Below are 55,231 nucleotides of genomic sequence, written 5' to 3' on the forward strand. Positions count from 1 at the left end.
ATTTGGGGCTGCGCCCCGCGCCTCAAGCGCCGGCGGGGCTGGAATCGGCCGGTGTTCCTGTGTGGCTTGCGGCCCATCGGGCAGTGGTGCTGGCAGCGCGGCTCAGCCAAAACCAGCCTCGCCGGCGTTTGAGGCGCGGGGTCTGGGGCGGAGCCCCAGCAGCGGCGCCGCACCGGCGATTGAGGCGCAGGGGGCTGGGGTCCTGCCCCAGCAGCGGCCGCGCCGCACCGGCACGTCCAGCCCCGCCGGCGATTGAGGCGCGGGGCCAGGGGCGCCGGGCCGCGGCGGCGGCTACGCGTCCAGGTGCCCGGTGTCGTTCCAGCGCTCCAGCGCCGGGGCCCCGTACGCCCAGCCCAGAACCGAGAGCGACGCGGGGTCGAGGCGGATCCGGGCCCCGAAGGAGGCCTCGAAGCCGAGCCAGCGCGCCGCCAGCGTCCGCAGGATGTGCCCGTGGGCGAAGACCAGGACGTCCCGCTCCGCCGAGCGGGCCCACGCCACGACCTCGTCCGCGCGCGCCGCGACATCGGCGACGGACTCGCCGCCCGGAACCCCGTCGCGCCAGATCAGCCAGCCGGGCCGGACCGCCTGGATCTCGGCCGGGGTCATGCCCTCGTAGTCCCCGTAGTCCCACTCCATCAGCGCGTGCCACTCATCCGCCTGCGCCCCGAAGCCCGCCAGGTCACAGCTCTCGCTCGCGCGCACCAGCGGGCTGGTGCGGACCTCGACGCCCGCCAGGCCCTTCCACGGATCGCGCGCCAGCCGCTCGCCCAGCCGCTTGGCGCCCTGCTTGCCCTCCTCCAGCAGGGGCACATCCGTGCGCCCGGTGTGCTTTCCGAGCTGGGACCACGCCGTCTGGCCGTGGCGGGCCAGCAGGATGCGGGGGGCCATGTAATTTCTCCCGGTCCGTGAGAGTTCGCACGCTTTTACGGTGGTTGAGTCGCCCGTCCATCATCCATCACATGAACGCCAGGCCGTCCCCCGACCGCTTTCCGGGGTAAGTCCACGATTGTCAGTGGCGGATGGGACACTTCCGCCCGTGAGCTCCTATCCGCCCAGCAGCCCCGCGCAGCAGACGGCGCCGCCGACGACACTGCGGCAGCGGCTCGCCGGCCTGCGCGGCCCCGCCGTGCCGCCCCGCCCGCTCGACGCCCGGGCGCTGGCGGCCCTCGCCGCCAACCCCGGCTGCGGCAGACGCGCCCTGCTCGACGGCGCCGGCGTGGACAAGACCGCGCTCGCCTCGGCCCTCGGCTCCCCCGCCTCCTTCGGGCAGTCGCAGTTCGCCATCGTCCGCGGGAACTCCTTCGAGGCCAAGGTCAAGGGCGACGGCGGAGCGGAACTGCTCCGGCTCGTCCAGGGGCACCTCGACCCCGGCGCCGAGCCCCCCGGCCCCGGCGCCCGCGTCCCCGACCTGGCCGCCGCCGGCCCCGAAGGCCGCGCCGCGCGGACCGCGCTCGCCCTGCGCGAGGCCACTGCCGCCGGGCGGGAAGCGGGGGCCTGGACCCTGCTGGACCACCCGATGCTGGCCCTGGAGGTCGCCGGCTCCCCGGCCTACCTGGAGCCGGACGCCGTCGTCGTGCATCCCGACGGCCGCTGGACCGTCGTGGAGATCAAGTCGTTCCCGATGATCGACGGGGCCGCCGACGCCGCGAAGGTGGGCGCCGCCGCCCGCCAGGCCGCCGTCTATGTCCTCGCCTTGGAGAAGACCGCCGAAAAGCTGGCCGGCGCCGAAGTCGGGCACCGCGTGCTGCTGGTCTGCCCGAAGGACTTCTCCAACCTGCCCACCGCCTCGCCCGTCGACATCCGCCGCGAGCGCTCCGTGACCCGGCGCCAGCTGGCGCGGCTGACCCGGGTCGAGGAGCTGGCCGCGGCGCTGCCCGAGGGCCTCAGCTTCGACCCGTCGCGCACCGCCGAGGAACTGGCCGAGGCGGTCGCCGCGGTGGACGCCTCCTACGCCCCCGAGTGCCTGGCCGCCTGCGAGCTGGCCTTCCACTGCCGGGACCGGGCCCGCGCCGCCGACGAGGTGACCGCGCTGGGCCGTTCCGTACGGGGCGAGCTGGGCGCGCTGACCACCGTCGAGGCGGCCCTCGCGGCGGCCGCCGGCCAGGGCCCCGCCGACGATCCCACCGCGGCGGCGCTGCACCACGCGGCCCGGCTGCGCGCCGAGGCGCTGGACCTGGCGGCGGAGGTGGCCCCATGTCCCTCCTGAGCACCCTGGCCCGGCTGGAGGCCCTGAAGGCGGGCCGGGCCCAGCCGCTCGCGACCGTACGGCACCGGCATCTGAGCGAGCGCCCGCTGGTCTTCGTACCGCTGACGACGGCGGGCGAGGCCGGGGCGCCGCTGGGCGCGCTGGTCGGCACGGATCCTCGGGAGCCCCGGCTCCTGGTCGTACCGCAGCCACGCGACCGGGACCTGCGCTGGTCCTTCCTGGCCGGCCTCGCGGACGAGGTCCTGCCGTACGTGGACGCGTACGGCGACGAGGTCGAGCTCGTGGAGCGCAGCGAGGCCGACCCGGAGACGGGCAAGAAGGTCAAGGTCGAGGCCGAACTGTGCCTGGACGCACCGCAGCTGATCGTGCCGAGCCGGGCGGGCATCGAGTACGTACGGCTCCTGGGCCGGTCGATGCGGTTCCGGCGGACGGCCGAGGAGGACCCGGAGAATCCGTATCCGGCGCCCGCGCGGGTGCCGATGCTGGGGCGCTGGTTCACGCATCTCGCCGAGCGCTCCCGGGTGCCCGGGTCCTCGATGCTGCTGGCGGCGACGGACCTGCTGTCCCGGCACTGGGCCACCGGCCAGAGCAATCTGGAGGACCAGCACCTGGGCGCGCTGCTGGCCTGGACAAGCCCGCCGGAGGGCGCGTCCGGCGCGGAGGCGGCCCTGCACGCCGAGCTCGCCCGGGACCGGGACGGCTCGCTGCTGGTCCCGCCCGCCGGCCCGGCCACCGATCCGGCCTTCGACAACAAGCTGCTGGCCCCCGCCGTGTCCCGGTACGACGCCGCCCGCTCCGCGGACCCCCGCAACGAGCGGGTGCTCGCGCGCGCCGAAGCCGACGTACGGTCCCTCGTCGCAGCGCAGATGCGGCCCACCTGGGACGCGGTGTGGCGTTCCCTCGACCTGCTCCGCACCCTGCCGCCCGGCGAGCGGGCCGAGGAGCGCTGGACGCGCGACCGCTGGTCCTACACCGGCCACCGGGACCGCGTACGGGCGGGCGAGCCGCCGCAGCCGCGCCGGGACGACGCGGTGACCGCGGCGCAGAAGCTGGCCACGCGGGAGACCGAGCAGGTACGGCTCGACGCGCAGGAGGCCCTGGACGACCCGCTCGTCATGGCGGGCCGGCGCCTCGCGGGCGAGGCCTTTGCCGGCGAGGTCACCGAGGTGGTGATGGAGTGGACGGAGTCCAAGCGCCCGAGTCCGCGCCCGCTGGTGACGGTGGCGACCGAGGACCGGCCGCAGCTCGCGGAGGGCGGCGGCGGGAAGGTCTACCGCTCGCTGGACGGGCGGCCGCAGAGCGCGCAGTTCGTGCGCGTCGAGGAGGACGGAGGGCTGGTGCTGCGCCTGCTGGACAAGATGGGCCGCGGCCGGGACCCGGAGCCCGGCTCGGTGCCGGAGAAGGGCGACCGGGTGTGCTGGACGCTGTTCGAGCACGACGCGCGCGGCGGCCCGAAGCTCCCGGACCGGGAGCAGACCCCGTGGACGCACGGGGGCCCGCCCGGATCCGCCACCGCCGCCGTCCCGCTGCCCGACGCCGTGACCGACGAGGACATCCTGTGACCGCGCCCTTCGACCCGTCGGCCGCGGCCGCCGAGGCGACCGCCGCCATCCTTCGCGACACGCTGTACGGGACCGAGCGGGGCGTGGTCGTCGACTCCCCGCCCGGGGCCGGCAAGTCCACCCTCGTCGTGCGGGCGGCCCGCGAGCTGGCCGCGGCCGGGCGCCGGCTGATGGTGGTCGCGCAGACCAACGCGCAGGTCGACGACCTGGTGCTGCGGCTCGCCGACAAGGACCCCGGGCTGAAGGTCGGCCGGCTGCACAGCAGCGAGGGAGACTCGTACGACCCGGCGCTGCGCGAGCTGCCCTCGGTCACCCTCTCGGCCAAGCCGGGCGACCTCGCGGAGCTTCCGATCACCCTCTCCACGGCGGCGAAATGGGCCTTCGTCAAGGACGCCGAGCCGTGGGAGCACGCCATCGTCGACGAGGCCTACCAGATGCGCTCCGACGCGCTGCTGGCCGTGGCGGGGCTGTTCGAGCGGGCGCTGTTCGTGGGCGACCCGGGGCAGCTGGACCCCTTCAGCGTGGTCGGCGCGGAGCAGTGGGCGGGCCTGTCCTACGACCCCTCCGCCTCGGCGGTGAGCACCCTGCTCGCCCACAACCCGCAGCTGCCGCAGCACCGGCTGCCCGTGTCCTGGCGGCTCCCGGCGACGGCGGCGCCGCTGGTCTCCCGCGCGTTCTACCCGTACACGCAGTTCCGCAGCGGTACGGGCCCGGGCGAGCGGCGGCTGTCGTACGGGGTCCCCTCGGACGGGTCGGGCCCCGACCGGGTGCTGGACGAGGCCGCCGAGTCGGGCTGGGGCCTGCTGGAGCTGCCCGCGCGGCACACCCCGCGCACCGACCCGGAGGCGGTGCACGCGGTGGCCCTGGTGGTCCGCCGCGCCCTGGACCGCGGGGCGGTGACCTCCGACGAGCAGTCGCCGGACCCGGCCGCGCTGACCGCCGACCGCATCGCCGTCGGCACCGCCCACCGCGACCAGGCGGCCGCGGTCCGCGCGGCCCTGACCGCCCTCGGCGTCACCGGCGTCACGGTGGACACCGCGAACCGGCTCCAGGGCCGCGAGTACGACCTCACCGTGATCCTGCACCCGCTGTCGGGCCGCCCGGACGCGACGGCCTTCCACCTGGAGACGGGCCGCCTGTGCGTCCTGGCCTCCCGGCACCGGCACGCGTGCGTGGTGGTGGCCCGGGCGGGCATCGCGGAACTCCTGGACGACCACCCCTCGACGGAGCCGGTCCAGCTGGGCGTGACGGTGAAGTTCCCAGACGGCTGGGAGGCGAACCACGCGGTGCGGGCCCACCTCGCTGACCATCGCGTGGCCTGGCGGCCCTAGGGGAGCGCCGGACGTACTGCTCGCGCACCTGCGCGATCTGTCGCCGCCCGCTTGAGGCCCCCGCGGCCTTGGCGCCGCTACTGCTTGCGGGCGATGCCCATGCGGACGCGGAGGGCCTCGCCCACCTCGGCCATCATGCGGAGCTGCTCCGGCGTGAGGACGTCGATCAGGTGGCGGCGTACGGACTCCACGTGGAGCGGTGCCGCCTCCGTGATCACGTCGACGCCGGCCTCGGTGAGGACCACCTCCGCGCCGCGGCCGTCTTCGGCGACCTCCTCGCGGCGGACGACGCCGCGCTGTTCCATGCGGGTGAGCTGGTGGGACAGCCGACTGCGTGACCACTGCATCAGGGTGGCCAGCGCGCTGATCCGCATGCGGTGGCCGTCCGTGGAGCCGAGGACCGACAGGACGTCGTAGTCGGCCTCCGAGAGTCCGCTGTCCTGGTTGAGGTCGCGCGCGATCCCCGCGTTGACCAGGGGGAACATGCGCCGCCACGCGTACCACGCGGCCTGTTCGGGCTCGGTGAGCCAGCGGGGCTCGGGTGCGGGGGCCATGCCCTCCACTGTAGCCAGATCGGTGATATATCACCTACCTGGTTGACACGTCACCCATATCCCGCTTCCATAGGTGACACATCAACAACCGACCGCCGCGACCGGGAGTCCACTCCATGACCCGCCTGCACGTCATCTCCGCCGCCACCCGCCCCACCTCCTCCGGCCGCCCCCTCGCCCAGTGGGTCACCGAACAGGCCCGCCTGCGCGGCGGCTTCGACGTCACCGCCGTCGACCTCGCCGAGATCGCACTGCCCTTCCTGGACGAACCGGAATACGCGTCCACCGGGAACTACGCCCACCAGCACACCCGCGACTGGAGTGCCCTCGTCGACTCGGCCGACGCCTTCCTCTTCGTCATGCCGATGTACAACGGCGGATTCACCGCTCCCTTCAAGAACGCCATCGACTTCCTCTACAACGAGTGGAAGGGCAAGCCGGTCGGCCTCGTCAGCTACAGCGCCGGCCCCACCGGCGGCGCGCCGGCCGCCGAGATGCTGCTGCCGGTCCTGACCCGGCTCGGGATGCTGCCCGCCGAGCGGTCCGTCGCCGTCCCGGGCATCCCCAAGCTGATCGGCCCCGAGGGGTTCGAGGCTCCCGAGGGGCTCGCCGGCGAGCTGGCCGGCGTGCTCGACGACGTGGCGGAGCTGGCCGCGGTGCGCGCCGCGGAGGCCGTCACGGTCTGACGTAGCGGAAAGGGCGTCCATGTCGGCCCGCAAGCGCGGTCACGCGCTCGCCCGGCGGGCCGTCGGACAGGACGCGACCCCTCCGTGCCCGGCGATACCGGTCGGTATTCCGGTGCAGACGGTGGCGTCGGCCGATCACCTGCTCGACTCCCCCGCCACTGAGCCGTTCGGTCTCCTCATGCGTCTCATCGGGCATACGGGTGTTCCAGCCGAGCGGTGTGCGGTCTTGCGCGGCGTTGGACAATGGACGGTGGCCCGGAAGCATTTCGCACGTCAGCAGGAGGACACGCATGGCAGAGCCCGAGCGGACCGAGCGGAGGCTGCGGCCCGCGCCCCTGCTCTTCGAGCCATCGGAGGCCGCCACGGACCCGGAGCACTTCTTCGACCTGGAGTCGATCGAGGACCCGCTGGAGCTCCTGGTCCGGGCGACCGAGCTGACGGTGGCCTTCCGGGCCGCGCAGGAGCGGGCGGTGGAGTACCAGGCGCTGGCGGCTGCGCAGCTGGCGGATCCGCGGCGGTTCGACCGGTTGTCGCCGGGGACGATCGCCGAGCGGGCCGAATGGACCGAGGACTACGCCCGGAAAATGATCGAATTCGGCGAGTCCCTCCAGCGGGATGCGGGCCCGGACGCCGACTAGGCCTGTCTCTTTGACCGGCCGTTGACAGGTCTTATCGGTTTGCCGCCGGCCAGCCCGTTCGGATGGGAAGCTCGCATGCCAAGGGGCAGCAAGGTCGGGCTCAGCGCCCGGCACGAGGACGACATCCCGGTCCTGGTGGGCGAGTTCCTGGACGAGGTGCTGCTCGGGCTCCTCGTCCAGGACTGGAAGCCGGACTCGGGCGCCTAGGCTCCTGCCCGGGCCGGGCCGCCTTGCGCAGCGACTGGCATATGCGGGGCGCAACATACCCCACCCCCACCCGCCCTGTCCCGATTTCCCGTAACTCGCGGAAACCGGAACGTTACGCCGGGTACACCTGGCGTTATGACGACCTGCCCCGCCCTCGATGTGCGCCCCGCGCCCGCCACCCACGTCACCCCGCAGGGCGCCGCCTGGCTCGCCTCCGCCTCCGCGCACCCGCAGAACACCCTCGCGCGGTGGCAGGCGCAGCCGGCCTCGCTCGCCGTGCTCCCCTGCGGGAACGCCTTCGACGTCGTCAACGTCCCGCTCGTCCTCGGGCGGCGGCTTCTGGACCTGCTCTGGGCCGAAGGCCCCGGTACCGGCCCGGTCGCCGTGCACCGCGGCCGGATGCTGCTCTTCGCCGCCACCGGCACCGCCCACCGGCTGCCCGCGCTGCTCGCGTGGGAGGAGTGGGGAGGTTCCCGTACCGCCCCGGCGCCCCTGTGCCACGGGCTCGGCGACGCCGTCACCGTGCCGCCGCTGGCCGGCACGGAGGGCCCGTCCCGCTGGCTGGTGGCCCCCGACGCCCGCACGCCCTGGCTGCCCGGTCCCGAGGCCCTGCTGTGGGCGTTCGTCCGAGCCGCCCGAGCTGCGGATATCGATTTTTCCTTCCGCCGATCGGGATGCTAATGTCTACGACGTCAGCAAGCGCCGCTAGCTCAGTTGGTTAGAGCAGCTGACTCTTAATCAGCGGGTCCGGGGTTCGAGTCCCTGGCGGCGCACAGACAGAAGAAGGCCTCCACTCCTCAGAGTGGAGGCCTTCTTCATGTCCGGGTCCGGGGCACCGTCCGCGCACCGCCCCCGCCTACGTCGTGATCTTCACCGTGTACGCACCCGACTGCGTCCGGTCCGCCACCTCGATGGTGATCCGCTCCCCCGGCACGGTGAACGTCTCGCCCACCTCCAGCGGCGCGTCCGCGAGCGGCGGGTACACCGAGCGGTCCCAGCACGCCTCCGTCGCCGGATGCGCGTCCAGCACCTCGATCGGGCCGCCGCCCGAGGCCGCCTCGTTGCGCACCCGGTAGACCAGGACCCCTTCCGTGCAGGTGTCCCCGTCGTTGCCGGCGGAGCCCCGCGCCTCCACGGCGATCGCGCTGCCGGGGCCCGTACGGATCACGGCAAGCCGGGTGCCTCCCGTGCCGCCGTTCGGCGGGGTCTGCGCCAGCGGCTGGAGGGTGTGCAGCGAGGAGCCCGACTGCACGCAGTCCACCTGGCCGGCGTCCAGCCAGCCCAGCTTCCACTTGTGCCAGGCGAAGAGGTCCGGGGCCATCCCGAACTGGCTGCCCATGACGTCCCAGTCCCCGACGTACGTGTCCCAGTCGCCCTTGCCGTCCGTCGGCCGGTGGTAGAGGTCGGGCAGGTCGAAGACGTGCCCGGTCTCGTGGGCGAGCACGTTCCGGTCCGGCGGGTGCCGTTCGAAGACGGTGACGATCCGCCGCAGGTCGGTGCCGTCGGCGCGGATCGGGCGGTCGAAGTTGACGACCTTCGTGGCATCGGAATCCACGCCCGGCGCGTCCGGGTCGGCCACGAAGTAGACGACGTCGTACTTGCTGAAGTCCACGTCGGCGTCGGCGGTGGTGACCGCGTCGCGCAGGTACGCCGCCCGGTCCTCGGGGGCCCAGTCGCGCTGTATCCCGTATGCGGTGGACGGCTTGGGCATCCGGACCCACTGCTTCTGCGGGTGCGGGGCCAGGCGGAACCGCCCGTACGAGGCCCGCTCGAAGAAGTCGCTGGTGGCGGGGAAGTAGTCGCCCGCGATCTCGGCGGGGGTGAGGGTGGTGCGGTGGTCGGGGAAGGAGAGGAAGACCATGACCGCGTCGAGGGTGCGCTCGGGCCGCGGGTAGGCGCCGTTCCAGGTGTCGAGGCCGAGGGAGTGGTGCGCCGCCGTGCGGGTCAGCGCGCACGGCCCGGCTCCGGAATCGGCCACGGCGGGCCCCGCGACGAGCGACGTGGCGGCGAGCGCCGTCAGGGAGGTGAGCGCTGCCGCCGTACTTCGGATGCGGGAGCGTTCCACTCCCCCGGGTGTCTGCTGTCGCGGCACATCGACCTCCGGTGGTGGATTCGTACCTGTTCATCCACCTTGAGGCGATTGTCTTACTGATGCCCTGTTCCGCTGCCCCACATGAGTGAGCAATAGGGCAAGCCGGTGACCCCCGGACTTCACGCCCCTGCCTACAGAACGTCACGACCGATCACCTGAGATCAGCAGAGGTCGCCGCATGCTCACAGCCGCGCAGAAACGATCACGCGGTCTTCGGCCGTCGATCCGTCATCACGCCGAACTCCCGGCTCCCGCGCGGCGGCGCCGCTGGATAGGGCCTCCCGGCAGCCTCTATGATCGGCACACTTTCCTGCACGGACACTCACGAGCACTGCGGGAGCCAACGGTGAGCGGAACCTCAGAAGGAACCGGTTCGGCGGCCGACAGCATCCGATCGGCCATTACGGAGCGTCACCCAGCAGTGCCGGCGGCGGCATCCCTGTCGCGCGCCGAATCCGATCTGCGCGACTACAGGGCCGCCTTCAACGCGGCCCACCTCGCCATGGCCGTCGTCGACCGCGACGGTTATGTCGTCGCCGCCAACCAGGCGTTCGCCGGACTGCTGGGCGCCGAGCCGCCCACACTGGTCCACCGGTGCGCCGCCGACCTGGTGGACCTGGCCGCGGAGGCCCGCACCTGGGCCGCGTACCAGGAGGTGCTGCGCGGGCGCCAGGCCCGGCTGCGCTGCACCCGGCGCCTCAAACACCCCGACGGGCATTCCCTGTGGACCGAGGTCACGCTCGGGCCGGTGCCCGGGACCAGTGAAGTCCTGCTGTCGGTCGCCGACATCAGCGACCGGCGCGACCTCCAGGCCCGGCTGCGCCACCTCCAGATGCACGACCCGGTGACCCGGCTGCCCAACCGGGCGCTGTTCTTCGAGCGGCTCTCGGCCGCCTTGGAGGCGTCCTCGTACGAGCACGGCGGCGGCACCGGCCGGATCGGGCTGTGCTACCTGGACCTCGACGGGTTCAAGGCGGTCAACGACACCCTCGGCCACCGGGTCGGCGACCGGCTGCTGGCGGCCGTCGCGGCCCGGCTGACCCACTGCGCCGACCAGTCCGGATACGGGCGCACGGGCGGCCACTTGGTGGCGCGGCTCGGCGGCGACGAATTCGCCCTGCTGGTCGAGGACTCCACCGGCACCGAGCAGCTCGCGGACCTGGCGCGGAGCGTACTGGCCGCCGTACAGGAGCCGTTCGACCTGGCTGGGCAGCGGCTGTCGGTCTCCGCGTCGATCGGGGTGGTGGAACGGGCCGTGGCCGGAACCTCGGCGACCTGCCTGATGCAGGCCGCCGACACGACCCTGTACTGGGCCAAGGCGGACGGCAAGGCCCGCTGGACCCTCTTCGACCCGGAGCGCAACGCGCACCGCATGACCCGGCAGGCGCTCTCCTCCACGCTGCGGCCGGCCGTGGAGCGCGGCGAGTTCGAGCTGGAGTACCAGCCGCTGGTGGACCTGGAGAGCGGAGCCCTGCGCGGGGTCGAGGCGCTGGTGCGCTGGAACCATCCGCAGTTCGGCACGTTGACGCCGAATCGGTTCATCGGGATCGCCGAAGAAGACGGCTCCATCGTGCAGTTGGGGCAGTGGGTGCTGCGCACGGCCTGCCGGCAGGCGCGGCGCTGGCAGATCGAGCAGCCCAGCGACTCCCCTGTCTTCGTGTCCGTGAACGTCGCGGTGCGGCAGGTGTGGGACTCGGACCTGGTGGGCGATGTCGCGGAGATCCTGGCCGAGACGGGGCTGGCTCCGCAGCTGCTCCAGCTGGAGCTGACCGAGTCGGCCGTGATGGGCTCGGCGGGGCGGCCGCTCCAGGCCCTCCAGTCGCTGAGCGACATGGGCGTGCGGATCGCGATCGACGATTTCGGCACCGGGTACTCGAACCTCGCCTACCTCAGCCGGCTGCCGGTCTCGGTACTGAAGCTGGACGGCTCCTTCGTGCGGGGCTTCCGCTACGAGGAGGGCACGCACCCGAACCCGGCGGACGAGACCATCGTCGAAGCGCTGGTGCAGCTCGCGCACCGGCTGGGGCTGACGGTGACGGCGGAATGCGTGGAGACCGCCGGGCAGGCGGCCCGTCTGCGGCGCGTCGGCTGCGACACCGGGCAGGGGTGGCTGTACTCCCGGGCGGTGGCACCGGATGTGATCGCCCGCATGATCGGCCGCAAGGTCGCGGCGGCTGTCACTGCCGCTGCCGCTGCCGCTGCCGGGACACCGGAGCCGGCCCCCGCTGCGGCATCCGCGTCCTCCGCCTCAGAGCAGGACGGGCCTGCTCAGCACCCCCTCGTCTGAGCGGAGGGGCGGGGCAGGCCACCGGTCGCGCCGACACGGCCGCCCCCGGCCTCTGACGAGGACGGGGGCGGCCGGCGCTCGGCGCGGGGTGGGGGGAGATCAGCAGGCGCCGAGGTCCTTCCAGACACCCCATTCACCGGTGGTCCCCGGCGTCTCGTTCTGCGTCCACCACTGGGCCTTCCACTTGTGTCCGTTGTGGGAGACCTCGTTGCCGGCCGTGTAGACCGTGCCCGCGACGTACGCCGGGACCGAACCGCAGCCGGTGGTCGGCGGGGTCGTCGTCGGAGGCGTCGTGGTCGGCGGGGTGGTCGTCGGAGGCGTGGTGACCGGCGGCTGCGTGGCTCCGCCGAGGGCGTCCGAGATCTGGTTCAGGAGCGTGGTGTTGGCGTCCAGGCCCAGCAGGGAGTACATCATCGCGCCGGCCAGGCCGCGGCTCTTGCCGTAGTCCACCCGGGCCTGGATGGACTTCTGGTTCAGGCCGGTGAAGAACTCGCCGTCCTTGTAGAAGTACGAGGCCTTGGCCTGGTCGTCCCAGAAGGTCGTCGCCGGGTTGTCGACGATCCCGCCGAGCTCCTTGTACATCGCGATGCCGGCCTGCTGGCTGGTGGGCCGGGCGCCCGAGGCGCCGGTGGCGGTCTGGGCGAGGCCGTTGGCGGTGCCCGCCGGGACACCCTTCCAGCCGCGGTAGTAGAACTCGTAGCCCAGGGTCAGCTTGTTGGCGGGGAAGCCGCCCGCGATGCCGTAGGCGGCGTTGCCGTCGATCCAGGAGTCGATCGCGTTGTCGACGCTGTACTTCTCGGTGCCCGGCGCGATCGGGTCGGTCGGGTCGGCCGCCGAGGGCTGGAGCGGGGACTGGTGGTACGTCGGCCCGTCACCGTCCCAGGCGCCGTGCATGTCGTACGTCATGATGTTCGCGTAGTCGAGGTACGCGCCGATCTTGTCCGTCTCGATGTACTTGATCTTGTCCTGGCCGGCCGGGAGGGCGGAGGTCAGCAGGTACTTCTTGCCGCCGTTGGCCGCGCCGTAGGCGTCGAGCTGAGTGCGGAACTCCTTGAGCAGGAGCGTGAAGTTCTGCTTGTCCTCGGGGGCGTAGTGGTTGCCCAGGTGGCCGCCGGACGAGCCGGGGTACTCCCAGTCGATGTCGATGCCGTCGAAGATGCCGGCCGCGCTGCCCGCGCCGCCGTATCCGCCCTCGACCGGCAGGTTGCCCTTGATGTACTGGTCGATGCAGGAGGACACGAGCTTCTTGCGGGAGGCGTCGGTCTTCGCCGCGTCGCTGAAGTACTTCGAGTAGGTCCAGCCGCCCAGCGAGATGTTGATCTTCAGGTGCGGGTACTTGGCCTTCAGCTGCTTGAATTGGTTGAAGACGCCGACGATCGGCTGGTCCCACTTGTCGGCGACCCCGCTGACGCTGTCGGCCGCGCTGAAGGACTTCTGGTAGTCGGCGTACGAGTCGCCCGCGCCGTCACCGGCGCTGGGGTTGTTGTCGTCGCCCGCCGCCTTGTTCGCCTCGAAACAGGTGAGGTTGGTGGGGTGGATGTTGCCGAACGAGTAATTGATGACGTCCAGCTTGCCCGCTATGCCGCGGGTGTCGAGGTGCTTGGGGTAAAAGGCGTTCCCGTACACGCTCCACTGGTCGTAGTAGGCGATACGGACGCCGCCGGCCGCGGCGGTCACCGAGGCGTCGGCGGCCTGGGCGGTGCCGAGCCCCGCGAAGGAGGCCAGCGCTCCGGCGGCCAGCGCGGCGGTGGCGGCCGCCGCGATGAGAGGTTTACGGATGTGCATGAACTGCCTCCGGGGGGTGGGAGGGGAGAGCAAGAAGTCCGGGTGGGAGAAGTGATAGCGATCACGGCCACCCCCAGTCAATGGTTTGGACCAAAGAAGGACTAGACCACTGCTGGCACAAACGCCCTCGTCAGAGACCTGAGCGCACATCAGAAACCGCCCGCCACCCCGGGTGACGAGCGGTTTAAGGGTGCCCTAAGACCGCCTGCGGCAAGGTTTCGGCAACAAACCAGCCAAACCCCGTTCGCATCCGGTCAACCGGTGGCGGGTGCCTCCAACGGCAGGCCGTACGCATCTGCGATGAGCCCGTAGGAGTGCAATCTGGCGGCGCCGCTGTGGGCGTTGGCGGTCAGCATCAGCTCATCCGCGCCCGTCCGCTTGGCGAGGTCGTCGAGTCCGCTGCGCACCTCGTCGGCAGTGCCGTGGACGATGTTCGCGAGCCAGCCGTCCACGAACTCCCGCTCCAGCGGGGAGAAGGCGTACGCCGCCGCCTCCTCGGGCGTCGGGACCAGCCCGGGCCGGCCGCTGCGCAGCCGCAGCATCGACAGCGCGCCCGTGAGCACCTGGGCGCGGGCCTGCGCGTCGGTGTCCGCGGCGAGCGCCGAGACCCCGATGAGGGCGTAGGGGGCGTCCAGGACGGCCGAGGGGCGGAAGCTCTGCCGGTAGAGGTCGAGTGCGGGCAGGGTGCCGGCCGCCGAGAAGTGGTGGGCGTAGGCGAAGGGCAGCCCGAGCTCGCCGGCGAGGCGGGCGCTGAAGCCGGAGGAGCCGAGCAGCCACAGCGGCGGCCGCCCGGCGGGCCCCTGCACCGGACCCGGTACGGCGTGCACGCGGGCGTACGGGTGCCCGTCGGGGAAGTCGTCGTCGAGGAAGCGGGTCAGCTCCGCGAGCTGCCGGGGGAACGCCTCCGCGGCCTCGTCCAGCCGCCCGGGCCCGCGCAGCGCGGCGGCCGTGCGCCCGTCGGTGCCCGGCGCCCGGCCGAGCCCGAGGTCGATCCGCCCCGGGGCGAGCGCCTCCAGGGTGCCGAACTGCTCGGCGATGGCGAGCGGGGCGTGGTTGGGCAGCATGACCCCGCCCGAGCCGAGCCGGATGCGGGAGGTGTGCGCGGCGAGGTGGGCGAGGATCACGGCCGGGGAGGAGCTGGCGACCCCGGGCATCGAGTGGTGCTCGGCGACCCAGTGGCGGTGGTAGCCGCGGGACTCGGCGAGCCGGGCTATGTCCACGCTCGTGCGCAGGGAGGCGTGGGCGGTGCTGCCGGCGCCCACCGTGACGAGGTCCAGGACCGAGAGCGGTACGGGTGCCCGGCCCCTCGCGGTGCCGCGGATCCCGTCGCGGCCTTCCTGCCGACGCCCGTCCCCGGTGTCACTCATCGTCGCTCCCGTCTCGGTTCCCGTCCGTACGGAGACTTCGAACCGTGCGCGGGGCCCGGGCATTCCCGGCAACACCGGGGCAGTACTCATGACCGTGGCATATGCCAGGGGAGTAGGTCCTGGCAGAGTGACATGATTGAGCCATCAATCTCCTCAACAGGCGCTCCACATGGGCCTCTTGATGGCTATCGTGGTAGGGCAAGCGGTAACAACCTGCTAGGGGGAAACCGTGGCGCTGAAGCCCGAGCCGACCGCGCCGTTCCACTCGGTGCAGTACGCACTACGCGTACTCGAAACGATCGCACGGCACACCGGCGGTGTGACCGATGTGCAGATCGCGCGTGAGACCGGCCTGCCCGCAGTCCATCTCGCCCCGATGCTGCTCATGCTGCGCCGGGAGGGATATGTCCTGCAGGTGTCCGACGGCGCCTACGCCATAGGGGATTCCCTCGTCCTGCTCGGCTCCGGCGTCGACCGGCAGCAAGCCCTGACCGACAAGCTCCAGGAGACCCTGGACCGGCTGCGGGACTCGGTCGGCGCGGCCGTCTACATCAGCCGGTACGTGGACGGCGAGGTCAGAATCACGCAGTTCGCGGACAGCCCGCGGACGCCCAAGGTGCACGAGTGGGTCGACTTCCGCTCTGCCGCGCACGCCAGCGCGGTCGGCAAGTGCCTGCTCACCCAGCTCGACCTGAACGGGCGGCGCGACCACCTGTCCCGCCACAAGATCGCCCGGCTCACGTCGAAGACGATCGTGAACGAGCGGATCCTGTTCTCCAAGCTGGATTCCCAGCCGGCCACCGTGCCGGTGCTGGACCTCCAGGAGTACGCCGTGGGCACGGTCTGCGCGGCGGTGCCGATCACGGCCGGGGCGTCGGTGGGCTGCCTGGCGCTGTCGATGCCGGTCGAGCACGCGCACCGGCTGCGGGCCGCGGCCGACACGCTGAACCGGAAGGCCGCGCCGCTGCTGCTGTCGCTCACGCTGTGAGGCGGCGAGCGTACGGGGTGGCCGGGAGGGGCGGCCACACGGCCGGACGGCCGGGAAAACACTTCGGGCGGTTCCCGATGAACCGGAAACCGCCCGAAGGACAGGTGCGCCGCCAGGGACTCGAACCCCGGACCCGCTGATTAAGAGTCAGCTGCTCTAACCAACTGAGCTAGCGGCGCCTGCTGACAGAGAAAATACTACCTGGTCCTCAGGGGTGCTCAAAACCATTACCCGCGGAGGTACGCGAGGACCGCCAGGACCCGGCGTTTGAGGCGCGGGGGTGCGGGGCGGAGCCGGCCCCGCAACGGCGGCGCGCCGGTCAGCCGTCGTCCAGGCTCGTCGGCGGTTGAGGTGCGGGAGGCCCCGGCGGCGGGGTCAGGAGGTGTGTACGGCCCTGGGAATCGTAGGTGGCGAGGAGGGTGGACAGGGTCTCGGTGTCCAGCGGGCGGTAGCGGCCGGACGGGGCGCGGTACCAGACCGGGTCGGGACTGGGGGGCTGGGGGAGGAAGGCCTCGCGGCGCAGGGCCACGCGGTGGACCTTGTTGGTGGCCGTGACCGGCATGGCCGGGACCACGCGGACGTAGCGCGGGCTCATCTTCGTGCCGAGGTCGGGCTGGGCGGCGAGGAAGGCCTCGAAGGCAGCGGGCGAGAACTCGGCTCCCTCCCGCAGGGCGAGGGCCGCCATCACCTGGTCGCCCGCGACCTCATCCGGGACGGCGTACACCGCGACTGCCGCCGCGTCGGACCAGCGGGCCAGGATGTTCTCGATCACCGCGGCCGCCAGATTCTCGCTGTCGACCCGGAGGCGGTCGTCCGTGCGGCCCGCGAAGTAGAGGAATCCGTCGGCGTCCCGGAAGAAGAGGTCTCCCGTCCAGTACCAGCCGTCCCGGGTCCGGGCGGCCTCCGCGTCGGGGTTGCGCCAGTACCCCTCGAAGAGGCTGCGGCCCCGGTTGACCAGTTCGCCGATGGCCGAGGAACCGTTCAGCAGGCGGCCCTCCGGGTCGAGGACCGCGGGCGGGCATTCGGAGCCCGTCTCCGGGTCGATCACCGCCAGGTCGTCCCCGGCGCCCGCCCGGCCCAGGGCGCCCGGCGGGGTGTCGGGGGTGCGCTGGACCGAGGCCCCGCCCTCGGTGGCGCCGTAGCCCTCCACCAGCCGGACCCCGAACCGCTCGGCGAAGCGGGCCGCGTCCACCGCCCCGGCCTCGGTGCCGAAGCCGAGCCGCAGGGTGTGCGCGCGGTCGTCGGGGCGGGGCTCGGTGGCCAGGAGGTACTGGATCGCCCGCCCGACGTACGTGAAATACGTGGCCCGGTAGGCCCGAACGTCGTCCAGGAACGCGGAGGCCGAGAAGCGGCGGCGCAGCGCCACCGCGGCCCCGCCGGCGAGCGCCGGGAGCCAGTCGGCGATGACGGCGTTGCCGTGGAAGAGCGGCATGCAGATGTAGTGGACGTCGTCCGGGCCCACCGAGAACTGGCGGGCCAGCGCCGAGCCCGCCGCCGCCAGCCGGCCCTGGGTGCAGAGGGCGGCCTTGGGGGCGCCGGTGGAGCCGGAGGTGAAGTAGAGCAGCAGCCGGGAGGCCGGGCCGGGGCTGCCCAGCACGGCCGCGCCCGGCTTGGCGGCGGCGTACGGGGCGAGCAGGGCCTCGTACTCCTCGGTGCCCGTGACCAGGATCCGTACGCCCGGCAGGTCGAGGCCGCGCAGCAGCGGGAGGTGGACGCGCTCGGTGACGAGGATCCGGCAGTCGGTGTGCAGGATGTCGCGGGCCAGCTCGGGGCCGCGCCGGGTGGGGTTGATCCCGGCGACGGCGGCCCCGGCGAGGGCCGCCGCGCCGAGCCAGAAGGGGAACTCGGGGGTGTTGTCCAGAAGCACCCCGAGGTGGGGTTCGGCCCCCGGCGGCATGAGGTCGACGAGGAGCGCGGCGCGTGCCGCGGCCTCCTGGGCGGTCCGGTGGTGGGTGAGGACGTGCCGTTCGGCGTCCCCGTACATCAGCCCGGGCCGGTGGTCGCCCCATTGGCGCGCGATGAGCTCCGCGACGGTTTCGGGTGCAGTCGTCGTCCGCATGCCGCCGGAGGGTAGCTGGCGTTGCGTCAGAATTGAACGTCGGAGCAGGCGTAGAAGGCGTTCGCCGTGTCGTTGATGGTCCAGACGGCCAGGATCATGTGACGGCCGGACTTCCCGCTCGGCATGGCGCCCTGGTGGACGGTGGTCATGGCGGGGCGGGCGCCGTTGTAGGCGACGGTGAGGAAGGGCTGGGGGTCGAGGTCGGCGCGGGTGAGGGCCTTGGTGCCGGTCCAGCCGTTCTTGGTGACGTAGTACTTGAAGTCGGTGGTGGAGTGGTTGGCGGTGAACTGCCAGCGGAAGCCGTAGCTCTGACCGCTGGTCGCCTTGGTGGTGGGCCAGGCGCCGCCGCGCGGGTCGTCGAGCTCGGCGAACTGCGGCAGGCCGGCGGAACATATCCTGCCGTCGGCGGGGCCGGCCGCCGGGAAGCCCTTGAGGCCCTCGACGCTCTGCGGCTCCCACTGGATGGAGCCGCAGTTCGAGACGGTCTTGTTGGCGCAAAGCTTCTGGCGGCTGATGGGGGTGTCGGTGTATCCGTGGCTGCTCGCGGTGGGGGCGCTGAGGACGGATACGCCGGCGACGAGGCCCAGGCCGAGCAGGGCGGCGCCGGCTCGTCTGGGCATGCGGAGGCTACGCATGATGCTCCTTGAACGTGGGGGGAGTTCGGGAGAGTGCGCGCACTGCCATTCAGGTCTAGACCAAGTCCCAGATTATTGACGGGAGTTGTCCGTGTCCATACCAAAGGGGGAACGGGTGGTCCGGTCGGTTCCGGCCACCCGTTCCCGTGGTTCCGCCGGCGCTACTCGGAGCGTCCCGTGTAGAAGGCGACGGTGAGGTCCTTCACCAGGGCCTTGCGCTCGTAGTCGTCGAGCTCGACGAGCCCGCGCGAGGTCAGCCGGTGGACGGTGTCGTCGACGGCGTCCACGACCGACGTCAGCACGGTGTCCCGGTGCTTGGCGTCGATCGCCGCGACCCGGCGGCGGCGCATGGCCTGGGCGACCTCGGCCGCGTACTCGATCCGGGTCGGCTGGGCCGAGAACACCTCGATCCCGACGGCCTCGGTCTCCGCCGCCAGCATCCGGGTCAGCGCGTCGCCGACGGCCTCGGCGTCGCGCAGGGTCGGGGCGTCCTCGTGGAAGGCATCGGCGGGGAGCTGGGACAGGACGCGGGCCATGGCGGATTCGACCTGTTCGGCCAGGTACTCCACGTGGTCCTCGACGGCGAGGGTGGCCCGCGCCGTGTCCTTGACCTGCCACACGACTTGTACGACGACCTGGAGGGCGAGCCCGCCGGAGTCCACGGCGGGCATGGGGTCGCTGCGCCAGTGCCGCAGTCGTACGTCGACCCGGCGGCGCAGGAGGAGGGGGCTGACCCAGGTCAGGCCGGTACGGCGGACCGTGCCGCGGTAGCGGCCGAAGAGGGTGAGCACCCAGGCGTGGCCGGTGCGGATGCGGCCGAGGCCGCCGAGGGAGAGGAGGGTGACGATGCCGAGGAAGGCGAGCGGGGGCCAGTGGGTGGCGCGCAGGCCCTGGTAGGCGCGCGGGGGCGCGCCGAAGGCCGCCACGACCGTGGCCGGGACGATCCCCGCGCGCCAGAGCACGGCGGCGCACCCGGCGAGGGCGAGGCCGCCGACGCCGACGCCGATCCAGCCGGGCAGGACCGGGCCGCGGTGCTCGCGGAGCCGCTCGTCACCCGGCGGGACCCGGCGGCCGGGGGCGGGGCGCGCGGTGGCCGGCGTGGCCGCCCGGTGGGCGGGGTCGGCGGGTGGGGTCAGCCGCTTCGGCTCGCCGCGGAAGGGCAGGTGCACCGGCACCTCGGTGACCGCGCTCCCCCGGTACGGGCCGACGTGCGGGACGTCCTGCGCGTGCGCCTGCTTCTGCCCCTCCTCCCGCTCCATCCCGCGCGCCACCGCCTGGACAACGATCTCGGCCACGCCGGGGCCGGGGACGCCGCGGTGCGGGTGCTCCGGCTCGGGGTCCGGCTCCGTTTCGACGGCGAGGTCGGGGCCGAGGTCGGGGGCGAGGTCGGGTCCGAGGTCGGGGCCGAGATCGGGTCCGAGGTCGGGTCCGAGGTCGGGTCCGAAGTCGCCTGTCAGGTCCGGCCAAGGCTCGGGGGCGGGCTCCGGCCCGGCGGGCTCGGGGTCCTGCGGGTGCGGGATCGCCGACTCCCCGTCGGCGGTCCGCAGGCGCGGGCCCGCCTCCTCCTGCGGGTGCGGGATGTCGGCGTACGGGTGCACCGGCTCGGATCCTGCCTGCCCCCGGGCCGCGGGCAGCTCAAGCCCGATCGGCGAGCCGGAGCGAGTGGCCTCCGGCCCGGACTGCGGGAGCTGGGGTTCCGGCTCCGGCTCCGGCTCCGGCCTGACCGCCCGGGCGGGATCCTCCACAAGGAGGGTCGTGGCCGCGGTGGCCCAGCCAATGGAGGTCTCGGCCGCGGCCGTCGGTACCGGCGCGGCGGAAGCCACCTCGAACGCGGCCGGCACGCCCGGCTCGACCGCCTCGCGGGGCGCGCCGACGCCCCACACGGGCGCCGACTCGGCGGCTCGCACCGGGCCCTGGTGTGCCCGCGGGGACGCGAACCCCGCCGGGGCAGGGTCAACGGCCCGGTCCGGGTAGGCGAGCGGGTCCGCGAACTCCGCCGCGGCGGGGGCAGGGGCGATAGGCCGAGTCGGGGCCGCTGCCGCGTACCCGCGCGGGGGCACGGACTCCGACGGGGCCGGCACCGCCGCCCGATCGGAGGCCGGGGCGGGGGCGGCCGCCGGATCAGCGGCCGGATATCCGCGCGGAGGCACGAGCCCGACCCCTGCCGGGGCAGGGGCGCCGGCCCGGTCCGGCGCCGGGACCGCTACCGGGGCCAGCGACTCCGCCGCGGCGGAGTCAGGGGCAACGGGCCGCTCCTCGGGCAGCGGGGCCGCGGGCTCCAGGGGCGCTTGGGCCAAGTCTGCCGGCGGGGACCAGAACCCAGCCGCTGCCGGGGCAGACCCGACGGCCCGCGCCGCAGCCCGTTCCGGGGCCGGGACCACCGACCGGTCCGGGGCCGGGCCCGGAACCGCTGTCGGGGCCGGGTACGCGCGCGGGGGCCCCGACTCCGACGGGGCCGAGGCCACCGCCGGGTCCGGGTATACGCGCGCGGGCGCCGAGTCCGCCGGGGCGGGAGCCGAGGTCGCTCGCGCGGGCACCGAGTCCGCCGGGGCGGGAGCCGAGGTCGCTCGCGCGGGCACCGAGTCCGCCGGGGCGGGCGCCGAGTCCGCCGACCGGTCCCCGTATGCCTGCGCGGGCACCGGGCCCGCCGGGGCAGGAGCCGAGGTCGCTCGCGCGGGCACCGAGTCCGCCCCGGCGGAGGCCGAGTCTGCCGGGGCGGGCGCCGAGTCCGCCGGGACGGGAGCCGGGCCCGCCGACCGGTCCGCGTATGCCCGCGCGGGCGCCGGGCCCGCCGGGGCGGGGGGCGGGGTCGCTCGCGGAGACGCGGACTCCGGGGCGGGTGGTACCCGGAGGGTGCCCGTCGTCGAGGTGGTGTGCGTGGGGTACATCGTTACCTCCGTCATGCGAAGAGCCGTCTCCAGGTTTCCGGGCCCGGGTAGCCGTTGGCCGCGGCCCCGCGCCAGCCCTGGGCGCGTTGGAAGGCCTCGACGTTGCGGCGGTCGGCCTCGCCCCAGCGGGAGCCCGGACCGGATGTGTAGTGCTTGCCGAAGCCCTTCTTCACCAGCTGGCGGCCCAGGGCGGTGATGGCCTCGTGTGACCGGCCCGGGCGGAACACCGGGGGTCCCGGGTAGGCCCGTACCCCGCCCGGACCCGGCGCGGCCGCCACCGTCGGCGGGATGTCCTGGCCCTGCCGCTCCACCAGCAGCCGCCAGGTGTGCGCGCCCGGGATGCCGTCAGCCTCCGCACCCGTCCAGCCCTGGGCGGCCTGGAAGGCCTGGGTGGCAAGCCGGTCGTGCTCGCTCCACGTCCGGTCGGCCACCCCCTTCGGGTAGAACCGGTACGCGCCGCGCTCGATCAGCATCCGGCCCAGCTGGGCGATGTAGTCGTTGGTCTGCCCCGGTCCGAACTTCGCGGCGCCCGGGAAGACCGTCGACTCCCCCGGCTTCGGCCCCGGCGCCGGATCCTCGGGCAGGATCCCGCCCGTGACCCCGCTGAACCGGTACGGGACGTACTTGCTCGCGTTGGCCCAGTAGCCGTAGGGCGTGGCCAGCTTCCGCGTCATGGGCCGCGTCTGCTCGTAGGCGATGTAGTGCGTCTGCGTCTCGTCGACCCAGCCGCCGAAGAGGACCACGTGCGAGCCGTTGTTGGGGTCCGCCGGGTTGTGGAACAGCAGCATGTCCCCCGGCAGCAGCTCCGCCTTGGTGATCTTGGTGGCGAACTTGTCCAGGCTGCCGGTCCACTCGTTCGTGCCGAGGTTCCAGGCCATGGAGACGTAGCCCGAGCAGTCCTGCCGGTACCCGTCCGTCCAGTAGTCGGACATGCTGTACGGGACCTTCGCGTCCAGCCACAGCTTCGCCCGGTTGACGATCGTCGTCCGGTCGATCCGCTTCACGCCGGCCGGTGCGCCCGGCTTGCCGACCGGGCCCTTCTTCGGGCCGTGCAGCGGGCCCCGGCCGCCCTGTGGGGAGCCGGGGTCGTCCAGGGCGACCGGGCTGGGGACCGGAGTGGTCACCGCCCCCGCGGCTGCGCCGCCACCGCCCAGGACCACTCCGGCGGCGGTGGCCAGCACCAGCGCCCGGCGGGCCCCGCGCGCGGCGGGATGACCCCCGTCGCGAAGCGGTATGGCCCGGGCGCGGGCGAGGGAGCGGCGGCGCTGGGCGCATCCCCGGCACACGCAGTCACCCGCGGGCTCGTACTCCTCGAAAACGGGCATCGGCATCTGCACATGCGTCGGCGGCTGCATCGTCATGCGGTTCCGTCCACTCCCCTGCTCGTCCACTGGTCGGCCACGACAGCACCTGGCGGGGCGTCAGGTTGCGCGGCCAGACATATCGTGCACGACAAACTCCCCAAACATGGGTTAATCCGACAAGGTGGGCGTGGCCGGTCACGAGCACCCGCGGAGGTGGGGTAGAGTTTTCCCTGTCAGCAAGCGCCGCTAGCTCAGTTGGTTAGAGCAGCTGACTCTTAATCAGCGGGTCCGGGGTTCGAGTCCCTGGCGGCGCACAGACGGAGGAAGCCCCCCGCAGCGAAAGCTGTGGGGGGCTTCTTCGTTTTCCTCCGAACGGCGGGCTACGCCGCCGTCCCCGGGCGGACTCCCGCGCCCGTCAGATAGGCGGAGACCACCACGTTCGCCGTGTACTCCTTGGCCCGTTTGTCGTAGGAGCCCCCGCAGGTCACCAGCCGCAGCTCGGCCCGTCCCCTGACCCGCTGGCCGTACGCCTTGTGCGGGTCGAAGCCCGCCCGCTCGTAGACCCGTACGTCCTCGATGGTGAACTCGGCGACCGAGCCGTCCGCACGCACCACCCGCACCTTGTCACCCGGCTGCGCCGAGCTCAGCCCGTAGAACACCGCCGGCTTGGACTTGGTGTCCACGTGCCCGACCATCAGCGCGGCCCCGGCGGCGCCCGGCGGGGTGCCCTTGCCCCACCAGCCCACGGTGCCGGGGCTGTCGTACGGGGGCGGTTCGATCGCACCGTCGGTGTCCAGGCCCCGGGAGATCACCGGGGCCTGGATGCCTATGGAGGGCACGTCGACGCGCTGGGGCAGGGCCACGGGGAGGGGGGCGTGCGCGGCAGGCAGGCCCGGGCCCACCGCCCCGCCGGCCTGGCCGGCGAGCGGGGCCGGGACCCCGGTGATCTGGCGGCCCCAGAGCCACAGGCCGAGCACCAGCACCGACCAGGCGGCGAGGGTCAGCAGCCGGCCGCCGCGCGAGGCCCTGCCCTCAGCCACCGTTGCGGCGGCGGCGCAGGGTCAGCGCCCGGCCCGCGACGGCCAGGGTGGCGGCGGCGGCCAGCACGGCGCCGATCACGGTGTGCGGCAGACCCGGGCCGTCACCCCCGTGGTCCTTCTTGGCGGACGCGGCCAACCGGGAGGTCTCCTGGACCTCGGCAGCCATGCCGCCGCCGCCCGCGTGGACCGGCCAGACCGGCGAGGCGTGGTGGGACGGTCGGTGCTCGCCGATCTCGATGGAGCCGCTGACCTTGTCGTGACCGCCGCAGCTCACCCGGATGGAATGCCGGCCCGGCTGGACGTGCGAGCTGATCACCGCCTCGCCGTACAGCGGGCTGCGGCCGCCGTCGCGGCCGAACAGCTCGACGTCCGTCGCGAAGACGGAGGACTTGGCCGTACCCCTCGTGCCGTCACAGCCGTGGACGCGCAGCTTGACCTGCGCCCCCGGGTGGGCCGGATCCGGCTCGACGGAGATGCTGCCGCGATCGCCGCCGCTTCCCCATCGGTCCTCCTCCCCCGCGAGGGCGGTGGGCGCTGCCACGGCGGTCAATGCCGTCACGGCGACGGCCACCCCGGTGACACGGAGCACGATCAGAACACTGCGCATGTGAACCTCCTCAACAAGGAGATTCACGCGCGCTGCGCCGCTCCGCATCCGGAGCGGCGCCGTACGTGTTAGCCGTACGCGTTACACGAGGTCCACCAGGTCGGCGATCGAGTCGACCGTCCTGGTCGGCCGGTACGGGAACCTCTCGGTGTCCAGCGCCGTGGTCAGACCGGTGAGGACGAGGAAGGTCTGCATGCCCGCCTCCAGGCCGGCGAGCACGTCGGTGTCCATCCGGTCGCCGATCATCGCGCTGGTCTCGGAGTGCGCGCCGATCGCGTTCAGGCCGGTCCGCATCATCAGCGGGTTGGGCTTGCCGGCGAAGTACGGCTTCTTGCCGGTCGCCTTGGTGATCAGCGCGGCGACGGCGCCGGTGGCCGGGAGCGGGCCCTCGGTGGAGGGGCCGGTCTCGTCGGGGTTGGTGCAGATGAAGCGGGCGCCCCCGTTGATCAGGCGGACCGCCTTGGTCATGGCCTCGAAGCTGTAGGTGCGGGTCTCGCCCAAGACCACGTAGTCGGGCTCGTGGTCGGTCAGGACGTAGCCGATGTCGTGCAGGGCGGTGGTCAGGCCGGCCTCGCCGATGACGTACGCGGTGCCGCCCGGGCGCTGGTCGTCGAGGAACTTGGCGGTGGCGAGCGCGGAGGTCCAGATGTTCTCGACGGGGACGTCGAGGCCCATCCGGCTCAGGCGGGCCTGGAGGTCGCGGGGGGTGTACATGGAGTTGTTGGTCAGCACCAGGAAGGGCTTGCCGGATTCGCGCAGCCGCTTGATGAAGGCATCGGCGCCGGGGATGGGGGTGCCCTCGTGGATCAGGACCCCGTCCATGTCGGTGAGCCAGGATTCGATCGGCTTGCGCTCTGCCACTGGACTGTTCTCCGCTCTCGGTGGTCTGCGACCTGTGACCTGTGATCTGCGGTCTCTGACCTGGGACCTCTGGTCTGTACCACCCTATCGGGGCGGGGCTGCGGACGCCGTGGGCGTCCACAGCCCGGACGCGCGGGTGTGGATCAGCCCAACTGGACGTTGTCGACGGTCCAGTACCAGTTGTTGTCGCCGCTGCGGCGGAAGCGGATCCGGACGTCCGCGGCACCCGCCGGGATCTGCAGCGGGAGGGACTCCGCCTGGGCGACGGCGTCCGCCGTGTAGGAGGGTGACACCGCCCGTGCCCGTCCTGGAGTTGTCCACGGACCAGCCGGCAAACGGGGTGTGCGTAAAGCCCTTCACCCCCGCCGGAATTCCCGTCTCGTCACGCGGGCCTGGAGGTTGGGGCGCAGGCCGTCGAAGGCATCGCTGTCCGGGGCGTTCGGCGCGACGCCGTCCAGCCCGGTCGTGGGGACGCCGACCTGCTGGAGCGTGGTCGCCGCCCGCGGGGAGGTGCGGACATGCACCGGGTCCGGACCGGAGGTTCTCTGCGCACGTTCGGTCCAGACCTGTATGCAAGCCTCCCTCTTCCGGTCGCGGGCGACCAGGAGGCAACCAGTCAGCTTCCGGTGGCCGACTTCCACGCGTCGACGTAGGCGGTGAGGTTCTTGTCGATGTCGGCCCAGTCCGGCTCGAAGACCTCGACACCGGTCATGATCTTGGCGAGCTCGACGGCGTTGGCGCCGGTCGGCTTGACGTCGGTGCGTGCCGGGAAGCCGCCGCCCACCTCGCTGACCAACTTCTGGGCCTCCTCGCCGAGCATGAAGTCGAGGAGCTTCTTGCCGTTCTCGGTGTGCGGCGCCTTGTCGACCAGGCCGGCCGCGTACGGGAGGGCGAAGGGGCCGGCTTGCCGCCGTCCTTGGCTGGGAACCAGATGCCCGGGTTCGGCATGGACTTGGACTGCGCGAAGTTCATCTGGACGTCGCCGTTGGCGACGAGCAGCTCGCCCTTGTCGGTCTTGGGCGCGAGCTTGCTGGTGGAGGAGGACGCGCCGACAGCAGCTCGCGCAGGGCCTGGCGGACGGTCTCGCGGGACACCTCGTAGCGCTCGGCGAGATCGCGCTCGGTCGGGAGCGCGCCGCCCTCGCCGAGCTCGTCGAGGAGCTCGGCGGTGCGGGCCTTGACTGCGTAGTACTGGGGGATGCGGCCGTGCTCGGGGATGCCGGAGCGGACGGGCGAGCCCGGGCGGTGGTGCGGGGTCTGTTCTTCCGCGGAGGGACTCCATGCGGGCCGCGTGTACGGGCGGCTTCGCCAGTGTCCCCAGGGGGATCAGGGGGCGGGCCGGCGCAGCCGCCGGGCCCCCAGCAGGAGTCCGCCGCCGACGGCGAGGGCGGCCGCGGCCACGGTCCCGGCGCCGTACGCCCGTGCGCGGGGGCCGGTGTGCGCGAGGGAGCCGGCCTCGACGGGGTCCTCGGGGCCCTCGACGGAGAACCGGTAGCCGCCGGCCTCGCCGATCCAGTCGCCGTCGTCGCCCTTGCGCTGGACGAGGGCGGCGTCGGCGACGACTTCGCCGGTGGGGGCGTCGGGCGCGAAGGCGAGGCGGACCTTGACGGTCAGCGATCCGCCGGGGGCGACGGTGAACCCGGGGAAGGCGTCGCCGCCGTCGAAGACGGCGATGATCTCGTCGCGGTCGGTCCGCTCCAGGCTGACGGGGAGGGTGCCGCTCGAAGTGTCGAACTCCATCCGCAGGTGGGCGGGGCGCAGGGCCCGGGTCTTGTCGGTGAGGACGACGACGGGGTGGATGGCGGTGCAGGTGGAGTTGGTGGTGTTGGTCAGGTCCAGGTACCAGGTCTGCGGCTCACCGCCGGTGCGGTAGACGGCCGGGCCGCCGCGGATGCGGGCTCCGATGGGGAAGGCGGTGCTCTTCCCGTCTCCGCAGGTGGCCTGCGCGCGGGAGGGCAGCGCGGGCGCGGGCCGGGCCCCGCCGCCGTTGCCGATGTCCGCTGCCGCGGTGGGCGCGCTGGTGGCTACGAGTACGGCGGTGAGGGCAAGGGCTTTGCGCAGTCGCATGGAAGACCTTCGCTGCTCGCCGGGCGGGATGATGGTCGGACGAGGTGACAATCACCCCGGTCCTGCCCGAACGGTGCCACCCACGCGCAACCCCTGACGGCACGCCGCGCCTGAGCTGTTCCGGTTTACGCCCAGACGGCCCACGAGGTCAAGCCGGTCACCCCGGGGGCCCGCCCCAGCGCACCCGGCGGCGGCACCCCGTCCCGGCGCGCCTGCACTGCGTTCGTCCGGCCCCGCAGGGCATATCGAGCCCGGCCGGCGTTTGTGGCGCGGGGTCCGGGGCGGAGCCCAGGTGATGCCGGGCGGCCCGGGCAGCGCCTCATCACGTCCGGCATTTCCGGCTCGCCGGGCACCACTCGGCTCACCGGGAACCATCCGGCCCCACAGGGCGTATCCAGCCCCGCCGGCGTTTGAGGCGCGGGGTCCGGGGCCGAGCCCAGGTGATTCCGGGCGGCCCGGGCAGCGCCCCACCACGACCGGCATTTCCGGTCCGCCGGGCGCCACTCGGCTCCACCGGGAACCATCCGGCCCCGCAGGGCGTATCCAGCCCCGCCGGCATTTGAGGCGCGGGGTCCGGGGTTGACACCCGGCGGCGCGGGAGCCGCGGCGGCCGGGCCGCCCGGCGGGGGAGCCGGTCAGGCCGCGCGTCCGAAGAACGGCGCGAGCGCCAGCTCCGCCGCCCCCTCCGCGACGCCGCGCACGGCCAGCCCCACCACTGCCACCGGCTCCGCAGCCGACGCCCGCGCCGCCAGCACCGCCCGCACCCCCTCCACGAAGACCTCCGGGGCCGCGCCCACCACGCGCCCGCCCAGCAGGACTTGGTCCACATCCAGCAGCGCGACCAGGTTCGCCGCCCCCTCGCCCAGGATCCGTGCCGCCCCCGCCAGATCCCCCCGGGCCACCGCCTCCAGGCACAGCACCTCCGCACACCCCCGCCCCCCGCACCGGCACGGCGGCCCGTCCAGCCGGAGCACCTGGTGCCCGAACTCCCCCGCCCCCGACCGCACCCCCCGGTAGATCTCGCCGCCCAGCCGCAATCCGGCCCCGAGCCCGGTGCCGACGTGCAGGTACACCGAGGTGGAGGCCGGAGCGGAGGGGTCCCGCGGCGCCGCCACCCCGGCATTGGTGTCCTTGTCCAGCAGCACCGGCACCCCCAGCCGCCCCGCCAGCACCTCCCGCAGCGGAAAGCCCTCCCATCGCGGGAACCCCGTCACCCGGCCCATCACCCCGGTCCGGTGGTCCAGCGGCCCCGGCGCGGCCACCCCGATGCCCAGCGGCGCCGGCCCGGCCGGATCGGATACCCGCGCGATCTCCCGTACGACCGCCTCCACCACCACCTCCGGCCCGGCCCCGAAGTCCAGCGGGCCGCCGCTCTCGGCGACGACCCCGCCGGCGAGGTCCACCCGTACCGCCCGGAGCTCGTCGCGGTCCACGTGCACCCCGACCGCGTGCCGCGCCTGCGGTACCAGCCGGAGCAGGGTCCGCGGCTTGCCCCCGGTGGACGGGGCGCGGCCGGCCTCCCCGACCAGCCCCTCCGCGACCAGCCGCGCCGTGATCTTGCTGACGGCCTGCGGGGTGAGCCCCGTACGGGCGGCGAGTTCGCTGCGGCCCAGCCCGGCCGGCCCGCCGCCGCGCAGCAGGTCCAGCAGCAACGCCTCGTTGTGCCCGCGCAGCGCCGGCAGATTCACGCCACCACCGCCACCGCCACCGCCACCACCGCCGCCACCCTGCCAGTCCCCGCTACCCCTGTTCACCTGCCCATTGTCCACCCTCCTTGCACTTCGGCAACACTGTTGCCAAAGTGGCCGGTATGAACGCCTCCGCCCCCGTCCCCGCTCCCCTCGCCACCTCCACCGTCCCCGCTCCCCTCGCCACCTCCACCGCCACCGCTCCCCTCCGCGTCGGCCTCGTCGGCTACGGACTCGCCGGTTCCGTATTCCACGCCCCCCTCGTGACCGCCACCGACGGACTCGTCCTCGACACCCTCGTCACCTCCGACCCCGGCCGGCAGGCCCAGGCCCGCGCCGAGTTCCCCGACGTCCGTATCGCCGCGTCGGCGGACGAGCTGTGGGAGCGGAAGGACGGCGACGCCCTCGACCTCGTCGTGATCGCCTCCCCCAACCGGACGCACGTCCCGCTGGCCACCGCCGCCCTCACCGCCGGCCTCCCCGTCGTCGTGGACAAGCCGCTCGCCGCCACCGCCGCCGAGGCGCGCGAACTCGCCGCCCTCGCCGAGCGGACCGGCACCTTCCTGTCCGTCTTCCAGAACCGCCGCTGGGACAACGACTTCCTCACCCTCCGCCGCCTCCTCGCCGGCGGCGAACTCGGCGAGATCCAGCGCTTCGAGTCCCGCTTCGAGCGCTGGCGCCCCCAGCTCAAGGGCGGCTGGCGCGAGTCAGGCGCCCCCGAGGAGATCGGCGGTCTGCTCTACGACCTCGGCAGCCACGTCGTCGACCAGGCGCTGGTGCTGTTCGGCCCGGCCGTACGGGTCTACGCCGAGACCGACCTGCGCCGCCCGGGCGCCGAGGCCGACGACGACACCTTCCTCGCCGTCACCCACGCGAACGGCGTCCGCTCCCACCTCTACGTCAGCGCCACCACTGCCCAACTGGGTCCGCGCTTCCGCGTCCTGGGCTCGCGGGCCGGCTACGTGAAGTACGGCCTCGACCCGCAGGAGGTCGCGCTGCGCGAGGGGCTGCGGCCGGGGCGGGACGCACCCTGGGGGGAGGAGCCCGAGCACCTCTGGGGGCGGCTGGGCTCCGGCGAGTCCCCGCTGACCGGCGGCGGGACCCCGGTCCGTACGGTGCCGGGCGACTACCCGGCGTACTACGCGGCGGTGGCCGCCGCGCTGCGCGGGGGCGGCCCCGCGCCGGTCACCGCGTACGAGGCCGCGCACTGCCTGGACGTACTGGAGGCGGCCCGCGTCTCGTCCCGGGACGGGGTGGTCGTGGAAATCCCCGCCCCACCTGCCGCGCCGTAGGGGCGGGCCGGCAACCGGGCGGCCCGCGGGGGCGGGCCCGGCAACCTTCGGGGCACACGCACGACGGGGCGGGGCCACCACTGGCGGCCCCGCCCCTTCCCCTCAGGCTCGCGTTACGCGCCCTTGAACTCCTGGCGCTGACGGCCCAGGCCCTCGATCTCCAGCTCCACGACGTCCCCGGCCCGCAGGTACGGCTTCGGCTCCGGTTGGCCCATGGCCACGCCGGCCGGCGTACCGGTGACGATGACGTCGCCCGGGTACAGGGTCATGAACTGGCTCAGGTACCGGACGACCTCGCCGACCGGGAAGATCTGGTCCGCGGTGTTGCCGTCCTGCTTGAGCTCTCCGTTGACCCACAGCTTCACGTCCAGGACCTGCGGGTCCGGGATCTCGTCGGCGGTGGCCAGCCAGGGGCCGAGGGGGGTGAAGGTCTCGCAGTTCTTGCCCTTGTCCCACGTGCCGCCGCGCTCGATCTGGAACTCGCGCTCCGAGACGTCGTTGACCAGCACGTACCCGCCGACGTGCGCGAGGCCCTCCTCGGCGGAGCCCAGGTAGCGGGCGGTGCTGCCGATGACGACGCCGAGCTCGGCCTCCCAGTCGGTCTTCACGCTGCCGCGCGGGATCAGCACGGTGTCGTCCGGGCCGACCACGGTGTCCGCGGCCTTCAGGAAGAGGATCGGCTCGGCCGGCGGCTCCGCGCCGACCTCGGCCGCGTGCCCGAAGTAGTTCAGCCCGATGCCCACGATCTTGCCGATACGGCCGACCGGCGACCCGATGCGCAGCCCCTCGGCGTCGAGTACCGCAAGCTCGCCCGCTTCGGCCGCTTCCCGTACCCGCGACAGCACGGAGTCGTCGGCGAGCAAGGCGCCGTCCACATCCGTGATCAGGCCGGACAGGTCACGCAGGGTCCCGTCCTGGTCGAGCAGCGCGGGGCGCTCCGACCCGACCGGTCCGACACGCAGCAGCTTCATGGGCATTCTCCCGTGGTCGAGGATGGTCGGCCCATGGGCATGCCCCGGGCCGGACGATGGGTTGCGGCCATCGGAGGATTGGTGAATCCTCCAAGAAGTCCGACCAATCCGCAAGACCCTGTTCACAGACTGGAACGGGGTGCTCCGCTGCCCCCGGCCCGGTGCTGGAGCCAGGCGCGCTCCGCCACCGACCACGCCGTGGTGGTCAGCAGATAGAGCCCGGCGGCCAACGGCACCACGGCGGCCGTGATCAGCGTCCCGAACGACAGCAGGGGCAGTACGCCGCCCAGCTTGCGCAGGGCAGCCTGCTGCTCGGCGGTCAGCGCGGGCGGCGCCCCGGCCGCCCCCTTCCCCGCAGCCTTGCCCCCGGCCATGCCTGCGCCGGCCCGTCCGGCCGCGGGGAGAGCGGGCGCGGGCACGGGCGCGGGAACGGGCGCGGCCGCCGCGGCCCGCCGCCCCCGCACCGCACTCCAGGCCGCCACGACGCCGATGGCCGCGAACAGCCCGAGGAACACCAGCCCCTGCGCCCCGAACAGGCCGCCCTCCCCGAGGGCCTCGGTCCACCGCGCCCCGAGCGGCGCGCCGAAGAGCCGGTGGCTCAGCAGCTCGTCCGCCGAGGAGAACGCCTGGTACATCAGGAAGAACACCGGCAGCTGGAGCAGCACGGGCAGGCAGCCGGCCACCGGGGTCGCGCCGCGGAAGGCGGCGCGGCTCAGCGGGTGCAGTGCGAGCCGTACGAGCACGGTGAACAGCACGATCGCGGCAGCGGTCGCGGACTCGGCCAGCACCGGCTCCAGGAACCGGCCCAGCTCGACAACAAGATGGGTGAAAACGGACACGTGGGCCCTCCGAGGGGTCTCGTCGAACGTCGAAAGACAGGCATTTCGGCGTGACGACCCACGAGGGGCGACAACAGTGATCAGTCAGTCAGCAGAAGGCGAGAGGTACTGCGCGCCCCTACGCGGCCGTCAGGACGAGACGGCCGGGCGCCCTGGGCCGCGACCGGCCCGAGGCATCGGGATCGCGCTGCGGCAGGAAGGCCGTGCGCTGCTCGCGATCGCGGATGGCGGTACGTATTCGGTGCGGCGGCACGGGCCGCACGAGCCGCGCGGCGGCGGCCAGGGCCTCGGCCCCCACGGAGACGGCGGCGACAGCGGCCGCGAGGGCGACCACCACGGCGCCCGGCCCGCTCTCCCCGGCGAACAGCCCGAGAGCCGCTCCCACGAGCAGGACCAGCGGCAGCAGCACGGCTGCCGCGCCCAGGACGCGGGAGAACAGGGAGAAGGACAGCGAGCGGCGGCGCCCGCCGTGTCCCGGCCCGTCCATGCAGACCGCCCCCTTCCCCTCCTGCGCACGAACTCCCGTACGAGATGCGGTACTCGTGACCGATTCTAACCGCGCCCACTGACAACAGGACCGGCAACCGCTGTTGCGTGCCACAGAACTACCGGCCGTGATGCCAGACCAGCGTGGAGCGCCAGAACAGCCTCCGGCGCAGCCGCACGCCGGGCGGAACGCGGCGGGCATCAGCGACGATGTCGGCGAAGGTCATCGTCGCCGGCCGGGCAGGGGCGGTCATCGAGTCCGGCCGTGGCGCCTTGCGCCCCTTGTTCTTGATCCAGGCCATCGCGACGTTCGCCGGAAGGGCGGCAGCACCGAGGAAGTGGTCGCCGAGTGACCGCGCTCGGGCGACTCCCACCACCACCAGGGTGCCGCCCGGTGCCAGGTGCCGGCGAAGGCGGATCAGAGTGTCGGAGAACGGCAGATGGTGGATGGTGGCGACACACGTGATGACGTCGTAAGGACCAGCAGCCACCTCGGTCCGTGCGTCTGCGACGGTGAAGGCCGCCGGGGCCCCCGGCGGAGTGAGTTCCCTCGCTCGGGCCACGATCGCCGGGTCTGCGTCCACAGCGAGCACCGACGTGGCACGTGAGGCCAGGAGCCGCGCCAGGTCGCCGCTGCCCGAGCCGACGTCCAGCGCCTTCTCGAAGCGCCGGGGGAGCTGCCGCATGATCCACCGGTGGTAGTGGGCGTTGTGGTCCCACGGGTGGGCGGCGGGGAAGCGGTCGAGTGCTCGGAAGAGGCGGTGCAGCAGTGTCGACATGTCCACGTCCGTCACCTCGGTCCGCGCCTAGGAGGCGAGCGTCCCCCAGACCACGAGACGGTACTTGGAGGTGTACTCGGGCGTGCAGGTGGTGAGCGTGATGTACGCGCCGGGCTCGCTGTACCCGTGATCCGGCTTCACGACGCTCCGCGGCACGGGCGCGATGACCCCGGTGTCCCGCTCCGTCGTCTCGTCCAGGACCTTCCCCACCACGTAGGTGTACCTGCGCCCCTTCACGTCGACGATCAGCCGGTCGCCCTCCCGCAGCCGGTTGATGTAGCGGAACGGCTCCCCGTGGGTGTTGCGGTGCCCTGCCAGCGCGAAGTTCCCGCGCTCCCCGGGCCGGGCGGTCCCGGGGTACTGGCCGGCGTATCCCTTGTCGAGCACGCTGCGCTTGTCGACCCCCTGCGCGACGGGGACGACGAGGCCGAGCCGCGGGATGCGCAGCACGGCGTACGCCCGCTCCTGGGCGGCGGCGGCCGGCGGCCTGGCGGCGGGCGCCGAAGGCAGGGAGGGCGCGGACGAGGACGAGGACGAGGACGAGGACGACGGAGACCCCCCACCCCGCCCCTCACCGGCAGGCACGCCAGAAGCATCAGAAGGATCAGCAGAAGGCACGCCTTCCACGGAAGAGGACGGCGACGAACCACCCCACTCACTCTCCAGGGCCTGGACCTGCTCCCGCGCGGCGGCCGCGGCCTGCCGATTGGTCCACCACACCTGGTGCACCACCAGCAACGCCACCACCACACCCACCGTGGTGATCACCTCGGCGCACGCCCACAGCACACCGGCGAGACCGGCCCGGCGCACCCGCCGGCCGCTCCCGTGCACCACCACAGGTATGCGATCTCGCACGGGCCGCACCTTAAGTCCTCCCCCGTCAACTGACCAGCAGCAGTACGGTGTAAACCATGCGCCCCGACACGCCTGCCGAGCACATCGCCGAAGCCGAGCGCCTCATCCGCACGGCGACCCGCTACCCCCAGGACCAGGAGCCCTTGCTCCTCCAGGCCGCGGCCCACCTCGAACTGGCCGACGAACGCGATCGGGCGAGCGCCCTGTACGACCAGCTCCTCTCGGCCTCCCCCGCCGGCCCGTACCTGATCAAGGCCCTCCAGGCGGCGAACCTGTGGGAGTACGGCCACGAGGCGGAGGCCCGCGCCCTCATCTCGGGCATCCGCGCCGCCGCGCCCAAGGACCCGGCGCCGTGGGAGGTCATCGCGGAAGCCCTGGAGACCCACGACGAGTTGGAGGCCTCGCACGACTGCTTCACCGAGGCGGCGACCCTCCTCATCACCGAGGAAGAGCCGCTCACCGCGGCCACCACCGCCCTCCTGACGGGCCGCCACCGCGTCCGCCGCCTCCTCGGACGCCCGCACGACGACTGGGACATGGTCGCCGACACCCGCCACATCGGCCCGATCCCCCTCGACGAACTCCACGACCCGAAGCGCATCTGGGCCCTGGGCTCCGACGACCCCTCCGAACTCCGCGCCGAGATCGCCCGCCTGCGCGCCGAACTGGGCGACCGCCGCGCCGCCCTCTCCCGCCCCTTCCCGGTGGCGATCCTCCACTGGCCCGCACGCGAACTGGCCGAACTGCTCACGTCGTACCCCACCCTCGCGGCGGAGTACCCCTCCCACGAGGCCCACCTGAGGAAGATCGAAACCTCCCTCCGCGCCCTGGCCGCCTCGGGCACCACGAACCTCGGCATCGTCACCGCGAGCGTCCCCTCGTACGAGGCCTTCGCCGCCTCGGAGCGAACCTCCCCAGCCTCCCCGTCCCTCCTGGCCGAATACGCCACGACCCTGGCCGCCCGCGGCAAAGCCACCCCCTGGCCCCCGACCCCCACCTCCCCCTGCTGGTGCACCTCGGGCAAGCCGTACAACGAGTGCCACGGGGCGCCCACCGCTTGATTAGTCGACCATGCCCCAGGCGGCAGCGGTGCTGGTGCCGTCCCAACCATCACCGTTCTGCCAAATCGCGGCGATACCTTGGTCCTCGAGGTAGGGGGCGTATACGCCTATGTCCTCGGAGAACAGGCCTATGAGGTGAGGAGCAGCAAGCCGCTGCTCTCGATAGAGGAAGTAGCTGTACTCGCGAAGTTGCGCTACGGCTTCGCGTACAGCTTCGGCCGCGTCCCCCTGCCTGATGACTTTGACCTCTACGAGCCACTCCGGGGCACCCTCGTCCGCAACATCACCCTGCCGGAGAATCAGATCCTTGGGGTGGATCCGCAGGTTCGTCGGCGTGAAGTCTCGAGTCACGATGTACGCGCCAAAGTCTCGGATCAACGCCTCATGCTTCTGGCTCTTCAACTGCTGCCGGGCAGCGATGTTCGCCACGTATCCGCTGCTGTTTCGGGGCTTGAACCCAGTCGACGCCGCCATCGCACGCGTCTCAATGCCCTGCCAGGAACCTGGAAGCTCTCGATCGTCTTGATCTTCCTCCCTGGCAGCACGCCAAGCAGCATCAGCGGCAGCAGCGCGCTGCAGTAGGTTTTCTGCCACACGTAGATCCTGCTGAAGCTGTCCCTCAACAGGCAGGTTGTCCGCCTCGTACCGGCGAGCTACAACGCTCGCCGCTTCATACGACTCGGGGCGATCGCCACGACCAAACAACGGGCGATGGTTCCACTGCTCGACCAGGCTTGACGGAAGCGACCCCTGTAGTCTCACGGCCTGCCGCTCAAGATGCGTGAGGAAAGCTTTCTTCTCTTTGATCTTTTCGCTTAGGTCAGTGACCCCCTGCTGCAGGGTCAGCGTCACAGACGTGAGATCCGTACTGAAAATGTAGGCAAGGTACAGACCAGCCTTTGGGTCTCTATTGATCTCCGGGTCAAAGACCCCAATCCATGGCGCACTGGCCGCGCTTCCCTTACCGCCGAACCCGGCAACATCCCAGCCCTCCCGCACCCCGAGATCGGTGCGGCTGGACACTGCTCGAAGAGCCTTCTGGCCGACTACGTCTGCACCCGTGCCAGCCTTCTGCTCATAAGTCTGCGCTACCTCAAGGAGCAACTCCCGCATCGTCATGGCCTGACGCTATGCAGAGATCAACACCCGTCGATCCCTACCGATCATTTCTGGCCCACAACTGGCTCGATCTCGACGCCCCTCATGCGCGACACCCCCGTGCCCGGGCCGTCAGGTGGCCCGGGCCGGTCGCGACCCCTCGAACACTTCTCCATTCGGCTAGAGCCTCCCTTCCAGCGGTAATGAAAGTTGGACGTGACCACGGGCCATGATCGTCGGTGGGGTGGGGCGGGAAGCGGCCAGGGTCAGGAGGGTGCGGAGGGCCGCCAGGACTTCCGTGGGGGTGTCGCGGATTATCGAGGGGGTCGCGCTGACCACCAGGATGCCGTGGGATTCCAGGCGGAGGCGGCGGCGCAGGGTGGCGTGCCAGGCGTCGCGCGTGTAGTGGTACTCCGCCGAGTCGATCTCCAGGGCGACGCCCTCGTCGGGCCAGTAGGCGTCGGGGCTGGCCAGGAAGGTGCCGTCGGGCGTGTGGAGGCGGGCGTTCCACAGGGGGGTCGGGAGGTCCGTCGCCGTGAGGGTGTCGCGGGCCTGGGCCTCGGCGATCGAGCGGACTCCGGCGAGCAGTTCCGCAGCGGCCGTGCGGATCGCGGGGCGGGTGAGGAGGCGGGAGGCGCGGAGTTCGGTGTGCAGGTCCTGCGGGTGGCACCAGCCGGCCTGGACGACGTGGGCCAGGGTCGAGCGGATGCGGTCGGGGTCCTCGGCGCGGGAGGCGAAGTCGGCCGCCGCCCGGACCGGGCGGGTGCTGGGGATGCCGGAGACGGTGATGGTGCGCGGCCAGCGGGAGGTCGGCAGCGGCCGGACCTCCGGGGTGCCGGTGAGGCGGCGCGGGGCGCGGATCAGGACGTCGGCCGGGGTGGGCGGGGCGTCGCGGATGCCGAGGAGGGCGAGGGCGGCGCCGCCGGTGAGGACGGCCGTGTCGCCGGAGAGGGGGTCAGCGGCCGGCTCGGCGGCGTACAGGACGGCGGAGAGGGCGCGTTGCCGGTGGTCCGGGGGCCCGGTCTGGAGGAGGTAGACCCGGGGCAGCAGGCGCTGCCAGGGGCCGCCGGGGCGGGTCCGGGAGGTGATCGTGCCGCCGGGGACGCCGGCGGTGGTGAGCTGGTGGCGCGTGGCCAGGTTGAGTTGGCGGCGCGGCGCGCCGGACTGCTGCGGGGTGATCATCATGCGGCCGGTATGCCCGGCCCCGTCGGGAAGACACCTTCGCCGGGGCGTGCCTTCCCGAGGAGGTCGGGGCGCGCGGCCCTGGACGGGCGGCAGGGGTCAGGGTCGCTCGCACGGGATTCCGCAATGCCGTGGATCGCGAGGGGGACGTCTGTGACCGGCGACGACCCGGCGAGCGAGCGTGCGTGCGTGCGTGCCGGGCCCCGTCGGCCAGGAGGGACTTGGAGGCCACGGGCTAGCGGTTCGGGTGGTCCGGGGAGAGGAAGACGATGACGCCCGTCTCCGTGCCGGGGCGGGCCGCGACCTCGTGCCAGCCCAGGCGGCGGTAGGTGGCCACGGTGTCGCGTGCGAGGCGGGAGGTCAGCAGCCAGGCCCGCCGGTCCGGGGCGTCGGCGGTGATCTCGGTGAGCAGGGCCCGGCCGGTGCCGCGGCCGCGCGCGTAGGGGCGTACGGCGAGTTCGTCGACCTCCAGCGCGCCGGTCAGGAGCTCCTTCACGCGGTCCGGGCCGAGTTGCGCGGCGACCTGCGCGTACGCCCGGTTCTTCGGGAAGGCGGCCGGTGTGACCCAGCCCGTGGCGAAGCCGTCGATGCCGGTTTCGGACTGGGCGAGGGCCGTACGGAATCCTCGGCGCCGGGCGTCGGTCTGGAGGCGGGTCGCGAACTGGCGAATGGTTTCTTCGTCCTCGTTCCACGGCGGGGCGGCGAAGACGTCGGCGTAGGCGTCGACCAGTTCGTCCGCGAGGTCGAGGACGGCCTGTCCGTAGCAGATCACGATGTCCAGGCTCCTGATGTCGGGGGGGGTGCGGGGTGAGTGGGGGTGGAATTTCCTCTTTGGGTGGGGAGAGTGAATTTATGCGCTTCGGGTTCCCGGCGGCGCACATCGCACGGATCCGGCGAGTATGCGACAAATCCCCTCCTCGCCCTCCGTATCGGGACACCCCGCGCCCGCGTTGAGCAGGCGTGGAGAGACTGCTTCGGGCGGCCGGCCGGTGCGCCCTCGCCTTCCTTCTGGTCCTGGGCCTCGTGGCGCTGCTGCCTCGGGCCCTGCGGGACGCGGTGCCGGACGCCGTGATCGGCGGCGCCGTGGTCGTGGTGGTGTGGGTGCTGGGCGCCCGCCGGGTCGCCGGACGGCCGCGTTAGCCTCGTAGCACCAGAGGAGACAGGGAGTTGGACATGGCGCGGGTACCGAGTTCCGTGGTGGCGGCGGCCGGGCTGGTCGGCGGGTACGCCGTCGCCCGGTGGACGAAGAAGCGGCCCCTGGGCGGGGTCGTCCTCGGCGCCGCCGGGCTCGCGGCCGGGCGGGAGTGGCACCGGCAGGGCGGGGCGCCGGCGGCGGCCGGGCTCGGGGCGCTGTACCTCGCCGGCTTCGCGGGCGCGCACCCGCTCGCCAAGAAGGTCGGGGCGTGGCCGGCCGTCTTCGGCGCCGCGGGGGTCGTGGCCGCCGCGTCCTGGGCCGTCGCCGACCGCGGCTGACCGGGGCTGCTCGCGGCGGACCGGGGCTGGGCTGTTTCACGGCTGACCGGGGCTGGTTCACGGCTGACCGGGGCTGGTTCACGGCTGACCGGGGCTGGTTCACGGCTGACCGGGGCTGATTCGCGGCTGACCCGGGGCTCGCCGCGGCTGACCACGACTGGGCCCCGCCGGCCGCCACAGGGCGCGACTCACCGCGGCCGACCGCGCCTGGTTGCCGCCGCCCGCGAGCGAGCGACCGCCCACCCGCCCGCCGAGCCTGCTGCTGCCCTACGCCCCCAACGCGCGCGACACCGTGTAGATCAGCAGGCCCGCCAGGGCGCCGACCACCGTGCCGTTGATGCGGATGAACTGCAGGTCGCGGCCGATGTGGGCCTCGATCTTGCGGGAGGTGTGCTCGGCGTCCCAGCCCGCCACCGTCTCGGTGATCAGGGAGGTGATCTCGGTCCGGTAGGTGGTCACGACGTAGACGACCGCGCCCTCGATCCAGCCCTCCACCTTCCGCTGGAGCCGCCCGTCGGTGGCGAGCCGCGCGCCCAGGGACAGCAGCGAGGAGCGCACCCGCAGGCGCAGCTCGCTCTGCTCGTCCTCCGCCGCCGAGATGATCATCGAGCGGACCGCCGACCAGGCGGAGGCGATGACGTCCTGGACCTCGTCGCGCGCCAGTATCTCGGACTTGAGGCGTTCGACACGGGCCCGGGTCTCCGTATCCGACTGGAGGTCGGCCGCGAAGTCCGTCAGGAAGCGGTCGACCGCACTGCGCGCCGGGTGCTCCGGCATGTCCCGCATCTCGGTGACGAAGCGCAGCAGCTCCTTGTAGACGCGCTCGCCGACCTTGCGGTCCACGAAGCGCGGCGTCCAGCCGGGGGCGCCGCCCTGGACGGCGTCCGAGATCGAGTCCCCGTGCGTGACCAGCCAGTCGGCCGCGCGGGCGCACACGAGGTCGACGGCCCGGTGGTGCCCGCCGTCCGCGACGACCCTCTCCAGGGTCTTGCCGATGCCCGGTGCGATCTCGGCCGTCTCGGCGCGCCGCGTGATGGCCTCGCCCACGACGGCCTGTACGTCGGAATCGCGCAGCACGGTCAGGGCTCCGCGCAGCGCGGTGGCCAGTTCCGCGGTGACCCGGTCCGCGTGGGCGGGCTCGGCCAGCCAGGCGCCGAGGCGGCCGCCGATGCCGAGGGCGTGCAGGCGGGCCCGGACGACATCGGAGGAGAGGAAGTTCTCCCCGACGAACTCCCCGAGGGAGATGCCGAGCTGGTCCTTCTTGGTCGGGATGATCGCGGTGTGCGGAATGGGCAGGCCGAGGGGGCGCCGGAAGAGCGCGGTGACGGCGAACCAGTCCGCGAGCGCGCCGACCATGCCGGCCTCGGCGGCGGCCGCGACGTAGGCGGCCCAGCCGCCCGCGCCCCAGGCGTGCTGGGCGTACTTGGCCAGTACGTAGACCAGCGCGACCAGGATCAGCAGGCCGGTCGCGGTGGTCTTCATCCGGCGGACACCGCGGCGGCGCTCCTCGTCGGCGGCGCTGAACACGAACACTCCGCGCGCGGGCGCCGTCGGCGGCTCCGCCGGCGGGGCGGCTCCTCTGGTGCTGGTGCGGTCGCTCATGTGGTCCTGCCTTCCCCGGGGGCGCCGGTTTTGTCTGCACAGCATCCGACTATTGGGAGGCGGCAGGAGTTCCCGGCACGCCGTTTCGCTCCCCCGGAGGGGTTGCGGGTCCCGTCCCCGGCCGGGGCTTGCGACGCACCGCGGCCGCCCTACAGCTCCTTGCGCCGGGGGCCGCCGTCCAAGGGGCGCCTGGGGTGCTTGACCTTGATCTCCACGCCGCCCCAGAAGGCGAAGCCGGTCACGACCACCCGCGGGGCGCCCGGCTGGGCCGGACCCGGGCCGTCGGCCTGGTCGAAGGCGCCCATCAGGCCGAAGCCCCGTACGTCGACCTCCACGCCCGGCGGCACCGTGATCTGGATGCCGCCCATGATCGCGACGCAGTTGATCACGACCTCGCGCTGCGCGAAGTTCGCCTCGCGCAGGTCCAGCTCCCCACCGCCCCAGAACGCCACCGCGTCGAAGCGGGCGGGCACCGTCCAGTGGCCCTTGCGCTGGAACCCCGACATGACGGCGACGGCCGTCGCGGAGGTGCCTGTACCGCCGATCCGGGCCGGCCACCCCGAACCCGAGCCGGAGGCCGAGGCAGAGGCGGCCACCGGCGCAGACATCGGCATCGGCGCCGCCGGCAGGTCCCTGGTCAGCGGTTCCAGTTCCGCGTACGTGCGGGACTTGTACGCCGCCTCCAGCCGCTCCTCGAATTCCTCCATGTCGAGCCGGCCCTCGGCGACGGCGTCCCGCAGACGCTCCACCACCCGGTCCCGGTCCGCATCCGACGCCCTCAGTTCCGGCAACGGCTTCTCCGGCCGCTCGTCACTCATGCGCACCAGACTATGCAGGGTTCCAGGGGAGTTGCAGGGCCCGGCCCCCACTCCTCCCCCGGCTTCTCCCTGATTTTTCCCTCAGCCCCGCCCCGCGTACATCCGCGCGATCACGTCCTCGATGTCCGGCTCCCGCACCGACAGGTCCACCAGCGGATACCGCGCCGCCACCTCCGCGACCAGCGGCGCCGCCGAGGCCCCCGCCGGGAACGCCAGCCACTGCCGCGGCCCGTCCACCTTCACCACCCGCGCGCCCGCCAGCTCGATCGGCGCCAGCTCCCGCTCCAGGTCCACCACCAGGGTCCGTTCGCCGTCCCCGACCGAGTGCAGCCCGCCCAGCGGCCCGTCGTACACCAGCCGCCCGTGGTCGATCACCATCACCCGCTCGCACAACTGCTCGATGTCCTGGAGGTCGTGCGTGGTCAGCAGCACCGTCGTCCCGAGCTCCTCGTTCAGCTGCCGCAGGAACCCCCGCACCTTCGCCTTGCTGACCACGTCCAGCCCGATCGTCGGCTCGTCCAGGTACAGCACGTCCGGGTCGTGCAGCAGCGCCGCCGCGATGTCCCCCCGCATCCGCTGCCCCAGCGACAGCTGCCGTACCGGTACGTCGAGCAGCTCGGCCAGGTCGAGACGGTCCACGCAGCGCTCCAGGTTCTCCCGGTACCGCGCCGCCGGGATCCGGTACATCCGCCGCATCAGCCCGTACGAGTCCTTCAGCGGCAGGTCCCACCACAGCGTCGTGCGCTGCCCGAAGACCACCCCGATCCGGTGCGCGAGCCGCATCCGCTCCCGCGCCGGGTCGATACCCGCCACCCGCAGCCGGCCCCCGCTCGGCGTCAGAATGCCGGTCAGCATCTTGATCGTGGTCGACTTCCCGGCGCCGTTGGGCCCGATGTAGCCCACCATCTCTCCGCGGGCCACCTCGAAGCCGATCCCGTCCACCGCCCTGACCTGGCGTTTCTCCCGCCGCCACAGCCCCACCCGGCGCCGTACGTCGAAGACCTTCTCCACCCCGTCCAGCGAGATCAGTGCCTCGGCCGCCATTTGCGATCAGCTCCCCGTGCTTCGGTACGAACGGACTCCCGCGCGCCACGCCAGCGACGCGGGCAAGAACACCGCGAAGGCCACCAGCGGGCTCGCGTACGCGACCCACTCCGGCAGCCCCAGCGGATCGGGCCGCCCCAGCACGTGCAGCGCCGGCAGCCAGTTGACGAAGGCCAGCGGAACCACGAAGGTCACCCCGCGCAGCAGCTCCTTCGCGAACACCGTCGGCGGGTACTGGAGCATCGTGCAGCCGCCGTAGGTGAAGGAGTTCTGCACCTCCGCCGCGTCCCCCGCCAGGAACTGGAACGCCGCCCCCGCCACCATCACCGCACCGAAGATCCCCGCCCCCGCCGTGATCATCACGGGCATCAGCAGCACCTTGCCGGCGGTCCATTCCACGTCCAGCACCGACACCGCCCAGGCCAGCACCCCCAGCCCCTGCACACACCGCCCCAGCCGGCGCAGCGCGAACCGGTCCGCCGCCACCTGCGCGAGTACCGGAACCGGGCGCACCAGCATCGTGTCGAGCGAACCGTCGCGGATCCGTGCGCCGATCCGGTGGGTGTTGCCCAGGAGGAGGTCCGCCAGGCCCAGGGAGGCCGTGCAGGACCCGTACAGCAGGGCGATCTCGGGCAGCGTGAAGCCGCCCAGGACGTCCACGTGCGAGAACATGATGGTGATCGCGACGAAGTCGAGGAGGGTGATCGCCGCGTTCCCGAAGGCCGACAGGAGGAACGACGTCCGGTACGTCATCGTCGAGCGGATCCACATCGCCACGATCAGCCCGTAGCCGCGCACCCCCTCCAGCACGCGGTTGCGCCGGGGCAGCTCCAAGGCCGCGGGCGCCTCCCGCTCCAGCACCGCCTCAGCCACCCTGGACCACCACCTTCCGTGTCGCGGCCGACTGCAACAGCCGTCCCGCACCCAGCAGTACGAGCACCCACCCGGCCTGGAACACCAGCGCCTCCCCCGCGCCCCCGGCCCCCGCGTGCTTGCCCATCAGCACGTCCATCGGCACCTGCAGCATCGCCGCCCACGGCAGGGCCCGGACGAACTCGCCGAAGCCGCCCGGGAACACGGTCAGCGGCAGCAGCATCCCCGAGAAGAAGATGGAGACGACCGTGGCCACCATGTTGATCCCGGCCCCGTCCATCAGCCAGAAGGCCAGCAACCCCAGCAGGTAGCGCACCGCGAAGCTCACCACCAGCCCGAGCGTGACGGAGACCAGGAACAGCAGCCAGCGCACCGGATCGGCGGGCAGCGCCAGCCGGAACACCAGCGCCCCGACCGCCAGCGGGACCACCCCCCGCCCCGCCAGCTGGAAGGCGGCCCGACCCAAGTCGGCGGCGAGCCACCACATCTGCAGGTCCGCCGGCCGGTACAGGTCGACGGCGATGTCCCCCGTACGGACACGCTCCTGCAGCTCCTCCTGGAAGCCGCCTCCGATCAACGCCCCTGCGGCGAGCAGCGACTGGCTCACCCATACGAAGGTCAAGGCCTGCGCCTGGTCGTAGCCGCCGAGCCCGGGCCGTTCGTCCCACAGCGCGATGTACGTGTACGCGACGATGAAACCGAACACGGTGTTGGTGAACACCCCGGCCGCCGTCGCGATCCCGTAGGTCGCGTAGCGGCGGAATCCGCCTGCCGCGACGGCCAGGTAGAGCCGCACCCTCTCGCGCGTGGTGTGCCGCGCTCTCTGACGCACCGTATCCCTCCGTTTCCCACGTCGTTCCTACGTCGGCCAAAGCGCGCGAGCTTAGTGCGGAGGGGCGAGCCACGCGACCGATTTACCCCCGTCCGGCGCGTAATCACCGGGCATCGGGTAGACACCATGAGGTACAGAAGTGGATATTTCGCACGGCGCCGAGGAGTCCTGGAGATGAGCGACCAGTCACCACCCCCTGGCTGGACCCCTCGCGATCCGGACACGCCCGACGAACAGCGGGACCAGCAGGCCCAGCGGGCACAGCAGGCACAGCGGGCGCAGCGGGCGCAGCGGGCACAGCAGGTGCAAAGGCCGGGGAATCCCGGCAGGAAGGGCCGCCGACAGCGGACCGGCTGGCGCCGCGCCCTCCCCACCTGGCGCATGCTCCTGGGCGGCATCCTGCTCCTCGCCCTGCTGCTCGGCGGCGCCCTCGTCGCCGGCTACCTGCTGGTGGACATCCCGCCCGCCAACGCCGGCGCCACCGCCCAGTCCAACGTCTACCTCTACTCCGACGGCTCCCAGATCGCCCGGGACGGCGAGGTCGACCGCGTCAACGTCCCGCTCTCCCAGATCCCCCGGACCGTCCAGGAAGCCGTACTGGCCGCGGAAGACCGGGACTTCTACTCCGAACGGGCCGTCGACCCCAAGGCGATGCTCCGCGCCGCCTGGAACACCGCGACCGGCAAGGGCACCCAGTCCGGCTCCACCATCACCCAGCAGTACGTCAAGAACTACTACCTGGGCCAGGAACAGACGATCAAACGCAAGGTCAAGGAGTTCTTCATCGCGATCAAACTCGGTCGCGAGAAGTCGAAGCAGTACATCCTCGAGGGCTACCTGAACACCAGCTACTTCGGCCGCAACGCCTACGGCATCCAGGCCGCCGCCCAGGCCTACTACGGCAAGGACGTCGGCAAACTCACCACCGCCGAGGGCGCCTACCTCGCCACCCTCCTCAACTCCCCCAGCGCCTTCGACGTCGTCTCCCACCCCCAGAGCCGCCCGCGCGCCCTCGCCCGCTGGAACTACGTACTCGACGGCATGGTCAAGAAGAACTGGCTGCCCGCCGCCGAACGCGCGACGACCCGATTCCCCGAACCGGGCAAGGTCCGCGCCGCCGCCGGACTGTCCGGACAGCGCGGATACCTCGTCGAGGCCATCAAGGACTACATCGTCGAACGCGAGATCCTCGACGACAAAACCCTCGCCGAAGGCGGCTACCGCATCACCACCACCATCGACAGACGCCGCCAGAACGCCTTCACCGAAGCCGTCGACGACCAGATGGTCGGCAAACTCGACCCGGAAACGCGCAAAGCCGACCGGGTGGTGCGCGCCGGCGGAGTCTCCATCGACCCCGCCACCGGCAAGGTCGTCGCCATGTACGGCGGCATCGACTACACCAAGCAGTACGTCAACAACGCGACCCGGCACGACTACCAGGTCGCCTCCACCTTCAAGCCGTTCGTCTTCGCTGCCGCCGTCCAGAACGACTCCCGCACCCAGGACGGCCGCCGGATCACCCCGAACACCGTCTACAACGGCGACAACAAGCGCCGCGTCGTCGGCACCCGGATCCCCTACGCCCCCGAGAACGAGGGGCAGGTCTCCTACGGGAACATCACCGTCAACACCGCCACCGACCTCTCCGTGAACGCCGTCTTCGCCCAGATGGTCGTCGACGTCGGCACCGCGAAGGTCAAACAGACCGCCGTCGACCTCGGCATCCCCGAGGACACCCCCAACTTCGACCCCGGCCCCGCCATGGCACTCGGCACCCTCCAGGCCAGCGTCCTCGACATGACCCAGGCCTACGCGACCCTCGCCGACCACGGCCGCCGCACCCCCTACACCTTCGTCGACAAGATCACCAAGGGCGGCGACACGATCGGCCTGCCCGCCCGCACCCCCACCCAGGCCGTCACCCGCGAGGCCGCCGACACCACCACGTCCATGCTGGTCAGCGTCGTCGACAACGGCACCGGCACGGCCGCCCTCGCCGCCGGCCACCCGGCCGCGGGCAAGACCGGCACCGCGGAGCTGGACCGCTCGGCCTGGTTCGCGGCGTACACCCCCGACCTGGTCACCGTGGTCGCGATGATGGGCCAGGACCCGGACACCGGCACCCTCCAGTCGCTCTACGGCGCCCTCGGCGAACCCCGGATCGGCGGTGGCGGCTACCCGGCCCGGATCTGGGCCCAGTACACGAAGACGGCCCTGGAGGGCACCGACCCCCTCGACTTCGACCTGGAACTCCAGCCGGGCGCAGCGCTGCTCCCCACCACCCCGTCGACCCCGTCCGACCAGCCGACGGAGGAGGCGACGCCGGACGAAGCCACCCCGACGCGCCCGGAGCGGCCGAACCGGCCGAACCGGCCGGGACGCCCGACGCCCCCGAACGGCGGCCAGGACAACGGCGGCCAGAACCAGGGCCAGCAGCAAGGCGGCCAGAACAACGGCGGGCAGGACAACGGCGGGCAGACCCAAGGCGGCCAGACCCAGGGCGGCGCCACCGAGGGCAACCAGGGCGGCACCACCACGGGCACGGAAGGCGCCGCCACCGCCGGAACGGCCGGCACGGCCGGCACGGCCGCCGGCGGCGCCACACAGGGCCCGCGCCCGGTGCCCCCGTCCGCCTTCCTCGAATGAGGTCAGTGACCGGAGGTCGCCTTCAGCCCCACCACGGCGACCAGCAGCAGACAGATGAAGAAGATCCGGGCGGCGGTGACGGGCTCACCCAGCACCGCCATACCGAGCACGGCCGCACCGGCGGCACCGATGCCCACCCACACCCCGTACGCCGTACCGATGGGCAGCGACTTGGCGGCGTACGAGAGCAGCACCATGCTGGCGACGATCCCGGCGCCCGTGAACACACTGGGCCACAGCCGGGTGAAGCCCGCGGTGAACTTCATGCCGATCGACCAGCCGACCTCGAGCAGACCGGCGACGAGAAGAAGAACCCATGCCATGACGGCACCTCCGAGACATCGAGCGATACGGGGTGCGTCGTCTTGTCGTACCCGGTACGGCGCGTCTCGTCGGGGTTCCCGACCACCGTAGCAAAGGGCACGCAAAGGGGCCGGTGACATCCGCCACCGGCCCTTTTGTGCTCGCCTGTCGACTCAGAGGTACAGCCCGGTGGAGTCCTTCGACCCCTCCAGCCGCTCCGCGGCCACGGCGTGCAGGTCCCGCTCGCGCATCAGCACGTACGTCGACCCCCGCACCTCGACCTCGGCCCGGTCCTCCGGGTCGTACAGCACCCGGTCACCGGGCTCGACGGCCCGGACGTTCTGCCCGACCGCGACCACCTCGGCCCAGGCCAGCCGCTTGCCCACCGCGGCCGTCGCCGGAATGAGGATGCCGCCGCCGGAGCGGCGCTCCCCCTCCGGCAGGTCGGACTTCACGAGCACGCGGTCGTGCAGCATGCGGATGGGCAGCTTGTCGTGGGTGGTGTTCTCGCTCACCCCTTGAACCTACCTGAGGACGTCATCCGCGCCTGCGCCGCACCGACAGCACGACCAGCCCGACCACACCGGCGGCCAGCAGCACGACCGGCACGATCCGCTCGACGCGCGGAGCCCCGTCCTCGTAGCGCAGCCCGTCGGCCACGTCCGTCACGAGACGGTTCACCGCGACGAAGGCACGCCCGGCGGTGTGGTCGACCGTCGAGGCGACCCGTGCCTTCGCGTCCCCGATGATCGTCTTCGGGTGCATGCGCACGCCGATCTCGTCGAGCGTCTCGGCGAGCTGCTCGCGGCGGCGGACGATGTCCGCCTCGATCTGTGCGGGGGTCCTGGCTTCCGGCACCGCGCTGCCTCCGTCGTCATGGTCGTGTGGGGCGTGATCCCCCATGAACAGGCTGTCAGCTTAGTCTCGTGACATACCGATGCCCTCCCGAGGAGACTGTTGACATGAGCGAGCGACTTCAGCCGGGCGACACCGCCCCCGCCTTCACCCTGCCGGACGCGGACGGCAACGAGGTCTCCCTCGCCGACCACAAGGGCCGCAAGGTCATCGTCTACTTCTACCCGACCGCGCTGACCCCGGGCTGCACGAAGCAGGCCTGCGACTTCACGGACAACCTGGACCTGCTGGCCACGGCCGGCTACGACGTGATCGGCGTCTCCCCGGACAAGCCGGAGAAGCTCGCGAAGTTCCGCGAGAAGGAGGACCTGAGGGTCACCCTGGTCAGCGACCCGGAGAAGGAGACGCTGACGGCGTACGGCGCGTACGGCGCGAAGAAGCTGTACGGCAAGACGGTGACCGGGGTCATCCGCTCCACGCTGGTCGTGGACGAGGACGGCAAGGTCGCGCACGCCTTCTACAACGTGAAGGCCACGGGCCACGTAGCCAAGATCATCAAGGACCTGGGCATCTGACCCACCCCTTCCTGTCGGAACGGCCCGCACCAAACCGGTGCGGGCCGTTCCGTTTATCGGGCAAAACAGCCCGTAACTGTCCGACTATCGGTCCGTTACTCCGTACGAGGGCCGCACGCGCGGCCGGGAACGGAGGGGACCGGATGCCGATCAGCCGGTACACGAAGGAACGCCTCGCGGAGGCGGCGAGCACGTCGCGCACGCTGACAGAGGCTTTGGAGAAGCTAGGAGTGGCCCCGAAAGGGGGCTCGCGGCGCTACGTTCACGACCTCATGCGAAAGCTGGGCGTGGACGTCTCCCACTTCGAGCGGGAGGGGGTGAAGTGGACGAAGGAGGTCCTGGAGGCGGCTGTAGCCGCCTCCAGCAACATGTACGAGGTGCTCCACCGACTCGGCCTGGAGGCCGTTGGCGGACACCACGCCCACATCAGCCGCAAGGTGAAGGCATTCGGGATCGATACCGCGCACTTCACCGGCCCGACGTGGACGGAGCGGATGCGGGACAACGGGCGCCGCCGTACAGCCGAGGAGATCCTGCACGAGGACCATTCGCCGCAGGCCACAAGAACGCCCAACTCTCGGCTGCGGCGCGCCCTCCTCGAGGTCGGGATCGATGAGTGCTGCGCCTTGTGCGGCATCGAGGCGGTCTGGCTGGGGGAGCCGCTCCCCTTGGAGGTCGACCACATCGACGGCGATTGGCGGAACAATCGGCGCGAGAACCTGCGGTTCCTCTGCCCCAACTGCCACTCCACGACGAACACATACCGGGGCCGGGGCAAGGTGCGCCAGTGACCCGTGCCAACCACTACACGAGGGAAGTTCTGACCGAGGCCGCCCGACTCTGCTCAAACATCGAGGAGGTTATCGCCCACCTGGGCACACGACCGTACCCGCGGCTGGGGTCCTATCTTCTGAAGCGGTTCGCCGACCACGGGATCGATGTGTCCCACTTCCCCGCAGTTGGGCGGTTGCCCCGGCCGTCGGCGGCGGAACTCCAGCACGCGGTGGACGCTTCGTACTCCCTCTCGGAGACTCTTCGGCACCTCGGCCGGCCGAACAACCACCATCAACGCGCATGCCTGCGGAAATGGATCGCGGACGAGGGCATCAGCACCGCTCACTTCCTGGGCCAGGCCCACCAGCGCGGCAAGCCGTCGCCCACCGCCAAGGCGCCTGATGAGGTGCTCGTCCGGAATGACAGGCAGCGCAGAACCGGCACCAAGACGCTGCGCCGGGCGCTGCGCGAGATCGGCGTGCCAGAGCGCTGCCACCGGTGCGGGGCCCCGCCCCAATGGCAGGGGCAGCCCATGACGCTGGAGGTGGACCACATCAACGGCGACTGGAGCGACGACCGCCGCGAGAACCTCCGACTGCTGTGCCCCAACTGCCACGCGATCACCAGCACATGGTGTCGTGGTGGGCGCAGGCGTAACGCAACGAGGGCAGGCCAACCGTCACACCGCCAGCCGGTAGAGTTGGGCACGCCTAGCGCCCGTACTCCAATTGGCAAGAGAGACAGGCCTTAGAAGCCTGGTGTTGTCGGTTCAAATCCGACCGGGCGCACCAACAAGAACGGCCCGCGACCTTCGATTCGAAGGGGCGGGCCGTTTTCTCTTGGCCGTCAGCCCAGGAGGGCGCGGACGAAGGGGACCAGGGCGCGGAAGGCCTGGCCGCGGTGGGAGATGGCGTTCTTCTCCGCCGGGGTGAGTTCCGCGCAGGTGCGGGTGTCGTTCAGGGGCTGGAGGATCGGGTCGTAGCCGAAGCCGCCCGCGCCGGAAGGGGTGTGGCGGAGGGTGCCCAGGAGGCGGCCCTCGACGACGCGTTCGGTGCCGTCCGGGAGGGCCAGGGCCGCCGCGCACGCGAAGTGGGCTCCGCGGTGTTCGTCGGCGATGTCCGACAGCTGCGCCAGGAGCAGGTCCAGGTTCGCCTTGTCGTCGCCGTGGCGGCCGGCCCAGCGGGCGGAGAAGATGCCGGGGGCGCCGTTCAGGACGTCGACGCAGAGGCCCGAGTCGTCGGCCACCGCCGGGAGGCCGGTGGCCTGGGCGAGGGCGTGGGCCTTGAGGAGGGCGTTCTCGGCGAAGGTAATGCCGGTTTCCTTGACGTCCGGGATTTCCGGGTACGCGTCCGCGCCGACCAGCTCGTGCGGCAGGCCGGCGTCGGACAGGATGGCGCGGAGTTCGGAGACCTTGCCCGCGTTGCGGGTGGCCAGGATCAGGCGGTTGGGCAGCTTCGAGGGCGTCGAGGTCATGGACCCCATTATCCCGGGGTGCAGACCTTGGAGATCTCGCTCGCGGCGTCCGCGACCGGCTTGATGTCCGGGGCGGAGTTGCCGTTCTGGAGGGAGGTGCGGACGTTCTGCACCGCGGTGTTCATCGAGTCGATGGCCTTGCCCAGGTCGGCGTTGTCGGTCTGGTCGCCGATCTTCTTGAGGTTCGTCTCGATCTGGTTGAGCGCGTTCTGGGCGTCCTGCGGGCTGTTGCCGGCCTGGGAGACGGCCTGCTGGAGGTCGTTCGCGCCGTCGGTGATGGCCACCGCCGTGTTGGCGCAGTCCATCGCCGTGGAGATCGCGTCACAGGACGTCAGGGCCGGGAGGGTCAGCGCGGCGGCCGCGGCTATGGCGGCGATGCGGTACTTCGGCTTCATCAGGGTCCCCCCAAGGGCATCGGATGCTCGGATCATCGGGTACTCGGGTACTCGGGTACGCCTACGTGGACGGGCGCGCGGTGGTGACACCGTGCGCCCGTGTCTTCGTAGACGTCGGGCCTACAGCTCCAGTTCCAGCGCGCTCAGCTGGAGGGCTTCGAGGTCCGCGCAGCCGCCGGCCGCGAGGTCCAGGAGGGCGTTCAGTTCCTTGCGGTCGAAGGGCTCGCCCTCCGCGGTGCCCTGGACCTCGACGAAGCGGCCGTCGCCGGTGCAGACCACGTTCATGTCGGTCTCGGCGCGCACGTCCTCCTCGTAGCAGAGGTCGAGGAGCGGGACGCCGTCGACGATGCCGACGCTGACGGCGGCGACGGTGCCGGTGAGCGGCTTGCGGCCGGCCTTGATGAGCTTCTTCTTCTGGCCCCAGGCGACGGCGTCGGCGAGGGCGACGTAGGCGCCGGTGATGGCGGCGGTGCGGGTGCCGCCGTCGGCCTGGAGGACGTCGCAGTCCAGGACGATGGTGTTCTCGCCGAGGGCCTTGTAGTCGATGACGGCGCGCAGCGAGCGTCCGATGAGGCGGGAGATCTCGTGGGTGCGGCCGCCGATCTTGCCGCGGACGGATTCGCGGTCTCCGCGGGTGTTGGTGGAGCGGGGCAGCATCGAGTATTCGGAGGTGACCCAGCCTTCGCCGCTGCCCTTGCGCCAGCGCGGGACGCCTTCGGTGAAGGAGGCGGTGCAGAAGACCTTGGTGTCTCCGAAGGAGACGAGGACGGAGCCCTCGGCGTGCTTGCTCCATCCGCGTTCGATGGTGACCGGGCGGAGCTGTTCGGGCGTACGGCCGTCGATGCGAGACATGCTCCGAGCCTAGTCCCTGTGGTGGAACGCGAAGACCCCGTCCGGGTGGGTCCGGTACGGGGTCTTCGGGTGGTGGAGGGGAGCCGGTGGGGCTCAGCTCACATCATGTCTTCGATGTCGGCGGCGATCGGGTCGGCGTCGGTGCCGATGACGACCTGGATCGCGGTGCCCATCTTGACGACGCCGTGGGCGCCGGCGGCCTTCAGTGCGGCCTCGTCGACCTTGCTCGGGTCGATGACCTCGGTGCGCAGGCGGGTGATGCAGCCCTCGACCTCTTCGATGTTCTCGATGCCGCCGAGCCCGGCGACGATCTTCTCAGCCTTGGTGGCCATGTGTTTCTCCCTGAGTTTTACGAAGAACGAGTCTCGGCGGCCAGGTACATGGTTCCCACCTGTGTGGTCCGCTTCGTCACGTTAACGCACGGTTGGCCCACCCAGGCAGGCACATGACCGGTATCTGCCGAATGATGACGATCAGCAGCAGCCTGCCCGCAACTGGTCTACACCAGTGTGCCGCACGTGCTGCGGCTGCCAAAAACGGGCCGGTCAGGGAGGACGCCGATGAGCGCGAGCAGCGCCGCAGCAGAGCCACGGCACACGTGGTGGAACGGTTTGTTCCAGGGGCTGCAGAAGATGGGGCGGAGCCTTCAGCTGCCGATCGCCGTCCTGCCCGCGGCGGGGATCCTCAACCGGCTGGGCCAGGACGACGTCTTCGGCAAGGACGGCCTGAACTGGACGGACGTCGCCAAGGTCATGGCGGGTGCGGGCGGGGCGCTGCTGGACGCCGACCTCGGCCTGCCGCTCCTCTTCTGCATCGGTGTCGCGATCGGGATGGCCAAGAAGGCGGACGGTTCGACCGCCCTGGCGGCGGGGGCGGGATTCCTGGTCTACCGGGGGGTGCTGCACGCGTTCCCGAAGGACTGCCCGGCGGGGACGCGGACCCTGTCGGGCGGCTGCCTGGGGCAGGGCGACGCCTTCGCCGGGTTCACGTACCAGAATCCGGGGGTCTTCGGCGGCATCATCATGGGGCTGCTCACGGCCTGGTTCTGGCAGCGCTACCACCGGGTGAAGCTGGTCGACTGGCTCGGCTTCTTCAACGGCCGGCGGCTGGTGCCGATCATCATGTCCTTCGTCGCGATCGCCTTCGCCGCGCTCTGCCTGTGGATCTGGCCGCCGGTCGGTGACGCGCTGGAGAGCTTCTCCGACTGGCTGGTGGGGCTGGGGTCGTGGGGTGCGGGCATCTTCGGTGTCGCGAACCGGGCGCTGCTGGTGATCGGCCTGCACCAGTTCCTGAACGTGCCGATCTGGTTCCAGTTCGGCACCTTCACCACGCCGGACGGGAAGGTCGTGCACGGTGACATCTCGATGTTCCTGAACGGCGACCCGGAGGCGGGGCAGTTCCTGTCCGGCTTCTTCCCGATCATGATGTTCGCGCTTCCGGCGGCGGCGCTGGCCATCGCGCACTGCGCGAAGCCGCAGCGGCGCAAGGAGGTGGGGGGCCTGATGCTGTCGGTCGGCCTGACGTCCTTCGTCACCGGCATCACCGAGCCGCTGGAGTATTCGTTCCTCTTCGTGGCGCCGCTGCTGTACGTGGCCCACGCGGTGCTGACGGGTGTGTCGATGGCGGTGACGTGGGCGCTGGGCGTGCACGACGGTTTCAGCTTCTCGGCGGGTCTGATCGACTACGTGATCAACTGGAAGCTGGCGACCAAGCCGTGGCTGATCATCCCGATCGGGCTGTGCTTCGCGGTCGTCTACTACGTGATCTTCCGGTTCGCGATCACCAAGTTCAACATCCCGACGCCGGGGCGGGAGTCGGACGAGGAGATCGCGGCGATGCAGGCGGAGAACGTGAAGGCGTAGGTGCGCGCGGGCCTTGTGCCCCCCGCCTCAAGGGCCGTCGGATCCTTCGATCCGAGGGCCCTTCGTCATGTGGTTTAGACCACAGGAAATCGAAGGTTCCTTATCTAACCCTCACCGTGCTACAACTGGTCTACACCACCGAATGGTGTAGACCATGCGCATGCGGAGCAGCCGTGGTCTCCCTTTCTGAGACGTCGCCGTCCCCCCTCTTCATGTCCCCTGGCGGCGCCTTGCCCACTGGAGGAAGTTGTGACCACGGCTACCGCCCCCGCGGCGGAAAAGAAGAAGGGCGCTGGCGTGATGGCCGTCATGCAGCGCATAGGCCGGAGCCTCATGCTCCCCGTTGCGGTGCTGCCTGCCGGTGCGCTCCTGCTCCGCCTGGGCGCGACCGACATGTTGGGCGACAAGGACGTCTTCCCGACGTTCGTCCTCAAGATCGCCGGCTACATGGCCGCCGGTGGTGGCGCGATCCTCGACAACATGGCGCTGCTGTTCGCCGTCGGCATCGCGATCGGCTTCGCCAAGAAGTCGGACGGTTCCACCGCTCTCGCCGCCGTCACCGGATACCTGGTCTTCCAGAAGGTGCTCGCCACCTTTACGGACAGCAACCTGCCGAAGGTCGCCAAGGTCGACGGCGACAAGATCATCCACGTGGAAGCCGCGGTCAACGCCGGTGTCCTCGGTGGTGTGGTGATGGGCATCATCACAGCCCTGCTGTACCAGAAGTTCTACCGGACCAAGCTGCCGGACTGGGCGGGCTTCTTCGGCGGCCGCCGCCTGGTCCCGATCCTCTCCGCCATCGCGGGTCTGGTCACCGGTATCGTCTTCGGTCTCATCTGGCCGGTCCTCGGTACGGGCCTGCACAACTTCGGTGAGTGGCTGACCGATTCCGGCGCCGTCGGTGCGGGCCTCTTCGGTGTCGCCAACCGTGCGCTGATCCCGATCGGCATGCACCACCTGCTGAACTCCTTCCCGTGGTTCCAGGCCGGTTCGTTCGAGGGCGCCAACGGCGCCGTCCACGGTGACATCGCCCGCTTCCTCGCCGGCGACCCGACCGCCGGACAGTTCATGACCGGCTTCTTCCCGATCATGATGTTCGCCCTGCCGGCGGCCTGCCTCGCGATCGTCCACTGCGCCCGCCCCGAGCGCCGCAAGGTCGTCGGCGGCATGATGTTCTCCCTCGCGCTCACGTCCTTCGTCACCGGTGTGACCGAGCCGATCGAGTTCACCTTCATGTTCATCGCCCCGGTGCTCTACGCGATCCACGCGGTCCTCACCGGTGTCTCCCTGGCGCTGACCTGGGCCCTGGGCATGCGCGACGGCTTCGGCTTCTCGGCCGGTCTGGTCGACTTCGGCCTGAATCTGGGCATCGCCAACAACCCGTGGGGCCTGGCCGGCATCGGCCTCTGCTTCGCGGTGGTCTACTACTTCGTC

The 55,231-nt window shown here is 72.1% G+C and carries 52 protein-coding genes, 4 tRNA genes, 5 pseudogenes and 1 riboswitch (1 of these 62 cut by a window edge); of the genes and pseudogenes, 22 read left to right on the plus strand and 39 right to left on the minus strand.

All coding sequences use genetic code 11. The features are described from left to right. Positions 1–291 precede the first annotated feature (291 nt). Entirely contained in the window at positions 292–888 is a 597-nt protein-coding gene (locus tag J7E94_RS14305; RefSeq protein WP_215015566.1) for a histidine phosphatase family protein, read from the minus strand. 148 nt (positions 889–1,036) lie between these two features. Here J7E94_RS14305 and J7E94_RS14310 point away from each other — a divergent pair, with 148 nt between their 5' ends. The 3 genes from J7E94_RS14310 to J7E94_RS14320 are packed head-to-tail and all read left to right on the plus strand — an operon-like array spanning position 1,037 to position 5,099. Next, positions 1,037–2,206: a hypothetical protein gene (locus J7E94_RS14310; protein ID WP_308345027.1), complete on the plus strand. Its 1,170-nt coding sequence runs from the start codon at positions 1,037–1,039 to the stop codon at positions 2,204–2,206. Then, positions 2,194–3,768, plus strand: coding sequence for a hypothetical protein (locus J7E94_RS14315; RefSeq protein WP_215015571.1), 1,575 nt, complete (start codon positions 2,194–2,196; stop codon positions 3,766–3,768). The genes J7E94_RS14310 and J7E94_RS14315 overlap by 13 nt, the downstream gene beginning before the upstream one ends. Then, positions 3,765–5,099, plus strand: coding sequence for an AAA domain-containing protein (locus J7E94_RS14320; RefSeq protein WP_215015574.1), 1,335 nt, complete (start codon positions 3,765–3,767; stop codon positions 5,097–5,099). The genes J7E94_RS14315 and J7E94_RS14320 overlap by 4 nt, the downstream gene beginning before the upstream one ends. 77 nt (positions 5,100–5,176) lie before the next feature. Here the strand turns inward: J7E94_RS14320 and J7E94_RS14325 are convergent, their stop codons facing one another. After that, positions 5,177–5,653 (minus strand): MarR family winged helix-turn-helix transcriptional regulator, encoded by a 477-nt coding sequence (locus J7E94_RS14325; RefSeq protein ID WP_215015576.1) that lies wholly within the window; start codon positions 5,651–5,653, stop codon positions 5,177–5,179. A gap of 116 nt (positions 5,654–5,769) precedes the next feature. Between J7E94_RS14325 and J7E94_RS14330 the strand changes: the two genes are divergently transcribed. The 5 genes and pseudogenes from J7E94_RS14330 to J7E94_RS14350 all read left to right on the plus strand — a co-directional run bounded on the left by J7E94_RS14330 (position 5,770) and on the right by J7E94_RS14350 (position 7,957). Continuing rightward, the gene (locus J7E94_RS14330) at positions 5,770–6,339 is read left to right on the plus strand and encodes an NADPH-dependent FMN reductase (RefSeq protein WP_215015578.1); all 570 of its coding nucleotides are present in this window, start codon (positions 5,770–5,772) and stop codon (positions 6,337–6,339) included. A gap of 290 nt (positions 6,340–6,629) precedes the next feature. Further along, entirely contained in the window at positions 6,630–6,977 is a 348-nt protein-coding gene (locus J7E94_RS14335; protein ID WP_215015580.1) for a hypothetical protein, read from the plus strand. 75 nt (positions 6,978–7,052) lie between these two features. Next, positions 7,053–7,184 (plus strand): hypothetical protein, encoded by a 132-nt coding sequence (locus tag J7E94_RS35385; protein WP_285440757.1) that lies wholly within the window; start codon positions 7,053–7,055, stop codon positions 7,182–7,184. 135 nt (positions 7,185–7,319) lie between these two features. After that, a pseudogene (locus J7E94_RS14345) lies at positions 7,320–7,893 on the plus strand (bifunctional DNA primase/polymerase). Further along, a tRNA-Lys gene (locus J7E94_RS14350) sits at positions 7,884–7,957 on the plus strand. The pseudogene J7E94_RS14345 and the gene J7E94_RS14350 overlap by 10 nt, the downstream one beginning before the upstream one ends. An 83-nt stretch (positions 7,958–8,040) precedes the next feature. On the opposite strand, the gene J7E94_RS14355 is transcribed toward J7E94_RS14350, so the two are convergent. Then, positions 8,041–9,276 (minus strand): M6 family metalloprotease domain-containing protein, encoded by a 1,236-nt coding sequence (locus tag J7E94_RS14355; protein ID WP_215015582.1) that lies wholly within the window; start codon positions 9,274–9,276, stop codon positions 8,041–8,043. A gap of 346 nt (positions 9,277–9,622) precedes the next feature. Between J7E94_RS14355 and J7E94_RS14360 the strand changes: the two genes are divergently transcribed. Then, the gene (locus J7E94_RS14360; protein WP_308345032.1) at positions 9,623–11,563 is read left to right on the plus strand and encodes an EAL domain-containing protein; all 1,941 of its coding nucleotides are present in this window, start codon (positions 9,623–9,625) and stop codon (positions 11,561–11,563) included. A gap of 99 nt (positions 11,564–11,662) precedes the next feature. Here J7E94_RS14360 and J7E94_RS14365 read toward each other — a convergent pair whose 3' ends face one another. Together J7E94_RS14365 and J7E94_RS14370 are read right to left on the minus strand one after the other, a co-directional pair. Beyond that, entirely contained in the window at positions 11,663–13,348 is a 1,686-nt protein-coding gene (locus tag J7E94_RS14365; RefSeq protein WP_215015584.1) for a glycosyl hydrolase family 18 protein, read from the minus strand. A 254-nt stretch (positions 13,349–13,602) separates the two neighbouring features. Next, complete coding sequence (locus J7E94_RS14370) at positions 13,603–14,715, minus strand: LLM class flavin-dependent oxidoreductase (RefSeq protein WP_215015586.1); 1,113 nt, start codon at positions 14,713–14,715, stop codon at positions 13,603–13,605. A gap of 229 nt (positions 14,716–14,944) precedes the next feature. Between J7E94_RS14370 and J7E94_RS14375 the strand changes: the two genes are divergently transcribed. Continuing rightward, the gene (locus J7E94_RS14375; RefSeq protein ID WP_215015588.1) at positions 14,945–15,703 is read left to right on the plus strand and encodes an IclR family transcriptional regulator; all 759 of its coding nucleotides are present in this window, start codon (positions 14,945–14,947) and stop codon (positions 15,701–15,703) included. 105 nt (positions 15,704–15,808) lie between these two features. Here J7E94_RS14375 and J7E94_RS14380 read toward each other — a convergent pair. From J7E94_RS14380 to J7E94_RS14400, 5 genes are all read right to left on the minus strand, one after another. Next, positions 15,809–15,882: transfer RNA gene (locus tag J7E94_RS14380), tRNA-Lys, on the minus strand. Between the two features lie 140 nt (positions 15,883–16,022). After that, positions 16,023–17,762: an AMP-binding protein gene (locus J7E94_RS14385; RefSeq protein ID WP_215015590.1), complete on the minus strand. Its 1,740-nt coding sequence runs from the start codon at positions 17,760–17,762 to the stop codon at positions 16,023–16,025. A 26-nt stretch (positions 17,763–17,788) separates the two neighbouring features. Continuing rightward, the gene (locus J7E94_RS14390; RefSeq protein WP_215015592.1) at positions 17,789–18,382 is read right to left on the minus strand and encodes a lytic polysaccharide monooxygenase; all 594 of its coding nucleotides are present in this window, start codon (positions 18,380–18,382) and stop codon (positions 17,789–17,791) included. Between the two features lie 176 nt (positions 18,383–18,558). Beyond that, positions 18,559–20,304 carry an SPFH domain-containing protein gene (locus tag J7E94_RS35660; protein WP_308345038.1) on the minus strand — a complete coding sequence of 582 codons (1,746 nt, stop codon included), beginning with the start codon at positions 20,302–20,304 and terminating at the stop codon, positions 18,559–18,561. 992 nt (positions 20,305–21,296) lie between these two features. Further along, a complete protein-coding gene (locus J7E94_RS14400) occupies positions 21,297–22,616 on the minus strand; it encodes a peptidoglycan-binding protein (protein WP_215015647.1) in 1,320 nt (439 codons plus the stop codon). Positions 22,617–22,829: 213 nt separating this feature from the next. Between J7E94_RS14400 and J7E94_RS14405 the strand changes: the two genes are divergently transcribed. After that, positions 22,830–22,903 (plus strand) — tRNA-Lys (locus J7E94_RS14405). A gap of 66 nt (positions 22,904–22,969) precedes the next feature. Here J7E94_RS14405 and J7E94_RS14410 read toward each other — a convergent pair. The 9 genes and pseudogenes from J7E94_RS14410 to J7E94_RS14445 form a co-directional block, all read right to left on the minus strand. After that, positions 22,970–23,629, minus strand: coding sequence for a class F sortase (locus J7E94_RS14410; RefSeq protein ID WP_215015594.1), 660 nt, complete (start codon positions 23,627–23,629; stop codon positions 22,970–22,972). Continuing rightward, positions 23,622–24,236, minus strand: coding sequence for a hypothetical protein (locus tag J7E94_RS14415; RefSeq protein ID WP_215015596.1), 615 nt, complete (start codon positions 24,234–24,236; stop codon positions 23,622–23,624). The genes J7E94_RS14410 and J7E94_RS14415 overlap by 8 nt, the downstream gene beginning before the upstream one ends. 81 nt (positions 24,237–24,317) lie before the next feature. Next, on the minus strand, positions 24,318–25,097 hold the full coding sequence (locus tag J7E94_RS14420; RefSeq protein ID WP_215015598.1) for an HAD-IIA family hydrolase: 780 nt from the start codon (positions 25,095–25,097) through the stop codon (positions 24,318–24,320). 143 nt (positions 25,098–25,240) lie between these two features. Continuing rightward, positions 25,241–25,390, minus strand: coding sequence for a hypothetical protein (locus J7E94_RS34515; RefSeq protein WP_251056658.1), 150 nt, complete (start codon positions 25,388–25,390; stop codon positions 25,241–25,243). 63 nt (positions 25,391–25,453) lie between these two features. Then, on the minus strand, positions 25,454–25,621 hold the full coding sequence (locus J7E94_RS34520; RefSeq protein ID WP_251056659.1) for a hypothetical protein: 168 nt from the start codon (positions 25,619–25,621) through the stop codon (positions 25,454–25,456). A 92-nt stretch (positions 25,622–25,713) separates the two neighbouring features. Beyond that, positions 25,714–26,150: pseudogene (locus J7E94_RS14430) on the minus strand (extracellular solute-binding protein); the annotation flags it as partial. Further along, positions 26,150–26,314, minus strand: a pseudogene (locus J7E94_RS35390) (GntR family transcriptional regulator); the annotation flags it as partial. The pseudogenes J7E94_RS14430 and J7E94_RS35390, both read right to left, overlap by 1 nt. 108 nt (positions 26,315–26,422) lie before the next feature. Next, complete coding sequence (locus J7E94_RS14440; protein ID WP_215015599.1) at positions 26,423–27,163, minus strand: hypothetical protein; 741 nt, start codon at positions 27,161–27,163, stop codon at positions 26,423–26,425. A 635-nt stretch (positions 27,164–27,798) separates the two neighbouring features. Next, positions 27,799–28,917, minus strand: a complete 1,119-nt coding sequence (locus J7E94_RS14445) for an ROK family transcriptional regulator (RefSeq protein ID WP_215015600.1) — start codon at positions 28,915–28,917, stop codon at positions 27,799–27,801. A 56-nt stretch (positions 28,918–28,973) separates the two neighbouring features. Here J7E94_RS14445 and J7E94_RS14450 point away from each other — a divergent pair, with 56 nt between their 5' ends. Then, positions 28,974–30,143, plus strand: a complete 1,170-nt coding sequence (locus tag J7E94_RS14450) for a Gfo/Idh/MocA family oxidoreductase (RefSeq protein WP_215015601.1) — start codon at positions 28,974–28,976, stop codon at positions 30,141–30,143. Between the two features lie 113 nt (positions 30,144–30,256). Here the strand turns inward: J7E94_RS14450 and J7E94_RS14455 are convergent, their stop codons facing one another. From J7E94_RS14455 to J7E94_RS14475, 5 genes are all read right to left on the minus strand, one after another. Next, positions 30,257–31,114: a fumarylacetoacetate hydrolase family protein gene (locus J7E94_RS14455; protein WP_215015602.1), complete on the minus strand. Its 858-nt coding sequence runs from the start codon at positions 31,112–31,114 to the stop codon at positions 30,257–30,259. 122 nt (positions 31,115–31,236) lie between these two features. Next, entirely contained in the window at positions 31,237–31,953 is a 717-nt protein-coding gene (locus tag J7E94_RS14460; protein WP_215015603.1) for a YidC/Oxa1 family membrane protein insertase, read from the minus strand. Between the two features lie 118 nt (positions 31,954–32,071). Beyond that, positions 32,072–32,440 carry a DUF6412 domain-containing protein gene (locus J7E94_RS14465; protein WP_215015604.1) on the minus strand — a complete coding sequence of 123 codons (369 nt, stop codon included), beginning with the start codon at positions 32,438–32,440 and terminating at the stop codon, positions 32,072–32,074. Positions 32,441–32,558: 118 nt separating this feature from the next. Continuing rightward, entirely contained in the window at positions 32,559–33,218 is a 660-nt protein-coding gene (locus tag J7E94_RS14470) for a bifunctional 2-polyprenyl-6-hydroxyphenol methylase/3-demethylubiquinol 3-O-methyltransferase UbiG (protein ID WP_215015648.1), read from the minus strand. A gap of 27 nt (positions 33,219–33,245) precedes the next feature. Further along, the gene (locus J7E94_RS14475) at positions 33,246–34,076 is read right to left on the minus strand and encodes a class E sortase (protein WP_215015605.1); all 831 of its coding nucleotides are present in this window, start codon (positions 34,074–34,076) and stop codon (positions 33,246–33,248) included. Between the two features lie 56 nt (positions 34,077–34,132). On the opposite strand from J7E94_RS14475, the gene J7E94_RS14480 reads away from it, so the two are divergent. Next, on the plus strand, positions 34,133–35,137 hold the full coding sequence (locus J7E94_RS14480) for an SEC-C metal-binding domain-containing protein (protein WP_215015606.1): 1,005 nt from the start codon (positions 34,133–34,135) through the stop codon (positions 35,135–35,137). Here the strand turns inward: J7E94_RS14480 and J7E94_RS14485 are convergent, their stop codons facing one another. The 3 genes from J7E94_RS14485 to J7E94_RS14495 all read right to left on the minus strand — a co-directional run bounded on the left by J7E94_RS14485 (position 35,138) and on the right by J7E94_RS14495 (position 38,189). Further along, positions 35,138–36,256 (minus strand): MrcB family domain-containing protein, encoded by a 1,119-nt coding sequence (locus J7E94_RS14485; protein WP_215015607.1) that lies wholly within the window; start codon positions 36,254–36,256, stop codon positions 35,138–35,140. A 159-nt stretch (positions 36,257–36,415) separates the two neighbouring features. Next, positions 36,416–37,420: a hypothetical protein gene (locus tag J7E94_RS14490; RefSeq protein ID WP_215015608.1), complete on the minus strand. Its 1,005-nt coding sequence runs from the start codon at positions 37,418–37,420 to the stop codon at positions 36,416–36,418. A gap of 232 nt (positions 37,421–37,652) precedes the next feature. Next, positions 37,653–38,189 carry a GNAT family N-acetyltransferase gene (locus J7E94_RS14495; protein WP_215015609.1) on the minus strand — a complete coding sequence of 179 codons (537 nt, stop codon included), beginning with the start codon at positions 38,187–38,189 and terminating at the stop codon, positions 37,653–37,655. 188 nt (positions 38,190–38,377) lie between these two features. Here J7E94_RS14495 and J7E94_RS14500 point away from each other — a divergent pair, with 188 nt between their 5' ends. Then, positions 38,378–38,557 (plus strand): hypothetical protein, encoded by a 180-nt coding sequence (locus tag J7E94_RS14500; RefSeq protein WP_215015610.1) that lies wholly within the window; start codon positions 38,378–38,380, stop codon positions 38,555–38,557. A gap of 33 nt (positions 38,558–38,590) precedes the next feature. Beyond that, positions 38,591–38,890 carry a hypothetical protein gene (locus J7E94_RS14505; RefSeq protein ID WP_215015611.1) on the plus strand — a complete coding sequence of 100 codons (300 nt, stop codon included), beginning with the start codon at positions 38,591–38,593 and terminating at the stop codon, positions 38,888–38,890. 267 nt (positions 38,891–39,157) lie between these two features. On the opposite strand, the gene J7E94_RS14510 is transcribed toward J7E94_RS14505, so the two are convergent. From J7E94_RS14510 to J7E94_RS14530, 5 genes and pseudogenes are all read right to left on the minus strand, one after another. After that, the gene (locus J7E94_RS14510) at positions 39,158–40,492 is read right to left on the minus strand and encodes a DUF445 domain-containing protein (protein ID WP_251056660.1); all 1,335 of its coding nucleotides are present in this window, start codon (positions 40,490–40,492) and stop codon (positions 39,158–39,160) included. 188 nt (positions 40,493–40,680) lie between these two features. After that, positions 40,681–41,310: pseudogene (locus J7E94_RS14515) on the minus strand (DUF1707 domain-containing protein); the annotation flags it as partial. Positions 41,311–41,391: 81 nt separating this feature from the next. Beyond that, positions 41,392–42,354, minus strand: coding sequence for an ATP-binding cassette domain-containing protein (locus J7E94_RS14520; RefSeq protein ID WP_215015622.1), 963 nt, complete (start codon positions 42,352–42,354; stop codon positions 41,392–41,394). A gap of 6 nt (positions 42,355–42,360) precedes the next feature. Continuing rightward, positions 42,361–43,227 (minus strand): ABC transporter permease, encoded by an 867-nt coding sequence (locus J7E94_RS14525; protein WP_308345042.1) that lies wholly within the window; start codon positions 43,225–43,227, stop codon positions 42,361–42,363. Continuing rightward, complete coding sequence (locus tag J7E94_RS14530; protein ID WP_215015650.1) at positions 43,220–44,023, minus strand: ABC-2 family transporter protein; 804 nt, start codon at positions 44,021–44,023, stop codon at positions 43,220–43,222. The genes J7E94_RS14525 and J7E94_RS14530 overlap by 8 nt, the downstream gene beginning before the upstream one ends. Before the next feature lie 210 nt (positions 44,024–44,233). Here J7E94_RS14530 and J7E94_RS14535 point away from each other — a divergent pair, with 210 nt between their 5' ends. Next, entirely contained in the window at positions 44,234–46,708 is a 2,475-nt protein-coding gene (locus tag J7E94_RS14535) for a transglycosylase domain-containing protein (protein WP_215015623.1), read from the plus strand. Positions 46,709–46,710: 2 nt separating this feature from the next. On the opposite strand, the gene J7E94_RS14540 is transcribed toward J7E94_RS14535, so the two are convergent. The 3 genes from J7E94_RS14540 to J7E94_RS14550 form a co-directional block, all read right to left on the minus strand. Next, on the minus strand, positions 46,711–47,031 hold the full coding sequence (locus tag J7E94_RS14540) for a multidrug efflux SMR transporter (RefSeq protein WP_215015624.1): 321 nt from the start codon (positions 47,029–47,031) through the stop codon (positions 46,711–46,713). A 31-nt stretch (positions 47,032–47,062) separates the two neighbouring features. Then, positions 47,063–47,134: riboswitch (guanidine-III (ykkC-III) riboswitch) on the minus strand. 50 nt (positions 47,135–47,184) lie between these two features. After that, entirely contained in the window at positions 47,185–47,526 is a 342-nt protein-coding gene (locus tag J7E94_RS14545) for a co-chaperone GroES (RefSeq protein WP_215015625.1), read from the minus strand. Positions 47,527–47,548: 22 nt separating this feature from the next. Beyond that, a complete protein-coding gene (locus tag J7E94_RS14550; RefSeq protein WP_215015626.1) occupies positions 47,549–47,869 on the minus strand; it encodes a DUF3618 domain-containing protein in 321 nt (106 codons plus the stop codon). 104 nt (positions 47,870–47,973) lie between these two features. On the opposite strand from J7E94_RS14550, the gene bcp reads away from it, so the two are divergent. From bcp to J7E94_RS14570, 4 genes are all read left to right on the plus strand, one after another. After that, positions 47,974–48,441, plus strand: coding sequence for a thioredoxin-dependent thiol peroxidase (gene bcp / locus J7E94_RS14555; protein WP_215015628.1), 468 nt, complete (start codon positions 47,974–47,976; stop codon positions 48,439–48,441). 143 nt (positions 48,442–48,584) lie between these two features. Beyond that, positions 48,585–49,232: an HNH endonuclease signature motif containing protein gene (locus J7E94_RS14560; protein ID WP_215015629.1), complete on the plus strand. Its 648-nt coding sequence runs from the start codon at positions 48,585–48,587 to the stop codon at positions 49,230–49,232. Continuing rightward, the gene (locus J7E94_RS14565; protein ID WP_215015631.1) at positions 49,229–49,966 is read left to right on the plus strand and encodes an HNH endonuclease; all 738 of its coding nucleotides are present in this window, start codon (positions 49,229–49,231) and stop codon (positions 49,964–49,966) included. The genes J7E94_RS14560 and J7E94_RS14565 overlap by 4 nt, the downstream gene beginning before the upstream one ends. Then, positions 49,929–50,006, plus strand: a tRNA-Leu gene (locus J7E94_RS14570). Before J7E94_RS14565 ends, J7E94_RS14570 begins: the two co-directional genes overlap by 38 nt. Before the next feature lie 55 nt (positions 50,007–50,061). Here the strand turns inward: J7E94_RS14570 and rdgB are convergent. The 4 genes and pseudogenes from rdgB to J7E94_RS14590 all read right to left on the minus strand — a co-directional run. After that, positions 50,062–50,688 (minus strand): RdgB/HAM1 family non-canonical purine NTP pyrophosphatase, encoded by a 627-nt coding sequence (rdgB, locus tag J7E94_RS14575; protein WP_215015633.1) that lies wholly within the window; start codon positions 50,686–50,688, stop codon positions 50,062–50,064. An 8-nt stretch (positions 50,689–50,696) separates the two neighbouring features. After that, the gene (locus tag J7E94_RS14580) at positions 50,697–51,083 is read right to left on the minus strand and encodes a hypothetical protein (RefSeq protein WP_215015635.1); all 387 of its coding nucleotides are present in this window, start codon (positions 51,081–51,083) and stop codon (positions 50,697–50,699) included. A gap of 120 nt (positions 51,084–51,203) precedes the next feature. Further along, the gene (gene rph, locus J7E94_RS14585; protein ID WP_215015637.1) at positions 51,204–51,935 is read right to left on the minus strand and encodes a ribonuclease PH; all 732 of its coding nucleotides are present in this window, start codon (positions 51,933–51,935) and stop codon (positions 51,204–51,206) included. Positions 51,936–52,033: 98 nt separating this feature from the next. Beyond that, a pseudogene (locus J7E94_RS14590) lies at positions 52,034–52,276 on the minus strand (glucose PTS transporter subunit EIIB); the annotation flags it as partial. A 219-nt stretch (positions 52,277–52,495) separates the two neighbouring features. On the opposite strand from J7E94_RS14590, the gene J7E94_RS14595 reads away from it, so the two are divergent. Beyond that, positions 52,496–53,797, plus strand: coding sequence for a PTS transporter subunit EIIC (locus J7E94_RS14595; protein ID WP_215015639.1), 1,302 nt, complete (start codon positions 52,496–52,498; stop codon positions 53,795–53,797). Positions 53,798–54,097: 300 nt separating this feature from the next. After that, positions 54,098–55,231 carry the 5' portion of a PTS transporter subunit EIIC gene (locus J7E94_RS14600; RefSeq protein ID WP_215015651.1) on the plus strand. The gene runs 93 nt beyond the window's last position, so only the first 1,134 of its 1,227 coding nucleotides appear in the window; it begins with the start codon at positions 54,098–54,100; the stop codon falls past the right edge of the window.

The organism is Streptomyces sp. ISL-94, assembly GCF_018614075.1.
Classification (GTDB): domain Bacteria; phylum Actinomycetota; class Actinomycetes; order Streptomycetales; family Streptomycetaceae; genus Streptomyces.

Excerpts from the sequence above, each read along its gene's own strand:
- J7E94_RS14365 (WP_215015584.1), bottom strand. The coding sequence starts at position 13,348 with ATGCACATCCGTAAACCTCTCATCGCGGCGGCCGCCACCGCCGCGCTG.
- J7E94_RS14580 (WP_215015635.1), bottom strand. The coding sequence starts at position 51,083 with ATGAAGCCGAAGTACCGCATCGCCGCCATAGCCGCGGCCGCCGCGCTG.
- bcp (WP_215015628.1), top strand. The coding sequence starts at position 47,974 with ATGAGCGAGCGACTTCAGCCGGGCGACACCGCCCCCGCCTTCACCCTG.
- J7E94_RS14385 (WP_215015590.1), bottom strand. The coding sequence starts at position 17,762 with ATGCGGACGACGACTGCACCCGAAACCGTCGCGGAGCTCATCGCGCGC.
- J7E94_RS14505 (WP_215015611.1), top strand. The coding sequence starts at position 38,591 with ATGGCGCGGGTACCGAGTTCCGTGGTGGCGGCGGCCGGGCTGGTCGGC.
- rdgB (WP_215015633.1), bottom strand. The coding sequence starts at position 50,688 with ATGACCTCGACGCCCTCGAAGCTGCCCAACCGCCTGATCCTGGCCACC.
- J7E94_RS14455 (WP_215015602.1), bottom strand. The coding sequence starts at position 31,114 with ATGAAGCTGCTGCGTGTCGGACCGGTCGGGTCGGAGCGCCCCGCGCTG.
- J7E94_RS14535 (WP_215015623.1), top strand. The coding sequence starts at position 44,234 with ATGAGCGACCAGTCACCACCCCCTGGCTGGACCCCTCGCGATCCGGAC.
- J7E94_RS14595 (WP_215015639.1), top strand. The coding sequence starts at position 52,496 with ATGAGCGCGAGCAGCGCCGCAGCAGAGCCACGGCACACGTGGTGGAAC.
- J7E94_RS14305 (WP_215015566.1), bottom strand. The coding sequence starts at position 888 with ATGGCCCCCCGCATCCTGCTGGCCCGCCACGGCCAGACGGCGTGGTCC.
- J7E94_RS14540 (WP_215015624.1), bottom strand. The coding sequence starts at position 47,031 with ATGGCATGGGTTCTTCTTCTCGTCGCCGGTCTGCTCGAGGTCGGCTGG.
- J7E94_RS14450 (WP_215015601.1), top strand. The coding sequence starts at position 28,974 with ATGAACGCCTCCGCCCCCGTCCCCGCTCCCCTCGCCACCTCCACCGTC.
- J7E94_RS14370 (WP_215015586.1), bottom strand. The coding sequence starts at position 14,715 with ATGAGTGACACCGGGGACGGGCGTCGGCAGGAAGGCCGCGACGGGATC.
- J7E94_RS14415 (WP_215015596.1), bottom strand. The coding sequence starts at position 24,236 with ATGCGCAGTGTTCTGATCGTGCTCCGTGTCACCGGGGTGGCCGTCGCC.
- J7E94_RS14470 (WP_215015648.1), bottom strand. The coding sequence starts at position 33,218 with ATGTCGACACTGCTGCACCGCCTCTTCCGAGCACTCGACCGCTTCCCC.
- J7E94_RS14480 (WP_215015606.1), top strand. The coding sequence starts at position 34,133 with ATGCGCCCCGACACGCCTGCCGAGCACATCGCCGAAGCCGAGCGCCTC.
- J7E94_RS14490 (WP_215015608.1), bottom strand. The coding sequence starts at position 37,420 with ATGATGATCACCCCGCAGCAGTCCGGCGCGCCGCGCCGCCAACTCAAC.
- J7E94_RS14400 (WP_215015647.1), bottom strand. The coding sequence starts at position 22,616 with ATGCCGATGCCCGTTTTCGAGGAGTACGAGCCCGCGGGTGACTGCGTG.
- J7E94_RS14510 (WP_251056660.1), bottom strand. The coding sequence starts at position 40,492 with ATGAGCGACCGCACCAGCACCAGAGGAGCCGCCCCGCCGGCGGAGCCG.
- rph (WP_215015637.1), bottom strand. The coding sequence starts at position 51,935 with ATGTCTCGCATCGACGGCCGTACGCCCGAACAGCTCCGCCCGGTCACC.
- J7E94_RS14330 (WP_215015578.1), top strand. The coding sequence starts at position 5,770 with ATGACCCGCCTGCACGTCATCTCCGCCGCCACCCGCCCCACCTCCTCC.
- J7E94_RS14465 (WP_215015604.1), bottom strand. The coding sequence starts at position 32,440 with ATGGACGGGCCGGGACACGGCGGGCGCCGCCGCTCGCTGTCCTTCTCC.
- J7E94_RS35385 (WP_285440757.1), top strand. The coding sequence starts at position 7,053 with ATGCCAAGGGGCAGCAAGGTCGGGCTCAGCGCCCGGCACGAGGACGAC.
- J7E94_RS14315 (WP_215015571.1), top strand. The coding sequence starts at position 2,194 with ATGTCCCTCCTGAGCACCCTGGCCCGGCTGGAGGCCCTGAAGGCGGGC.
- J7E94_RS14325 (WP_215015576.1), bottom strand. The coding sequence starts at position 5,653 with ATGGCCCCCGCACCCGAGCCCCGCTGGCTCACCGAGCCCGAACAGGCC.
- J7E94_RS14390 (WP_215015592.1), bottom strand. The coding sequence starts at position 18,382 with ATGCCCAGACGAGCCGGCGCCGCCCTGCTCGGCCTGGGCCTCGTCGCC.
- J7E94_RS14485 (WP_215015607.1), bottom strand. The coding sequence starts at position 36,256 with ATGACGATGCGGGAGTTGCTCCTTGAGGTAGCGCAGACTTATGAGCAG.
- J7E94_RS14440 (WP_215015599.1), bottom strand. The coding sequence starts at position 27,163 with ATGCGACTGCGCAAAGCCCTTGCCCTCACCGCCGTACTCGTAGCCACC.
- J7E94_RS14335 (WP_215015580.1), top strand. The coding sequence starts at position 6,630 with ATGGCAGAGCCCGAGCGGACCGAGCGGAGGCTGCGGCCCGCGCCCCTG.
- J7E94_RS14520 (WP_215015622.1), bottom strand. The coding sequence starts at position 42,354 with ATGGCGGCCGAGGCACTGATCTCGCTGGACGGGGTGGAGAAGGTCTTC.
- J7E94_RS14560 (WP_215015629.1), top strand. The coding sequence starts at position 48,585 with ATGCCGATCAGCCGGTACACGAAGGAACGCCTCGCGGAGGCGGCGAGC.